The sequence below is a fragment of the Terribacillus halophilus genome (genome assembly GCF_900162685.1).
GTDB lineage: Bacteria > Bacillota > Bacilli > Bacillales > Amphibacillaceae > Terribacillus > Terribacillus halophilus_A.
In genome coordinates this window covers 1,739,878-1,797,548 of the sequence record NZ_LT727828.1, presented here as the reverse complement: position 1 = coordinate 1,797,548, position 57,671 = coordinate 1,739,878, and the positions used below count along the sequence as shown (strand labels likewise).

Here is a 57,671-nt window from a genome sequence, read left to right as displayed (position 1 = left end):
TTCGGCGCTGGGAAGGTGATTGGAACTGTTAGCAGCGCGGACAAAGCCGCTGTTCCTTTACAAATGGGCGCAGATCACGTGATTACGTACGACAAGTTTCCTCACTACGTCAATAAATTAACTGCAGAAGCTGGCGCAGATTTGATTTTTGATTCTCTTGCTGGAAGAATTACAGAAGATAGTCTAGCTTGTTTGGCGCCTTATGGCAGGTTAGTAAATTACGGGAATGCCAGCGGAGGCCCGGGAAGCTTGACCACATCAGATGTTCACGCGAGCTGCCGTTCGCTGCTTGGTTTCAGTCTGGGAACAACACGTCAAAAGCGACCACAAATACTGCAAGCTGTTTCAAACCAAGTCATCAATTTAATTGAGAAAGAAGCAATTACCTTTCCGAGAATAAAAGAATTCAAGCTGGAAGATGCTGCAAAAGCACATCAGCTATTGGAAAGCAGAACACATACAGGAAAAATCATCTTGCACATCACAGATTAGAGACAACAACGGGGGAATACAGAAATGAAATTCGTATCATGGAACGTAAACGGCATCCGAGCATGCGTAAAGAAGGGTTTTCTAGATTATTTTAAAGAACAAGACGCAGACATATTCTGCTTGCAGGAAACAAAGCTGCAAGCAGGACAAATTGAATTGGACTTGCCGGGTTATTATCAATACTGGAATTATGCCGAGCGGAAAGGCTACTCAGGTACAGCTGTATTTACAAAACAAGAGCCGCTTTGCGTTACTTATGGATTGGAAGATGATGTCGTAGAGCCTGAAGGCAGAATTATCACACTGGAGTTTGAAAAGTACTTTTTAGTTACCGTTTATACGCCGAATTCCAAGCGTGATTTAGCACGTCTCGCTGAACGGCTGGAATGGGAAGATCGGATTCTCGCTTATGTACAGGAGCTGGATGCACGCAAACCGGTCATCTTATGCGGTGATTTAAATGTGGCGCACCAAGAGATTGATTTGAGAAACTACAAAACAAACCGCGGCAACTCCGGGTTTACGACAGAAGAGCGCGAAAAGATGACAACATTCCTTAATACCGGATTTGTCGATAGTTTCCGCTATCTGTATCCAGAACGAACCGAGGCGTACAGCTGGTGGTCTTACATGAACAAAGTGAGAGAAAGAAACATCGGCTGGCGGATTGACTATTTTATCGTATCGGAGAGATGGAAAAGCAGAATTAACGAAGCAGAAATACATGCAGAGACACTGGGAAGCGATCATTGCCCGGTTTACTTGTCGCTGGATACAGAGTGAACCGACTGTTAAGGTCATGTGTTCGAAACGTTGAGAAACAGAGGTTTCTCTACGTCTTTTTATACTCCATGTGCACTGGACAAGTAAATAAGCTATAACTAATGAAGCTTGCTCAGCTTCTTTTGTGGATACTTAATTGTTTTCCACACGAAAAATCGATTGATTTACTTATATGACTTTATTGGTAATGGATACTACAGCACAAAAGGCGATTATAAGGTATCGGACCAGTGCAAAACTGCCTTGGTCTTTTTAAATGTCACATTTTTCTTAAAATAGGAATTCAGAGTAGAGAGGGAAATAACAAAAACAAAATGGTCTTCTCATAAGCTTTATAAAGAAAAAGATAAGACTATGAATTATATGTGTCTAGGGCCTCATTATATAGAAAACTATCGGAAAGGAAAAGTTAAGAGTTATGGCATAGCCGAAAATATCTAATAGAGAATACTTACATATAAAGGTGGAATTAGATGCCTAAAATTGATAATCTGTTAGCCATTCTATGGATGCTACGTTCGGGTGGAAAAGTTACTGCAAAACAAATTTCAGAAAAGTTAGAGCTGAATATTAGGACTGTTTATCGTTACATTGATACACTTTCAACAAGTGGTGTACCTATAGTTTCAGAACCAGGACATAACGGCGGATACACTATATTGAGCAATTTTATTGAGGCTCCTCTTTTTTTTGATTCCGAGGAGCAAACTTCACTAATCCACGCTGCTATATTTGCAGAAGAAGCCGGATATTATGGAGGTGAAGCACTAGAAAGGGCTATCTCAAAACTAAGTAAATACTCAAATCAAGAGCAGGAGACGAAGATAAACCACCATTTAACTAGTCTTGAAGTACTAAACCGATTAAATTCACTCCCTACCGAGCCTTTTTTGAAGGAGTTGGAGCAGGCTGTAGCTGACGAGTACTCAGTAAAAATTCTTTACCATAAAAGTGGCGAAAAGCAATTAAATTATAGATTGATCGATCCGTACAGAATTATCTATTGGAATAATAAATGGTATGTGATTGGATATTGTCATCTTAGGAATGATATCCGTAGTTTTAGAGTAAATCGAATGGAAAGTCTAATGCTAACTGAAAATAAGTTTAACCGGCCTGCAGATTTTTCGGCACGTGACTTTTTTATAAAAAGTATTCTTCCAACTACAGAAGATAAGGAAGAGATTATCTCTTTAGTTATTAATGGGGATAAAAGTGTATTGACTGATATTTGCCAACATTGGTTTTTAGGACATTATTTACAGGAACGAACTTCAAATCAAGCAGTTTTTCTTATTGAGAAAGATATGCTACATTCATATGTACCTTATTTACTCTTACCCTACAATAAATCTATTAAAGTCATTGAGCCAATAAGTCTTAAGACAAGACTTGTTGAAGTTCTGTCGGAATTAATAACATTTCATCAAGTATGATAACTACCCTGACGGTAACTGTCAGGGTAGTTATATTATTATAGCCATATCAATTGTGATTGGAGTGTTATGCATGCAAACAAAAAATGCCCTATTATATGTATTTAATACAATGTCGGACTGGGAATATGGATATCTAATTGCGGAACTAAACTCAGGAAGATATTTCAAAAAAGATTTAGCACCTTTAAAAGTTAAGACAATAGGAGCTAATAAAGAAATGATTACTACGATGGGAGGACTGTGCATAAAACCAGATATTTCCCTCGATGAATGTACGCTTGAGAGTAAAGATCTTTTAATTCTACCAGGAGGGGCTGCTTGGAGTGAAGAAATTCATCGACCTATATTGGAGAGAATTGGCCAAGCGTTAGATATTGGCACGATTGTTGCTGCAATTTGTGGTGCCATTGAGGGCCTCGCGAATATAGGATACTTAGATACAAGGAAGCATACAAGTAACAACTTAGAATATACTAAAATGGTATGTCCTAACTATAAAGGAGAAAAGTTCTATGAGTTAGAATCTGTGGTATCTGATGCAAATTTAGTTACTGCATCCGGAATAGCTCCTCTGGAATTTGCAATGGAGGTACTGAAAAAAATAGATGTATGTACACCAGCTGTATTACATTCATGGTATAACCTAAATAAGACTCACAACCCTGATTACTTCTTCCGGTTAATGAATTCAATAAATAAGTGAAGTAACTGAAAAGCTCAGTTTCTCTATTTAAACTATAGAGAAGCTGGGCTTTTTAATTTGGAGTTTCCTTATTGTTGTAAATTCGCATTTGCCTGGCGCTATCCTAATACACAACATTACCAGTTTTAGTTGATTCTAAAATAACATTCCCTGAATCATTCTTATAGTAAAAATAAGTGCTATCGTCGTCTTTAAATTTAACAGACACCATGTAATTTTTCTTGCCGCTTAAATTTGCGATAAATGGTTCAAGCATAACGATGTCGCTTTCTTGTTTTCCGTTGTCAATTAGGTATGCATGTACCGCGTCTTCTGCGCTATTTTTCTGGAAAGTCCAATATCCCCAAATGCTTACGGGAATTAACAATAAAATAAGAATAATTGATGGAATTATTACTTTTCTTCTCATAGTTTAAACTCCTTCTATCTAAATAAAGTTGCTAGACACTATGGCAATTTAGTTAAGCATATTTTTATGGATATAGCTTAAATCTGTCCTTCTCACTTTAAACTCTATATACTCCTATATTTTAACATAAGTGAGCTTCTTGACCTTAAAAGATAACACTAACTAAACCGCCTGGAGCATTTAGCCGATATGTTCATTCTAAGATATCAGAAAGTTTGATAAACTAATTAAAAATACATATATATGGTAGAAACGATACAGGCTAAGTAGGATGTGCAAAAAAAGGAGGGATGCTAATGCTTCGCATACTTTTGCGAATTCTAGCTGGCGGATTGCTGCTTTTCCTATGCATGGTACCTCGAACGCATGTTCACGTAGCCGGAAAAGAGGATATGATGAAAGAAAGGATTGAGAATTACCTGACGGCAGAAGAGCGTCTGCTAGGAGCGGTTGCAGCTATTCATATTGCAGATGCAGAAACAGGAAAAACACTTTACGAGCAACATGCTGATGTGCGCATGCGGCCTGCTTCCAACATGAAATTGCTCACGGCAGCTGCTGTATTACATGAATTAGGTCCGTCACATCAATTTCAAACAAAAGTTGCCACAGATGGGCTTATTAAAAATGGAAAGTTAGAAGGTAATCTTTACCTTATTGGCCAAGGTGATCCGTCTCTGACATACCAAGATTTGCAGCAGCTAACAATACAGCTGCAGAACTTGGGAATACATCATATCAGTGGCGATATAATCGCAGATGATACGTGGTTTGATCAGGAACGTTACAGTGAGGATACAACATGGAAAGATGAATCCGCATATTATGGTGCAGCAATCAGCGCATTGACTGTTTCACCAGATGAAGATCATGATACGGGAACGGTCAAGGTTGAAGTAAGTGCAGATACTTCTTCTCAGATACCGGCAATTCGGACAACTCCAGCAACAGATTACATAACGGTACGCAATAATGCTGTAATTGTGGGAGAGCAAGAAGAAACGGATTTGGAAATCGTTCGTACCCACGGAGAAAATGAGATTGTTATTTCTGGTAGCATCGCAAAAGGGGAAAAGGAGCAGGAATGGGTAGCGGTTTGGGAGCCCACGGAATATGTGCTGCATCTGTTTGCTGACTATTTAACGGAAGCCGGGATTAGTTGGGAAGGTGCAGCCAAAACAGGTGCAGCCCCGTCCCAATCCCAAACGCTATTAAATAGAGAATCTGCACCACTGGAGGAATTGCTGCTCCCGTTTATGAAGCTGAGCAACAATGGACATGCGGAGATGTTTATAAAACAAATTGGTCGAAAAGATAAGCCTGGTAACTGGCCAGACGGCATCGAACAAATGAAGCACTACCTCAAACAGCTGCAATTGCCAGTTGAACAAATGATAATTCGTGACGGATCGGGCTTATCTCATGCGAATGGTATAACGGCAAGACAGCTGACGACCTTACTAACAAAAATCCAAAAAGAAACATGGTTCCCTTACTTTTGGCGTTCCCTTCCAATCGCTGGCGAACCTGAACGAATGCTTGGCGGAACACTTCGCAGCCGTTTTACAGATTCAGAACTTGCTAGTAATGTAACCGCAAAGACTGGGACATTGACTGGGGTGAGCTCACTATCTGGTTATATGAAGACCAAAACGGGAGAACAGGTTGTTTTTTCGATTGTATTAAACGGCTTGTTAGATGAAGAAGATGGTCCGGTGATTGAAGACCATTTATTGAAATTGGTTTATGACAATTTGAACAGTATGCATAATAATTGATGAAAATAGACAGGATATTGGCATACGAACAGCGAAAGTACAAGGTAGGAAGGATATTTAGGAAAAGAGGAGTTAACGGTGAAACAAAGTCGCATGGAAGCAGATCTATATTGTATCCATTGTCGCGAAGAGTCTCCATTTACTATCACCTACATCAATGACAAACTAAAAACAATCTGCTGCACACAATGCCATCACGCCATCGATGTTCGGCTTGACCTGCAAAAAGAATTTATACAAGAGTGGCAGCAGCGGCTTCTTTCAAAGCCTTCCAGAATGACAACAGAGTACAGGGATGATCTAAGTCAGTTTCTTTTTACGCTGCCAATTCGGCTGGCGAGCAAACCATATCGATTATATGACGATATCAAGAAATCGCGCATCATTATGCGGGATTTCAAGGATGTTAAGCATTGGTAAAGCGCCTGGACAATATGTTCAGGCGCTTGTTTTTTGTGCTTTATAGAAGCGATCTGCGTGGTGAACAGAGAAGCCGAGGAAAACTAAACCAATGATGATGAAATAAACGAAGGAATCACTTTCTGCAGTAGCTAAAAGTACAGCTGCGCCATGCGAAACCAATGAAAGTGTAATCCAAAGCAGAAAACCTCGATCAACGATTGCGCTCTTCATGTACACCATCCTTTTTTATACAATGCTATATTACCATCTTATATGGAAAAAATGGTAGCTTTATCAAAACAAATTATGGTATTATATCGATATACGATATATATCGCATGACGATACACAGGGAGGTTATTCAATTGAAAAGAATTGCAGATTTGCTTCCTTTAACTCATACAACGTACTACATCCTAATGGTCTTGCGTCGGCCTCTGCATGGTTATGGAATTATGAAAGAGGTAGAGCAAATCAGTGACGGTACCGTCAAATTAGGTCCTGGCACGTTGTACGGTGTACTGAAAAAGATAGAAAAATTACAGCTAATTCGGAAAACAGACCAGGAAGATACGAAAAAGACATATCAGTTGACCGAATTGGGGCAAGAACTGCTGCTGGCAGAGTTTAAACGACTTAAAAAACTAGTAGAAATCAGCGAGAAGCAATTAGGAGGAGAACGATGGCAGAAATAAAGAAGGTAAGAAAATGGTTTTGGGCATGGAAAGATCAAAAAGAAGAAGTCTGGCTCCAGAAAATGGCGCGGGAGGGGTGGCAGTTAGAGCGCTACAGCTGGTTTACATATTATTTTAAAGCAACATCACCGACAAAGCTGGTGTATCGTCTAGACTATCAAACAGGCTTGCAAAACCAAGAATATTTTCAGTTATTTGAGGATGATGGTTGGGAGTTTGTGACGGGTTTTGGTGGTTGGTTATATTTTTGTAAAGAAAGTGATGGCTCCGATAATTGGAGATATACACAGATCCAGTTTCAAGATCATATAAATATGTGAAAGTGGCTAATTTCTTGGTATTTATCTTATTTATGCAATTATTTGCTTGGTGGCCACTCTCTGCGACAATACCAGAATCGTTATGGGTATTGGCGTTGTTCAGTCCAATCTATATTGTAGGTTTACTCGGAATCTATCTCTTAAGAAGTAAAGCAAAGAAACTAAAAGAGAATCAAATCTAGAAGTAGAGGTTGTTCTTAAAGATAAGAACAACCTCTATTGTTTTGCGTTGAAATTGAAAACTAGATAAGCCGCGGAAGCCGAAAGCCGCAGCAAAAATGAAGTGAAAAAACAAAACATGGACGAAAAAAACGAAACAACACCATCAATTAAATGTCGAATTGAAAAGAATTGATACGATTGAAATTATAAGCGGCATTTCTTTGATTTCTATCTATTTGACACCAGCTCGTATATCCGTCATAATATAATTATCTCGAATTCGAGGTAATTCCATTCAATAGGCTGGAGTGATAAAGATGAATCATTTAAAAGGTATCCACCATGTAACGGCAATTACAAGCAGTGCAGAAAAAAACTATGAGTTCTTCACATATGTGCTAGGCATGCGTCTAGTTAAGAAGACAGTGAACCAAGATGATATTCAGACGTACCATTTATTCTTTGCGGATGACAAAGGAAGTGCAGGGACAGACATGACCTTCTTCGATTTTTCTGGCATTCCAAAAGGTACACACGGTACGAATGAGATTTTCAAAACGGGCTTTCGGGTGCCATCCGATGCAGCGTTGGATTATTGGGTGAAACGATTTGATCGCTTGGATGTGAAACATCGCGGCGTGAAAGAGCAGTTTGGTATTAAAACAGTAACATTTGAAGATTTTGATGAGCAGCAATACCAGCTGATCAGTGATGAACATGATGAAGGGGTAGCGTCTGGAACGCCATGGCAAGACGGTCCGGTTCCGTTGGAATATGCGATTATAGGGCTTGGACCAATTCACGTTCGGACGGCTCATATTGATTACTTCAAAGAAATGCTGGAGAAAGTGCTGCAATTCCGCCCGGTAGCGCAAGAAGGATCTCTATACTTGTATGAAGTTGGCGAAGGCGGAAATGGTGCGCGAGTGATCGTTGAGCACAATACTGTTTTACCAGATGGAAGGCAAGGATACGGCACGGTACACCATGCTGCATTCCGTGTAGAGGATCGTTCTGTGTTGGAAAAGTGGATTGAACGGATGCATAGCTTTGGATTCCAAACATCCGGTTATGTGGATCGTCACTTCTTTGAATCGTTATATTCACGCGTGGCTCCGCAAATTCTATTTGAATTCGCTACTGACGGACCAGGATTCATGGGCGATGAGCCATATGAAACACTAGGAGAAAAGTTGTCGCTTCCTCCATTCCTGGAACCAGAACGGGAACGTATAGAAAAACTCGTTCGTCCGATTGATACGGTGCGCAGTACAAAGCATTTTGAAAAAGAATAAGCCAGAAAAGTGATGAATGGCGTGCGAAAAGCTCAGATAAAAATCTGAGCTTTTTTTGATGGAAAGATTACTATATGGTTTTGAAGAATTGTGTTCCGGAGTTATTCCAAAGGTCGTTTACACTCCGCTTAGAACGGAAGACTCTGGAAAAGTGAAATGGTTACGGCTGCCGTAGTTAGTGTGCCCGCAGAAGTTAACGTAATTATCTTTTGTCTATTCTGTTTTTCTGAAGGTTTAATCAGTTCTTGGGAGGCCGTAATCCAGATGACTAGGGATGCCAGCGTAATTACACTCATGAACATACTGCATGTCTCCTTTTTATTAGTTATAGAAGGGATGTCAGTTCTTTCGGTGTATAGTCTCTTGGGAATAATAAATCTAAGTATTCCTATACATATTTTAACATAAATTCACTAACACTGTATGCTGCTGCAAACATACAAAATTAGTTCCTGTTGGATTCTTGTTATTAGCGAATCATCACTTGAAAGCGTATAATAAAGGTGTAGCAAATCATCCCATACAGAAGGAAGGCTTTTATATGAAAGCAAAAGACTTCATGATTACAGACGTGATTGCAGCGAACGAACAAGATACAGTGAAACGGGTATTGGAGATATTCGTGAATCGGCGGATCAGCGGAATGCCGATATTGGATAAAAATCGGCACATCGTCGGTGTCGTCAGTGACGGTGATATTCTGCGAGGCATTCAGCCGAAAGATGCGAGCGTCTTTAACTATTTGTTAACGGTAAGCTACAAAGCAGAAAAACTGGATAAGATTGTCGAAGAACTGAAAGATCATCCGGTATTAAACCTTGCTAAAAAACGAGGAATTGTTACCGTGCATGAAGAGGATGAGCTAGAAGAAGTGGTGAACATTTTAGCCAAGCATCGCTTCAAAAAGATACCAGTACTGAATGACGAGAAACAGGTTGTCGGGGTGATCAGCCGCGGCGATGTGCTGCGCACCGTTCATTCCACACTGCTGAATGCGCTTTAAATGGTAAGCACTGACCCGGTTGAATGGGTTGGTGTTTTTTTATGGTACAATAAAGCTTACTAGTTTGTTAGTTTAAAAGGAGTTTTAGCTATATATGAGTATGACTGTCATATTGGCGGAGAAGCCTTCGGTCGCGAAGAATATCGCCGATGCATTAAAAATTAAGACAAAACAAGATGGTTTCTATGAGGGACCTAATTATATTATCACGTGGGCTTTTGGTCATCTGCTGCAGCTGTATGATGCGAAAGATTACGACACCAAAATGGCGAAATGGAAACTCGATAATTTTCCATTCGTGCCCGAAACGTTTCACTACAAAGTAAAGTCAAATCCTCGTAACCGAGATAATGCAGATCCAGGAGCAAAAAAACAAATCAGTATTGTAAAACGACTTATGCAGCGAAGAGACGTTGAGAAAATTGTTTCTGCTTGTGACTACGATCGGGAAGGGCAGCTGATTGGAGACAGCATTATTCGCTATATTAAACCGAATAAACCAGTTTACCGGCTGCTGCTGAATGAGTGGACAGAACAAGAAGTATTGCGCGGATTACAAGCCATGCGTCCGAATACAGAGTTAACACCACTTTATGATGCAGGTATCGGACGGCAGTGGGCGGATTGGGTTATCGGAATTAACTTGACGTCTGTTGCGACACTCCGTTATCAGAGCGGACGTGGGAAGGTGCTCAATATTGGACGCGTGCTGCTTCCGACGTTAAAAATCATCTATGACCGTGATGAAGAAATTCGTTTATTCAAACCGGAACCGTATTTCAAATTGCTGGCAACATTCCGCACACCTGAAAAGGAATTTTATGAAGGGGTGTACAAAGAGGACAAAACGGACAAGTTCAAAGAACGAGAACCATTACAAGCCATACTTCAGCAAATACAAGGCAAACAAGGGCAAATTCAAGACAAGCAAACAGAAGATAAAAAGGAATTTTGTCCGCCATTATTCAACTTATCTGGTTTGCAAGGGTATATGACCGGCAGATACAGCGGATGGACTTCGGATAAAGTGCTTAAAGTGGCACAAACGCTTTACGAGAAAAAGTATATTACCTACCCGCGTACGTCCAGTACGGCATTGGAGGAAAGTCTTGTCGGTAAAGCCGCTGGTGTACTGAAGAAAGTATCCGCTGGTTTACCTTATGAATCAGAAATTAAATTTACCCGGTCAAAGCGCGTTTTCAATAACAGCAAAGTATCAAGCCATAGTGCCATCATTCCTACGTATGTACTGCCAAAACGACTTACGCCAGATCAAGAACTTGTGTATACAGCTATTAAAAATCGCTTTATTATGCAATTTATGCCGGTTGCTGTATACCAAGAAACAACGTTGGTAACTGTCATTCCGGGAGTGTCGCTTCCAGGCAGCTTTATTTCTAAAGGTCGAATCCAGCTCGTGGATGGCTGGAAAAAGGTCGAGAAGCAGCAAACAAAAGAAACACTGCTGCCGGATGTTCAAAAAGACATGATTGTGGATACGTGGGAAACCTCGGTTACATCTCATATGACACAGCCGCCAAAGCCGCATACAGAAAAGACATTACTGCGTGTAATGGAAACGTGCGGAAAAGGCAAACAAGATGCAGAAGAAGTAGAGGAAGTGCTGCGCGGCTTTAGCATAGGTACACCAGCAACACGGGCGGAAACAATTAAAAAGCTGAAAGATATCCATTATATCAGCAATAAAGGCAAAGAGTTGCACGTGACAGATACAGGCAGAAAGCTCGTGGATACTTTCCCAGTTAAACCTTTGTTCGATTTGAACTTTACCGGACGGCTGGAGAAGACGTTGGCGGATATTGAGGATGCAAAAGTTGGCCGTGAAGAATTCCTTGAAATGATCTTTTCCTTCACGAAAGATGCTGTCCAAACAATGAAACAAGATGAAGCTGCTCCGATACGAACAATTGAAAAGCAAACATTAACACATGAAGTGCTCGGCAAATGCCCAGCATGCGGCGGCGATGTAGTAGAAGGCTATAAAGGCTTTGGCTGTAAAAACTACAAGAAATCATGCAGCTTTATCATTTGGAAAGCAGATAAGTTCCTCGGTTCTATGCGAAAGAAACCGACGAAAACAATGGTGAAAGCGTTGCTGAAAAGCGGGACAGCACATGTGAAAGGCTTGACGAGCAAGCGAGGAAAAAAATTCTCAGCTTATCTATCTTATAAGAAAAATACAGACAATGAGTATTACAGCTGGAATATGGAATTTGAAAAGAAATAAGAAGATCAGAAGAGCCATGCGTGCGATGCACACATGGCTCTTTTTTAAAACTCTTCATAAACAGCTGGATCTTGATTGGAAACTCTGCCATCTGTTTTAGTCAGACCGCTGATGGTCTCCATTTCCGCTTGATTTAATTCAAAATCAAAAATAGCAATGTTTTCTTGCTGGCGGCTTGGAGTAGCTGATTTTGGAATAGCAATACTGCCAAGCTGATAATGCCAGCGCAATACAAGCTGAGATACAGATTTTCCGTATTTTGCTGCAATATCAGAGAGTATAGGATTTTGCAGTAAATCTGTTTTTCTGCCTAATGGACTCCATGACTGCGTTACAATCCCGTTTTCCTCGTGGTATTGACGCTGCTTTTCTTGATTAAAATATGGATGCAATTCAATTTGATTGAGTACAGGAAATTCACCTGTTTCTGCTTTTAATCTGTCCAAATGCTCTGGCAGGAAATTGCAAACGCCAATGGAGCGGATCAAGCCCCATTTACGAGCATCCTGCAACGCTTGCCATGCTTCTACATAGTTGTCTTGCTTTGGATTCGGCCAATGAATTAAGTAGAGATCATAATGGTCAAGACCAGCACGATAGAGAGATTCTTGGATGGTTGTTACCGCATCGTCGTATTTTTGATAGCGTCCAGGCAGCTTGGACGTAATCAACAGTTCTTCTCGTTTGATGCCGTGCTGTTTGATCGCTTGACCAACTGTCGCTTCATTTTCATAATTGTACGCCGTGTCCAGCAGTCGATAACCGGCATCAATAGCACTGCGGATAGCCTGCACGCCTTGGCTTCCTTTTAGCTGATATGTACCGAAGCCGACAGCCGGATATACGGAGCCATCATGAAATTTCTTTACGGGGATAGGTAGTTGTTCCATTTGTATCTCTCCTTCCAATTCTACTACTAGCCTAGCATAAGACAGACTGCATTGTCTTAAGGAAACACTTACTTGCGGTTTTAGATTTAGGTATTTTTTGGCCTTAAGAATAACGAACGAATTCTAACTTCTGCTAGATCCATTTCTGGCAGTTGCTGCTCCACCAAACAATAAATTTCTTCTGTAATTGCTTCCAATTCGCTAATACCTGCCCGGGGATCATTTAAAAAGACCGATTCGAAACGGGCTGCTATATGTACCGGTGCAAGAGGCATCAATGCTAACGAATGCTGCTGCCATTTGTATGCAGGATGGTGTACATACTGTTTATTTAAACCAAAGAGCATTCCCATTAATTTGGTCTGTACTTCTGCTATCATCTGATATAGCATCAACCAATCCTGGCGCTGAAGTAAAGCTTCGCGATTATTCCACTTTGTACCCAAGTCCATATTGTCTCGAATCATTGCAACACGCAATTCGTCCGGATAGGTGTGAACTTTAGCTTTCAGTGTTTGTAATATTTGATTATCACTCCCAGCGATACCATCAAGGACGGAAGCTGCCAAACATTGCTTGTTTAAGTCTGTGTCGAAAGCCAATACGACATCATCTAATAACTTGTCTATTGTAGACGTTAAGAAGTTACTAATCTCTAATTTTACTCCCTGGCTAATATAGGTCTCTGACCATTCTTCCTCTTCATAAGGAAAGAAATCAATTATACGGCCATCTTGTGCTTTAATTGGTCTGGTTCTATCTGCATCTGTTGGTGCTGATTCCCATAAAACGAAGATTTCAATGTCGGAGTATGCATCTTGCCAATCTCGAGATACGGACCCGCCTATAAAAGCTGCGTCGACTTTAGAATTCAATTTATATATATTGCATAATTCGATTGCTTTATCATATAGTTTCACATATAATCCCCCTTTCCCCAATTATATAGGATAGTAGTTTTCATGATATATAGTTTTTATTTATGCCCTTAAAACCCTAGGAGAAACACCTTCTAATTTCCCTTATGTTCGCTTATACTTAATCATACAGAGGTTAACAGGAATAAAGGACTACGCCGGAAGTATGAGATAGATGAAATGAGGAAGTGCTGTGGCCACGATAACGATGCTTGAATCAAAAGTAAAGGAACTATCTAAAATGCTAGAGGCCTTAAAGGAATTAAATGCTGCTATTGATTTGCAGGATGTATTCCAGGGCATACTTGACCAAATGGTGATGATCGTGGAAGCGGAAGTGGCGATATTATGGATGCCAGAAAACGAAAAGAAACAAATCAGTGCGAAAGCGGCAGTTGGTTTGCCAGTTGAAAGTCTCTCTGATTTAACACTGTCAGAAGGGGAAGGCATTGTCGGGAAAGTGATTAAGACAGGAGAAACGGATTTTGTAGAAAATGCTGGCGAACTCCTGCCTGCCTGTTGTACTGCTTATCTTGATCAGCACGCTACCTCACTGTTAACAGTACCACTGCAAGCCAAGGGGAACGTATTGGGTGCTATTCAGCTGATGAATAAGAAGAACGGACGCTTCTTTAGCCAACGCAATATGAAACTTGTTGTAATGCTGGCTGAGCAATCTGCTTTGTCCTTACATAATAGTCAGATGTACGATGAGCTGTACAAGATGTTCGTTAGCATGATTCGGATGCTTGCAGAAGCGCTCGACGCACGTGATCCCCTGACAAAAGGTCATTCAGAGCGTGTGGCACGTTATGCTTGGCTGATCGGGAAAAGATTGAAACTCGATTCCCAGATGTGCTTTGAGCTTTATCAGGCAGCGATTTTACATGATATCGGAAAAATCGGCATCGAAGACCGGATATTACGAAAAACAACTGGATTGACGGACAATGAATTTGAGCTGATGAAGCAGCACACAGAAATCGGAGCGCGTATTCTTTCCGCTATTAAACCAAATCGTTTCTTTCAGAACTCTATTGATACCGCTATGCTCCATCATGAACGTATGGATGGAAGCGGCTATCCAAAGCAGCTGAAAGGCGAGCAAATACCGTTATTCGCTCGTATTGTCGGTGTTGCAGATGCGTTTGATGCGATGACTACGGAACGCACGTACAGTAAGGGCATGTCTGCCAAACATGCAGCAGCTGAATTGATTCGCTGTAAGGGCAGCCTGTTTGACCCGAACATTGTTGATATCTTTATTGGTATATTAGAAGATTGCGCTTATGATCTCAAATCGGTTCCAAAAACAGACGCGGGATAAAACCCTATATATAAACGTTAGCAGGATCAGACTTAGTGTCTGGTCCTTTTTGTTTAGTTGGATTTGTACAGGGTAGAAATAAGGAGACGAAAGGATGATAAACATGGAAAAAGATATCAATGCACTAATAAATAATATGACATTAGAAGAAAAAGTTCGGTTTTGCTGGGGAGCAAGTTTTTGGGAAACAGAATCGCTGGAACGGTATCCTTAAACAATTAAACGTATTTATTGAATCACTCAACTCTTAAACATGCAAGACACCCGGCCAAAGGACCGGGCGTTTTGTTAATTAACGAGCATTCGCTTTATTAAATTCAGTTTTACTAGGTTTTGTTGCAAGGTAGATCACGTAGCCGATAATTGCCCCTGCAATTGCTGGCAGCAGCCACCCAAGACCTAACGTGTACATTGGCAGGTTTTCAGTTAAGAATTGCTGTACCCCTGGAATAGGGATTCCAGCAGCGTTTAAACCTTCCATCAAACTAACTGCAAAAGTGAACAACAGACTCGTCAAGTAGACAGCTCTGCTTCCGCCGATAACATCATGCAAGAAAGTAAGGAAAATCAACACAATTGCTAGCGGATAGATGATCGTTAATACAGGTACGCTGAAGGTAATAATATTGGACAAACCAGCATTTGCGATAACAGCACTAAACACGGATAGTACAACAGCAAGAACGTTATAAGATACATTTGGAAGCAGGCGGCTGAAATAGCTGCTGCATGCAGTTACAAGACCAATGCTTGTAGTAAGACAAGCGCCGAATACAATCAAACCAAGTAATATATTACCTGCACTACCATAATAAAAGTCAGAGACCCCCGCTAATACGGAACCGCCATTATCCAATTGACCGATTCCTGCTACACTCGTTGCGCCAAGGTATGATAAAGAAGTGTAGATTAAAGCAAGAAGAACGGCTGCAATAACCGCTGCTTTCCATGTGAATCCAAGAATACTTTTACGATCTTTAATGCCGATATTTTTTACAGAATTAATCACAATGATTCCAAATACGAATGCTGCCAGAGTATCCATCGTCAGGTAACCTTCTTGGAAACCTTTAAAGAAAGCGTTACTGCTGTAAGCTTCTGTTGCTTCCTGCGGGCTGCCGATAGGGTTTACCAACACGGTAACAATAAGAATGGCAATAACAACTAATAATGCTGGTGTTAAGTACTTTCCAACAACCTCGACAATTTTTGCTGGCTTCAAAGAGAAGAAGCACGTAAGTCCAAAGAATACGATTGAATAGATGATTAACGGCCATGCACCGGAATCACCTGAAAGGAAAGGCTGAACACCAATTTCATACGAAACAGTTCCGGTACGCGGCATTGCAAACAGCGGGCCAATGGACAGATATAGGATAATCGTGAATGCGTAGCCAAAAATCGGATGCGCACGGCTTGCTAAGTCTTGCAAATCATTTTTACCGGATATAGCAAATGCTAAAATACCGAGTAATGGCAAGCCAACTCCTGTAATAATAAAGCCTAGGTTAGCTGTCAGCACATTCGATCCAGATTGCTGACCAAGTAAAGCCGGGAAGATTAGGTTGCCTGCCCCAAAGAAGAGGGCAAAAAGCATGAACCCAGTAATGATGACATAAGAAAACGGAATTGATTTTTTCATAATAGTACCTCCATAGGCAAAAATGCTTTTTCTAAATAGTTTGACAATTTAAAATAAATGAAATTTAAACTATGTTAGAGATTCTATCACACAACATAAAAAGGAACAACAATATTTTTTATTATTTAAGAAGTATATTTCTGTGCTGTTTCGGCATATATATTAGTAAAAGCCATATGGAGGCAGTATATATGCACTATTCGGATACAGATATCTTTCACGCGGAGTTAAGACGGCTTGAAGACGAATACAGAAGATGCCCAGATTCCGGGATTCGCAGCTTGATTCAAGAAGACATTCAGTTAATGGAACAAGCGATAGCAACAGCTGAGAGTTTATAAAGAAGAAGGCGGGATACACTGATTCAGGTGCATTCCGCCTTCTTTCTTAGTCTTCCTGCTTTTTTACAACTGGCTTATTGACAGTAAGGTCTTGTTTTTTCACGCGCTCACTCAAATATTTTACATAGCGGTGATCGTTAACGAGAAATGCAAGTTCTTCTCGCTTCAACTGTTTTTCCGCTTCTGCGAATGTATCATAACCAAGCTCTGCCGGCTTCTGATTTTTCATAATATAGAATTTCCGATTTTGCTGAACGATAAAGAATTTATCATTCTGCTCATTGCAGTACAACGTTCCCAGATCGTTTTCTGGCGTATTAAATTTGTTTTCCATTGCGTCTGGACGCAACGCTTGCAGGTCAAATGCGTTTTTAACAAATAGCTCAAATGCGTCTTCTGTTAACGTTGCACCTGATGCCTTCTGGTGGCCGCCTCCGCCATAATTCCCAGCGATGGCAGATACGTCGACATCATCATGAATGGTCCGGAGACTTAAACGCTTTGTTCCCATCATAATCATCACGATAAAGTCCAAATGCGGGAAAGTCTTTCCTAGATCATTGCCTAATTCGGATAGATAAGATTCTGCGTGCACAACGCCAGCAAGATATGTATCTACTTTAATTGGGACAACTTGCTTTCTTTTCTTCCGAATATAGCGTTCCGTTTGTGCGTCTTGTACTTGCAGCAGTTTTGCTTCCAAGTCATTAAAAACAAACGATTCGCTATGCTGCAGACGTTCAATCATTACAGCAGCAAATTCGTCAATGCTTTGCAAGAAGAGCAAGGCATTCAACTGCTTGGCTGCTTCATTCTGCCGTTTTTCCCATTCCCATGTATCGTATTGGCGGACAAGTTCAACAAACTCGCTCACCGATTTTGATTTTTCCATGTGTCCTTCTTGTACCAAAACATCATAAAGCATGCTCGTGGCGGATGTTTGTGCACCATCATCCTGCTTCGTCGCAATCCAAGCCCATTCGTGTGCGTTTAAATGTTCACTTGTTTTATGATGATCCACTAATCTTGCTTTGCCTCCAGCCTTAATGAATGCAGAAATTGCGGCTTCGTTTTCTTCATTCACCGCGAGATCCGTAACCCATAGTTCTTTATGATGCTGGGTTTCATCGGCTAGGAATTTCTTTACTTCTTCGTTCAAGCTGCTGATGGAGTTGTAGCGGATTTCGACATCCTCTCCAAAAGCAAGTGTCGCTAGAATTCCACAGCCGACACCATCCAAGTCGTTATGCGTCAATAATTTATACAATGTCTTCACCTCAATTACTAGTATAAGTATAACCTAGCGTAATTATCGGCTTCAAGCCTGATTCGTTATTGCTCTTGTTTTAGCAGACGAAATCGGTGAAGGAGCAGCAAGTAAATGGCAGCGGATATAAGTAATACACTGCTGAGTAGTACATACCCATTAGCAATGTAAGAATCCAGCGTTAAATAAAGGAAAATCGCAGCGGATGCCATACAAACAATCGCAACGAGCAGTTTATAAAACCGAGCAAAACCAAAAGGAAAGCGGACAGCTTGGTACAAACTTGCAAAATGTAACAGTGTCCCAAGAACTTCACCAAGGTTAAGACCGAGAATAACGCCATTTACGCCCATACTCGGCTGAGAGGCAACAAAGTAAATAACCAGCAGACTGGCAAGCGCAGCAATTAAATTATTGTATAAAACAACACTGCTTTTGCCGATTCCAATCAAGACAGCCTGCAGCGGGATTTGCAAATAGCTGAGCATAAAACAGAAAATCATTTTCTGAATAAGCAGTCCGGCATCTTCAGAGTGATAAAACAAAGTCGTCAAATCAGTTGCGAAGAAATAAAGAAACAATGCCCAAGGAATACAAATCATCATCGTGACTGTTATGACTTGATTAATGTTGCTATACATTTGCTGAAATTGCCGTCTGGCGTATAAGTCACTAATAGAAGGCAGTAAATTAGTAGAAAGCGAATGCGTAATGAACGTGGGCACGAAAACGAGCGGCATCACATATCCCATCAATAATCCGTACGTCTCTGTTGCTGTTTCTGCTGTGTGGCCTGCTGTGATAAAGCTGTGTGTAATAATAATTGGCATTAATACGGCCGCAAAACTATTGACAAGATGCGTCCCAGTATTCGGAAGTGCCACGCGAATCAAGTCGCGTGTATGCTGTTTTCCATCACGGACTAGATCTCCGATAATATGAAGAAAACGCCATTTGAACTCCTTCTGTCTTTGGAAGGCGAACATTAACACACCTAAGGAAATCGCTTCACCAATAACCATACTGATTACCGCACCAGCGGCAGCAACACCCAGTCCATATGGCAGCAAATATTGAACAAGCATATATGTCACAACTAGCTGCACACTTTGTTCCAATATGGAAGCAAAGGCTCCAGGTGACATATATTGTTTTCCATGAAAATAACCTTTCAAGATCGAAGAAATGGCAACGATCGGGATGATCGGGATAATAGCAGTAAATGTGTAGATAGCTCGCTGATCAGCGAATAGCAATCCTGGCGCATACGAAATAAGACCAAACAGCAGCAAAGAAGTGACAATACTTAGTGCCCCTGTGATTAGAAAAGATAAAGACAGCACATGCCGCAGTCTTGTCCGATTGTTGGAAGCATTGTTCTCTGCTACCAGATTGGCGACCGCCACTTCTAAACCGAAACCTGTAATCGCAATCAGCAAGCCAGTTACCGGCATCGCCATCATAGCTAGTCCAATTCCTTCGGGTCCCAACAGCCGTGATAACACGATACCATTCATAAAGCCGATCAGCTTACTGTAGCAAGCAGCAATAGCCAAGATAATCGTACCTTTTAATAATGATTGTTTTCCCACTTTAGTCACCTCAACTTGTCCATATTCTAGATGTATGTGGACGAGGAGGTGTTTATGTCACGGGAAAGGAGAGGGAGTTGCTAATATATATAATAATTACGTTATAGTACAGGAGGAGGCAAATGTGTTTTAAACATAGAAGGATTCTGGATAACTAATGGCAAAGTATGGCGCTAAATAAAGCACCAGCATTACGCGGAGTTGCTACTACTGGTGGATATAAGGGCAAGGCAGGCTTGTCCTACTTTTTTATCTATTTAATTTTTCATCCGCATTATCTTTACAAGAGCAATCATTCCCCATGTTACTAAGCTTATAATAGCTAGCGATATTACAAGTGACATAATAGAATTTAGGGGTAACAAAACTTCTTCCTCAGACATCTATCTAACTCCTTCCATACAGTTTTGCTTCTTAGAGAATACAACTATATACCACAAAATGTAAAATCTCTGCTGATAATTAAATTTTATCTTTCCTGATTGTTAAAGAATCTAACAAGCGATAGGTAGTATTCCGTGTTGATATGGCAACTTTGTTGCATATATAGACCTGTTTTTCATAAAGGTTTTGACATGAAGATTACGAACCAGCTAACATAATAGTCAGAATAGTTATACACTTTAAGGAGGAGGAAATTTGCAGATAGGTGAAATCATGAACAGTGGCGTACTGTGGGGTTTTTGTCTCGTTGTCGTTGCAATTGTTGTATTTCAAGGAATTGTTTTTACCCGATCTGCACTCCAGGTAAGAGAGAGTGTCGGTATGACAGCGCAAGAAGCCAAAAGTGCCATGAAGACAGGTGCTATTGCTGCTATCGGGCCTTCACTAGGGAATATCATTATAGCTGTCTCACTAATGACCTTGATCGGGAACCCGCTAACAATGATGCGCAGTGCTATTATAGGTTCCTCTGCAACAGAGTCGCTTGGTGCACAGATGGCTTCCAGCGCTTATGGCACAGAGTTAGGAGCAGCGAATTTTGGCCCGGAAGCATTCACCACGATTGCTTGGACATTATGTATCGGCGGAACCGGCTGGCTCATTGTCACACTGTTCTTCACAAAGTCACTCGGTACTTTCCAAAAGAAAATCACAGCAAAGAAAAACGGAACGAAGAAGATGGTCATTATTTCGACGGCAGCCATGCTCGGCGCTTTTGGATACTTCGCTGCCAACGAAGCAGTAAAAAGCAGCGGTCATACGGTAGTCATTGTCACGAGCATTCTTATTACCATATTAACATTACTGGCAGCAAATAAGCTGCGGCAAAACTGGCTGAAGGAATGGGCATTAGGGTTTGCTATTATCGGCGGTCTCACGGTCGGTTATTTTATCGGATAAGAAACGGAGGGACGAAGAATGGTAAAAACAGCAGAGCAGGTCGTGGGACAAAAACAAGTTGTAGAAACGCAGCAGCAAACATTTGATGCATTTCACGTCAATGCACATTTCTGGGGCAGACTGACGATTGGGAGCGTTATCGTCTTATCAGCCGCCTTACCACTTTATCTTTCGTTCGTAGCAGGCTACCATCCTGGCTGGCAAGCAATATTTGCTGCTTTTCTTGCATATATAGCATTGGTTGGATTTGCTTGGGTGGTGGAGCCAGTCAGCTATTATGCCACATTAGGAGTTTCGGGCACGTACCTTAGTTTCTTGACTGGTAATATAGCGAATATGTGTTTACCCTCCGCGGCCGCAGCACAGCAAGTAATTGGTGCTGAGCCTGGAACGAGGAAAGGAGAAGTTGCCGCAACCTTAGCTATAGCCACAGCTAGTTTTATGAACATTGCCGTATTGGTCCCAGTCATATTAGCAGGCTCGTATATTCTCTCTATCATTCCGGAGTCTTTACAGGCAGCCTTCACTTACATTATTCCAGCTATATTCGGCGGAATGATTGCGCAGTTGGCAATACGAAAGCCGCTTTTTGGTGTTATTGGTCTTGGATTCGGTATTTTATTGACACAGCTACCCGTTCCTGTCTTTTTCAAAGGATTAATCTGCATGATACTGACAGTTGCAATCAGTATGTTGTTGGAGCATATAAAACCAAGCAAATTAAATCATGAAGGAGAGATGACCAATGAGTAAAAAGGAACTAATTCGTCGTTTGGAAGAACTGGAACAGTTGACAGGCAGTCTCGCGCTGAATATTTGGAAAAACCCGCAGATTGCTTATGAAGAAACATATGCAAGTACTGCCCAGAAAGATATGCTAGCAGATGCCGGATTCCGACTGACAGATTCTATTGGAGGTATGCAGACAGCTTTTTATGCGGAGTACGGAGAAGGCTACCCTATAATCGGCATATTGGGAGAATTTGATGCCTTGCCTGGTCTCGCTCAGTCTACAAAACCATATAAAGATCCGGTTAATGCGAATAAGCCAGGTCACGCGTGCGGACATCATCTTCTCGGTACCGCAGGAGTAGAAGCTGTCCTTGCACTAAAGCAGCTGATTGATGATGGGCAATTAACGGGCACTATTCGCTATTACGGCTGCCCTGCTGAAGAAGTCCTTTCTGGCAAGACATTTATGGCAAGAGAAGGCGTATTTCATGATCTGGATTGCTGTTTAACATGGCATCCTGGAACAAGCAATGTGGTACAAAACTTTAGTTCGCAAGCGATGATATCGATTAAGTATCGTTTTCATGGTATTCCAGCACATGCTGCCGGAGCGCCTCATGCCGGACGCAGTGCGCTTGATGCCGTAGAGATTATGAATATCGGTGCCAATTACTTGCGTGAACATCTCGTGGACGGCACTCGAATTCATTATGCTATTACAAATGGCGGCCAAGCACCGAATATCGTGCCAGATGAAGCAGAGGTTTGGTACTATTTGCGCGGCGCAAATCGTGAACAAGTAGAAGATATGCTCGCACGTATGCATGATATAGCGAAAGGAGCAGCTCTAATTACTGGCACGACGACGTCTCATGAATTGTTAGCAAATTGTTATCATATGCTCACAAACGATACGTTGAATACACTCAACTACCGCAATATGGAGAACTTCCCGATGCAGCGCTTTACATCAGATGAAGTAGCTTATTCTTCCATACTTCGTAAATCAATGGATCCCAAGTTGATAGAAGCCTCTCGCACCGAACTGAAACTCGATTCAAACGACATCCTGCCAACCAAAAACTTCTATGATCTCTCAGCAAAAGAAAAGACAATGCCCGGTTCAACTGACGTTGCGGACGTAAGCTGGATTACGCCATTAGCAAGTATCAGCACTACATGCGGCCCAATCGGCACGCAAGTACATGCATGGCAAGCAACTGCTGTGTTCGGAACCACTATTGGTCTAAAGGGCATGCATCATGCAGCTAAAATCATGGCACTCACAGCTTATGATTTGTTCAGTGAACCGGCGCTTGTTGAACAAGCAAAGACAGAGTTCAAGCAAGCGATTGCTGACAAACCGTATCGTTCGGGACTGGATGAGAGCGTACTAGCTCCAGGGACGGTAAGAAAAGAACAACTGATCTAACTGCCTATTTGACACACATTCCTTATCTGCTATACTGAGTGCAACAAACACGAGAGGATGATGGGTGGCCAATGATTAACTAATCTTATTTTCTAACGAATTGAAAAAATGATTTTTCAACGCGTAAAAAATAGGATTAGTCTGCCCATCTTTCAATCGAGTGACGGTACATTTCCCGCTAGGAGTGTATCTATAAACCGGTACGGCTAATCCTTCCAATTCATTTTGGGAGGATTTTTTTCTGTCCTCCTGCCTAAAAGGAGCGATTTACTTGAGAGAATTACTAAAATTACAGGACATCTCATACATGCATACAGAAACTGTTTTATTCGAAAAAGCGGAGGCGACCGTTCACCAAGGAGATATTATTGGTATTATCGGCAGAAACGGTGCCGGGAAAAGTACCTTGCTAGATATACTGGCAGGGAGGAGGAAGCCAACGAGCGGATCAGTATGGCGTTCGAAAACGAATCAGCAAACAAAACTAGTAGAGCAAGAGAATAATATATTTTCAGCAAAGACGACTAACGCAGAGGAAATGCAGTTGCGGAATCTGTGGAAGGTACCAACTGGTGCTTATGAAGCGATGAGCGGCGGTGAAAAGCTAAAAGCAAGATTAGCAAATGGATTTGCAAGTAACGCGGATATATTGCTATTGGATGAACCGACCAATCATCTCGACGAAGATAGTGTACGTGTACTTTTGCATGAGATTAGGGAATCTGCTAAAACGTTTCTTATCGTGTCACATGACCGTTATTTTCTTGATCAGATTGCAACAAAGATTTGGTCTATTGAACAGAATAAGCTTTATACACTAACTGGCAATTACACGGCCTATACGGCATTCAGAGAGAAAAAGAAAGCGGAACAGCAACATGCCTATGAAAAACAGCAAAAACGAGTTAAGCGTGCGGAAGAACAAATGCTATTTTTACAAAACTGGAGCACTAAAGCACATATGCAATCAACAAAGCAAGAAGGTGCGAAAGAGTATTACCGAAAGAAAGCAAAACGAATGGATAAACAAATAAAATCGAAGCAAAAGCGACTAGAGAAAGAACTGGACAGGGAAAAGACAGAAGCCGCCGCACCAGAGCAAGCGGTCTCCTTCGTACTCCAGCATGCAGGGAAAGTAGGCAAGCGATTTTTAGCATGTAAAGATGTAGCAAAGATATACGAAAATAAAGCATTATTTAAGCATGTAAACTTTACTGTTCAGTACGGAGAAAAAATTAACTTGCTAGGAGCAAACGGGAGCGGCAAGACGTCCTTTTTGAACATGATAGTTGGAAAAGAGGATTATCTAGGCGAAATATGGGTCGCACCTACCGCAAATATAGGATATCTATCTCAGAACGTCTATGACCTGCCTTTAGACAAGACGCCATCAGATCTATTCCACAGAGATACATTTGCGGAAAGAGGACTCGTCCGAAACTTACTGAAACAACTCGGTTTTGAGACAGAAAGCTGGGTACTAGCGATTAAAGACATGAGCATGGGAGAACGCGTTAAATTGAAGCTTATGCAGCATATCTTAGAGGAAAAAGACGTTCTCTTGCTAGATGAACCGACCAATCATATGGATTTGCCTTCACGTGAGCAACTGGAGAAAACGTTAATAGCTTATAAAGGTACACTGATTGTCGTATCACATGACCGCTATTTTCGGGAAAAGGTGACAGATGCACAACTGCTTATTGCAGAAGAAATCATACAGAGACGGTATGGCGGCGATAAAACGGAATGCAATTCAGATAAAGAGACGATGCGGCTGCAGTTAGATAATGAGCGGCAGGAAGTACTCGGTAAACTGAGCATGATGACAGCGGCGGATACTGCGTATAAGGAATTGGATAAGCGATTTAACGAACTGACAAAGCAAATGAATGACCTTAACTAACAAATGGGAATCCTAGAGAAAAAAGTGATCTTTTTGTACAACATTTCGTAGCAATAGTTCGTTTAAGGTGGTTGTAAACTGCTTATGGCATATCAAAACCGTTTCTTTTTGAATAGAACAAATGTTCTCACCCCGTAAAAAAGGGCACTTTTAGTCAAATTTAGTTACCGGAGCGCGTAAATCGTGACATGCAAACTAGCAAATTTCCCTGATATAAAGCATAATTTCGATCCACAAAGACGCTTTTCTGGTCGTAAAGCGCTTCTATAGCATCAAAAACAACTGCTTTTTATGACCAGAACATACATTCGCACCCCGTGGAAAAGGGCATTTTTGCAGACAAAATCAGATAAACGCAGCTGCAGATTTCTTGAATTCTTGGATATATACAGCATGCAGCGTAACGTATATTTCTGGTTTAGAGCATAATACTGATTAACACTATACAAATGAACGTTCATTGATTTTCGCTTTACACGAGAAGCTAAATAAGGCGATCCAGAAAGCGAAATGATAGACACAGGACTCGTAGTTCCAAATGTATGAATCGGACTGTGAGCGAGCTTGTAGTGTTATTTATGAAGACATTTAAAATAGCAGCATATTAATAGCAATCCTCCAATTACCAACTTTATATTAAAATGGTATTTTTTATGTTAAAATAGTTGTGAATAAAGGGGGGATTTGTTTGAAGAACAGAGCCGCTAATAAAATCGCTGGCATTTACTTGCTAATGTTCGTAGGCGTTATGGGATTAGTTCGTATGATGCTAGGATATACAGAAGTATCGGCAATTCGGGCTGTAATGCTTGCGGCAGGAACCGTAGCATTTATTTACTTAGCGTTCCAGCATAAGAAACATAACAAGCAGCAGACGATTACAATCTAAAGTAAAAAAACTCAGTGTTATGCGTATTGTTATAACACTGAGTTTTTTTACGTGCAAATAGATTATGTTCAAGAATTAACTGCGTTATGAGACAAGAATTAAAATATAGCAATCAATTGGATTAAATGCATAGCTACTGAAAGATTTTTAATTCCAGCAGCACAAGCAGTTATTTTGAGTTATCCACTAGCAGCTAAAACAAATGGCTGACAAACACACGATCTGCAGCAGCAAACGGCAGAAGGGTAAGCAATAGCAACAGCTCTTATTTTATTTATTTTTCTAGTTTACATAATATATATTATCGGAAGTTAATCCAAAGTAACGTTTATCGTCTCATTATCCGAGTATTCTTGAGATAGTGAGACGAAATACAACAAAACAGATTGTGCAGCTATCTAACTGCACAATCTGTTTTATATCATTCTGCTATGCGCAAAACGATTTTACCTGTGTTTTTATTGCTTTCCATATAATCATGTGCGTCAGCAATTTGTTCTAACGGAAATACTTTATCAACGATTGGTTTGATTGATTCCGTTTCAAACAATGGCAGCACATTATCAATTAAGTCTGCTGTTAATCTTGCTTTGTAATCAATGGATCTGGTGCTTAATAATGTCCCTTTTACGTGTAAGCGTTTTGCAAGTAATGGCATAATGCTTACATTTTCAAGCTCTGTTCCGCCTAGGAAGCCAATTAAAACCATTCTGCCATCTGTTTTTAGTGTTTTAATGTTCTGATCCCAATATGGTGCTCCAACGAAATCCAGGATAACGTCAGCGCCTGTGTCAGCTAATTTTTCAGCAAAATCTTCTTCTTTGTAATTAATGGTAATATCAGCGCCCAGATCTTTACAAAAATCCAGTTTTTCTTGAGATCCAGCTGTCACTGCTACGGTTGCTCCAGCTTGTTTTGCTAATTGAATTGCTGCTGTGCCGACACCGCTTGCGCCTGCATGGATAAGAACCGTTTCGCCTTGTTTCAATTCACCAAGCCAATGCAGTGTTTGATAAGCGGTTAAGAATACTTCCGGAACTGCTGCCGCTTGCTCATACGTTATTTCATCAGGAATTGACATTGCCAGCTTGCTGTTTATCACAGCATACTCGGCATAGCCGCCTGAAGGAATAAGTCCGAATATACGGTCTCCCTTCAACCATCCGCTTGCTTCTGGGCCAGCTTCTTCCACAACGCCTGCTATTTCTAATCCTAATACCGGATCAAAATCTGAGGAAGGGTAATTTCCTTTTCTTTTCTCAATATCGGCGCGATTAATTGCTGACGCTTTGACTGCAACAAGAATCTCATCCGCTTTGATTTTTGGTTTGTCGGTTTCCTCCAGCTTTAGTTGTTCTGTGCCGCCGAAACCTTGTAATTTGATTGCTTTCATGATTAAGACTCCCTTTCTCCTTCTATTGTCAGCCTTTGCGGAAAAAAAGTAAATAAATCAGCACTGCCCAAAATGGAATAGCAAGTAAGATCCCGATTAGCAATCCTTTAAAAAATGATGGTCCCTTCATGTTGCTGCACCTCATTTATGTGCTTTTTCTTATTGTTATCCATATGTAAGAACTGCTAAACATGCAAAAACCCGGCTACCTCAGTGGGAGCTCGGGTTTTGCACGGCCTGATATACCGGCGATTTTGCATGCATTGTCGCTAAATAGTAGTCAAACATTTCTCTGGAAGCATTTGTCCAGGAATGGTTTTCTGCCTCTAGTCGCACATTCTGTTTCATTTCCGCTACTAATTTCTGTTGATCGAGCTGTTCGACAGCCTTGCTCATGCTCGACACATTTTCATTCTCAAAAAGGAATCCTGTCTTCCCTTCTTCAATTTGCTCCAAGGTTGGACCGCTTTTCGCTGCGATAACGGGTATACCGGAAGCCATCGCTTCTAATATTACGAGTCCGAGTGTCTCGGTAATCGATGGAAAAACAAAGGCATCCGCTGAAGCAAACGCTTGGGACAATTCCTCTCCATGAAGGAAACCTGTGAACAGCGTATGTGTCCCTTCGAATACCTTTTCTAGCTCTTTACGGGCAGGCCCGTCTCCGATAATCGCTAATGCTAAGTCATCTCTTTCATCCAATAAAGGCCGAATCTTATGGATTTCCTTTTCTATGGCTAATCGGCCCACAAAGATGAGCAGTTTCTTGTCTGTTGCACTTTGCAGCAAACGTTCCCGCATATTCTCTGAATAATAAGCCGGATGCCGTTTCTCTACATCCACACCTCTGCGCAAGACGTGCATCCGCTCGAATCCTTGTTCATCTAATTCCTGCTTAATTGCTTGTGACGTACAAAGATTCAAATCAGCAGCGTTATGAAGTCTGCGGAAATGCCACCAGAATAATGGTTTTAACGGTTTATAGAGCTTGTAATAGTCCAAATATTTCGGTATATGCGTGTGATAGGACGCCATAAGCGGCAAGCCCATTTTCTTCGCATAATGGATTCCTGCTACGCCGACTAAAGCTGGGTTCGCCACATGGACAAGGTCAGGCTGGTGTTTCTCCAGCAAAGGCTTTATCTTCCTTGTCGGCAAGGAGAACTTTTTAGATCGGTAAAATGGCATAGTTACCGTCCCAATCCCCTCAACGAGTGCACCTTGATATTCCTTTACCCCGAGATCCGGAGCGATAACGACGACTTCATGCTTCTGGCTGCAGAGATATTTAATCGCTTCGGTTAGCCGCGTGACGACACCATCAGTCGATGGCAGAAATGTTTCCGTAATAATAACGATTTTCACCGTCTGCTCCTATTTCCACGTAACTGTCGGAAGTACATTTTCTTTAATAACACGATCCTTATGTTCAATCGCCGTCTCCAGAATAGCGTGCAGCACGTCGTCAGTAAGGAGATTCGGCTCTAGTCCAAGGTCACGAAGACGGGTGTTAACAGCATTGTAATAATGCTCCTCCGCTTCTACTCTAGGATTCTCAATTGATGTGATCTGTGGATCAAGACCTTTCTCCTGGCTCACTTTCTGTACTTTCTCTGCAAGTTCCTGTACAGAAAATGACTCTGTGAACTGGTTAAATACCCGGAATTCGCCTGCATCTGCCGGATTCTCAGCAGCAATCTCTACACAGCGAATCGTGTCTGTAATATTTAAGAAGCCGCGCGTCTGACCGCCGCTGCCGTACACAGTAATGTCGTGGCCGGTTGCCGCTTGAATAAGGAATCGATTTAATGCTGTACCGAATACGCCGTCATAATCGAAACGGTTAGCCAGAACTGGGTCTAGTTTCGTTTCTTCTGTGTGAAGACCATATACCACGCCTTGGTTTAAGTCTGTCGCACGTATGCCCCAGATTTTACAAGCAAGCATGATATTATGACTGTCATGCACTTTAGACAAGTGATAGAAAGAACCTGGCTGTTTCGGGAATGGCAGTTTGTCCTTTCTGCCTTTATGTTCTATCTCGATATAACCTTCTTCGATATCGATATTCGGTGTTCCGTATTCTCCCATTGTACCAAGCTTGATTAAATGACAAGATGGAGCGAATTCCTTGATTGCGTAAAGTACATTCAAGTTTCCAATCACATTATTCTGCTGCGTGTAAACCGCGTGTTCCCGGTCAATCATGCTGTAAGGTGCCGAGCGCTGTTCCGCAAAGTGTACAAATGCATCAGGCTCTGTTTGACGAAATACTTCGCTAAGGAAATCATAGTGATTTAAGTCGCCTATGTATGTTTTGATTTCCTTACCCGTTTTCTCTTTCCACTTGGCTACCCGCTCTTCCAAAGAATAAATTGGTGTGACGGAATTGGAGCGTAATTCTTCATCATACTTACGTCTTACTAAGTTATCGACGATTGCTACTTCATGACCTTGCTTTGACAGATATAGTGCCGTTGGCCAACCGCAGAAACCATCTCCACCAGCTACAACAATTTTCATGACTCATCCTCCTGTAACATCAACATTTCTTGGTACGTTTCGTTAACATTATATGCTAACAGTGCTGTAATGAAAAACCATAAGGTGTTAAGGAAGAATTGAGAATTTGTAAACGAAACATTAACTGTTTAAACCGTGGTCCAATTTCTTCAAAGGTTTCTTCGCCGGTCCCTCAATGACTTCGCCTGTTCCGGTAAAGCGAGATCCGTGACACGGGCAGTCCCAACTGGATTCTGCGCTGTTCCAATTCACTTCGCATTTCATGTGTGTACACGTTGTATCTACTTGATGAATTTCTCCAGTTTCGTCTTTATAGACACCAAGCAGCAAGCCATTGGTTCGCACTTTGGTCGCTTCTCCAGGTTTTAAGTGCGGGACATATTCGTAAGGCTGTTCCAGTTTACCAATCACAAATTCCTTTGCCACTTCCATTACATTCTTAGTTAAACTACCCACATCCGGGTCTGCTTGAAACCTCGAGGGCTGATAAATGTTTTTATAACGACTGATTCCGGATGAAATCAGCGAACTTATTTCGAGACCTGCAACGATACTGCTTGTCATCCCCCATTTACGATAGCCAGTTGCAACGAAGATATTATCCTTCCCCTTACTGATATAGCCAATATAAGGTAAGTTATCCAATGTAACTATATCTTGCGCGGACCACATGTAAAGAGGTGTTTCCGTCCCTAAGTAAGCAGCAAAGTCGGTTAATTCCTTATAATACCTTTCTTCTGGATGTCCTTCACCCGTCCGATGGGATTCTCCGCCGATTAAGAGCAATGTGCCGTGTTCTTCTGTATCCATACTGCGTACCGAACGAGACGGTGTATCTGCATTGATATACATACCACCTGGGTAAGTAGCTTTTGGTTTAGCCGCTACTACATATGATCTGTCTTGATACAATCTGGTAAAGTAGAAACCCATCCCGTCATAGACCGGCCAGTGAGAAGCTGAAACTATCTTTTTACACGTTACTTTTAATCCGTTCTTGGTTACAACGACCGGCTCGCTGCCTTCCTCAACGGTGTCGACAGGTGTATTGGTATATACCTTCCCGCCTTTCTCCAAAAACACCTCCAGTAAGCCATTCAAAAACTGAAGCGGGTGGTATTGATATTGGTTTTTCATGACTAATGCTTTTTCTACATCAAATGCGAGCGGTATAGCATCTGTTAGTTCACCGGTTATGCCAAGTTTCTGATAAGCTTCATATTCTTTTTTAAGTTTTTGGATATTTTTCTTTTCTTTTGTATAAATATAGGCATCTTGTTCAGTAAGGTGACAATCAATTTTATGCGCCTTTGCTGTTTCTTTCACAAAAGTAATAGCATCCATACATGCTTCATAATGTGTCTTTGCTATATCTGTATTAAAATGCTGGATGTACTCGTCATAAATAAGTCCATGCTGCGCTGTGAGCTTTGCAGTTGTATAGCCAGTTGTTCCGCTATACAAATCATCTGCTTCAAGAATGGTAACCTGCTTACCTTCTTGAGCTAGCATATATCCAGTAACGATACCCGTAATACCGCCGCCGACAATCACAATCTCGCTTTCTGCATCATATCGGAGTGATTCGAACTGCGGAATTTTTGTCTTCTCCCGCCAGTAACTTTGATTATGTTCCATACTTTCTCCTCCATACATGGTTTGATAACTTCATTTTCGCCAAAGAAACGATGTGTTAATCAGATGTTTTTGGTATACGCTACTAGGGAACACCTGAAAAAAAGGAGGCACAGTATATGAAATGCATTCAAATGATTGTTGATGGAAAGGTGCAAGGAGTTGGCTTCCGTCTTTCTGCAGCAGAGAAAGCCCGTAAACTCGATTTAGTAGGTTTTGTTCGAAATGAAGCAGATGGCACGGTTCGACTAGATTTAGAAGGGAAAGATAATCAGGTGGAGAAATTCATCAAAGAAGTGAAAAAAGGCCCGAATGCACAAGTGAAAGTTAAAAATGTTGATGTAAAATACTTAGAAAAACCGCAAGGCTTTAGGAAGTTTGAAATAAGATAAACGCCCGGCACCTGTGCCGAGCGTTTTTTCTTTAATCTGCTTTTTTCAAGTCCTTCACTGCCGGGCCTTCAATTACTTCACCGCTTGCTCGGAAACGAGAGCCGTGACACGGACAATCCCAAGTGGTTTCGGCATCGTTCCAATGTACTTCACATCCCATATGTGTGCATGTTGTATCAATTTTGTGGAGAGTACCGTCATTATCTTTATACACACCGATAAGTTTTCCTTTATTGCGTATCTTTCCGGCTTCTCCTGGTTCTAACTCATCTATGGATTTGGTTGTTTTTTCAAGCTTTCCTGAAACAAGCTCCTTACTGACTTCAACCAAGTTCTTTGCTAAAGTACTAATACCTTTTGCTCCATCGTTACGCGCTGGGTCGTATATGTTCTGATACAAGCTTTCACCAGTTACGATTAACGATGTAATCTCTTTAGCCGCTGTTATACCTCCTGACATTCCCCATTTGCGAAAAGCAGTAGCCACATAGATATTTTTCGTTTGATCCGTTATTCTGCCAATATAGAACAGACTATCCAAACTGATAAAATCTTCCGATGACCAGTTATAATCAAACTCTTCCATCTCAAATTCGGAACGTCCCCAGTTTCGGAGGTTGCTATAATGCTCTTTCATGTGTTTTCCTTTACCAGGTCGATGTCCTTCTCCGCCAAGCAGCCACAATGTCTCCCCATCCTTATCCTTAGCGCTGCGAACCGACCGGGAAGGACTGTCAATGGAGATATACATACCTCCTGGATAAGCGAGCGGACTTTTACCAGACACAATATAAGAGCGAGCCATATCAAGACGAGCAAAATAAGCCCCTTTGAAATCATAAAATGGAAAATGTGTCGCAATTACGATATGGTCAGCTGTCACGCTGCCGCCATCTTTTAACTTCACGGTAGCTTTGCCGACTTCATTAATTGTTTCTGCGCGTGTATCCTCATAGATTGTGCCGCCATTCGCAGTGATATACTTGGTCATTGCTTGTAAGAACAATAATGGATGAAATTGTGCTTGCTGATCCATACGCACTGCTTTTTGCGCGGATACTGGCAATGGTATATCATCTAACAAAGCGCCAGGTATGCCAAGTTTCTCATAGGCATCCCATTCTTTTTCAATCTGACGGATATGCTTTTCCTCATCCGTGAATACGTAAGCAGGCTCTCTATTGAATTGAAAATCGGCATGCAATTCTTTTTCTGTTTCCTGAACAAAATCAATTGTTTCCATAGCAGCTTGATAATGGACTTTCGCTGTTTCTTTACCAAATTTACTGATTAACTGGTCATAAATAAGTTCATGCTGTGCTGACAGTTTCGCGGTTGTATAACCCGTAGTACCATGTCCAAGCTTTAATGCTTCGATCAAGGTTACTTTGTAGCCTTTTTTAGTAAGCAGATATGCAGATGTAATTCCTGCTATACCGCCGCCTACCACGCACACTTCTGTGTTAACATCCTCCTGCAGTTTCTCAAAGCGCGAAAAGTTACTTGTTTCGGTCCAATAAGATTCATGTTTTCCAGTAGACATGGTCAGCCCCCTCTTTTGTTTCTCTCTTAACCTATTTACAGGCAGAGTAAACAAAAAAATCCACTGCCTTTTGGCAGTGGATTGTCTTAATTCTCTTGGAAAAATTTACGGTTGATTTCGATGTACTTGCTTTCTTCCGCAGGTACTTCATCTTCCATGAAGATTGCTTCAACCGGACATACCGCTTCACATGCACCACAGTCGATGCAAATGTCAGGATCGATATAAAACATATCTTTTCCTTCCGCGATACAGTCAACCGGGCAAACTTCCATACATTCGCCGGCCTTTTCCGCTTCACACGGGGAAGTGATGACAAAAGCCATATATATAGCCTCCTCTACTACTATAAATGAACCAGCCAAAAGGACTCGGTTTCTTACCAAGGTATATTGCTATTTCGCAAAATACAAGTGAGCTTTATGTATTTATACCCTATCGCTTCAAATTATAACAACAATATTCGATAATAACAACGCTCGTCCTCAACAATTTGACAGCTTGGGTCATCACCATAATTTTATGCTTCTTGACATACACTGTACCAAAGGAGGCGAACTAGATGGAAATAATACTGCAGTACGGGTGCCAGCTCAGCACAGTTGCTACGATGTTTCATCTGCCAACATATGTACTTTTTGCAGCAAATCCTTTCCTCTCCACGCATGTTCCGGCAAGACAGGCAATTCAGGTTCCGGGCTATCGTGCCGAAAAAATTGTGTTGGATCGTGATTTCTCCGCTGAAGCATTCGCCACTGCCTATAAAATGCCGATTCGTAAAGTAAACTTGTTATATGGTCAATCGCAATTTGCTGCAGGAGAACAGCTTGTCCTGCCTCGGAGCGTCACCAAGCCGCAAACTACATTCCATCAAGCGTATGACTATGCGACCCTCCTTCAGGACATTCAGGAATTGCATCAGCTATTTCCGATTTTTCATATGCATACCATATATAAGAGCGTGCTAGGCAAGCCAGTAACGGAACTCCAAATTGGGAAAGGTAAAAGAAAGATCCATATAAATGCGAGCTTTCATGGAAATGAATGGATTACAACAAATGCACTAATGCGATTTGTGAATATGTACTTGCTTGCTGTTACACACGATAAAAAGCTGTTTGGACATCCGGCAAGCAAATTATTCAGAGATGTAACACTATCGGTTGTACCGATGGTAAATCCGGATGGCGTAGATTTGGTTATACATGGCAGCAAGGCAGCACAGGAATATGAAGAGCTTGTCTGCTTCTTGAATGAAGGATCTGTGGACTTCCGTGGGTGGAAAGCAAATATAGCAGGTGTTGATCTTAACAAGCAGTACCCTGCCAAATGGGAATATGAACAGGAACGCAAACCAAAGTTACCTGGTCCGCGTGACTTTCCTGGACGTACGCCGCTAACGGAAAACGAATCTATTGGCATGTATCAATTAGTAGAATCGCGCAATTTCGACTTACTGGCGGCACTGCATACACAGGGAGAAGAGATTTATTGGAGTTTTGAGGAGAAGGAGCCGACGGTTTCCGCACGCATAGCAGAAAAAATGGAACAGGTGAGCTGTTATCAAGCTGTAAAAACATTGGACAATTACGCAGGGTTTAAAGATTGGTTTATCTCTGCCTACCGGCGTCCTGGTTTTACAATTGAATTGGGCAAAGGAACAAATCCTTTGCCCATCGATCAGATCGAAACTATTTATAAAAAGCTTAGCAGCATTTTAATGGTTCTGTTAACAGAGACAGAAAACAACTAAACGTTCCAAATCCGTTCCACCATATAGCTGCCTCCGCCGCGCTGCACAAGAAAAACATCTGGATTGGAGAACCCTTTCCAGTGTGAGAAACCAATATCAGTCTGGAACTCTTTTAATAATATCGCCAAGAGATTTCCATGTGTTACTAACACGACATTCTCTACCTGCTCTTCTGATTCAAGTTCATCCAGCAATGCACGTACTCGAAGTTTCGCATCATTGAAAGACTCGCCTCCAGGCAGACGCATATCGAAATCCGTGAATGATTCTTCCAGTACTTCCAGCCAATCATCAACAGGCTCTTCACTTAAAATACGTTCCTGCAGCCTTCGATCTAGCTCAATTGGAATATCCGCAGCATCAGCGAATGGCTTGATTGTCTCAACGGCCCGGAAGAAGGGACTGGAGAGGATCCGCTGAACTGGATAGTCCAAACGTTTCAAAAAAGCTGCTAACGAACGGGCTTCGTTGATTCCTTCATAGGTGAGCGGTGAATCCTTATGCTGACCTTCCGCATTACAGTGGCGAACAAGAATGATCCTTTTCACAAGCCCCATCTCCTTCTTAATATCCTTAGCCTTATTATCGGTTAAGCACAAGACAATTACAAGTACAGGAAAAAACAAGCCTACAAAAAAGGCTAACCTCTACTAGGTTAGCCTTTTTACTGTCAAATTATTACACTTCTTTAAAATAATCTTTGCGAAATGCACCTACGCGATTTGTATTATCGACGATAAAGATGAATTCCTCTGTCTCATTTTTCACGTCGTAAATCTTTCCAGGTGTAAGCGTTGTGTTTACAACGTATTTCTTTGCGTCCGTGTGTACACATTCTACTTGTTTAATTGTTTCGTTATCTTGCCAATGTTTGTGTATCATTATGATTCTTCCTTTCGATGGTGTTTCTCAAGTTTTGGCAGTGTCCATTGCAGCAGCAACGGCAAAACAAGTACGACCAATAGCAGTCGTATCGTCTGCAGTGAACTAACAATAGATGGATCGCCGCCGGTCGTCTGAGCGGTCAGCGCCATTTCCACTAGTCCGCCTGGCGCCATGCTAAGTATAGATGTCGCCATATTCAGAGAAGTGATCAGGCTGAACAGATAACCAAGACCAAATGAGATCAGAATTAAAAGCAAAGACAGCCCAGTATAATACAGACAAAGTCTGCCAGCTTTTTTTAAATCCCGTATAGAAATAGAATGACCTAAATATACGCCAATTGTCAACTGTGCCAGAACGAAAAATAAATGCGGAAACTGGTAAAGATGCATCCCGCTTACTTGGAGTACCGCGGTAAGCAGCATCGGCACAATAACTAGGGATGAAGGAATAAATTTGCTTGTAAGCCGGGCAAGTATGTACATGACGGCATAAAGTCCAATTGTCCACCAAGCACCTTGCTCTGTTTGCGGGAGCTGTACCGCTGATTGAACGGAGCTATCCAGAAAGAAGTGCGTTGCTGCAAACGGAATAATAAACAGAATGCTGACTAGCCGGATTGTCTGGAAGATGGTAACCAGACCGGTATTGGCTTTCATCGATTCACTTAATGCAGTAACGGCAGAAAGACCGCCTGGTATACTGCCGAGCATGCTTGTTTTCATATCTACCTTCACCCACTTGCTGACAAGATAAGCATTCACCATGCAAATGCCAATCAATAATAACGTCAGCAGTGTGTAGTTCAATAGATAAGGCTGCACATTATGAAACGTGTGCACGGTGAACGTATTACCGATTTGAATTCCAAGCAGCCAATAACTTCCTTTACGAAGCCGCTTGGATGCTGCTGTTTTCATATTCCAAATAATTTTGGTTAACAGCAGGGCAGTCACAGGTCCAAGAATCCACGGAAGCGGCAAATGGAGCAAAAGAAAGAGACCGCCTCCGATAGCAGCAATTGCATAAGATTGTAGAATAAGCCGAATGTGACTCGTACTGCTCACTCAGATCATGACCTTTCGCTTTTCGGTTTGTAGAACCAGCCGCTAATCGCGATAATTGCCATAACAATCCAGAAAGTTGCGTTCCATCCCTTTGAATCAGGGAAATGCTCTGAGATAATTTGCAGCGCTGGATGTGCAAGCGTATGGATAGCCAGTTTAATAGCGACCCAGCCAATGATTAGATAAGCTGCAGCCTCTAATCCTGGACGCTTGTCCAAAATTTTCACGATATAAGAAGCAGCAATACGAATTAATATTAATCCGATCATACCGCCTGCAAGTACTACGAGGAATTGACCGCCATCCATTCCGCCGATATGCGGCAGCGGTGTAGCCGATAAAGACGCAGCAAGTGCAACAGCCGTTAAGATGGAGTCCACAGCAAACGCAATATCTGCCAGCTCTACTTTCAGAACAGTCATCCAGNTAAGCGCCATTACAAGCGCATTGTCGGCTGCAAGTAATCCTTCCAATCCAATCAGGACTAGTAAGATCCAGCCATATTCAAGCCATAACGAAGAATCCATTGTTTTATACTCCTTGTCCAAAACAATGCTCCTGTTCCATGAACAAGCGAACAAGAGCAAAGCCAGTTGCTATATTATTTTCTAATTGTAAATTTTACTTAAAGAGATGTAAATACTCTCCGTATCCTTCTTTTTCCATTTCGCTCACTGAAATGAATTTCATCGCAGCAGAATTCATGCAATAACGCAAGCCGCCAGTTTCTTTTGGGCCGTCGTCGAAAACATGTCCAAGATGCGAATCACTTTCTGCTGATCGGACCTCTGTTCTGACCATACCATGTGTAAGGTCCATGTTTTCCTTCACTTCATAAGAATCGATTGGTTTGGTAAAGCTTGGCCAACCGCACCCAGCATCATATTGATCTTTTGAGGAGAATAATGCTTTACCGGATACAACATCCACATAGATTCCTTCATTCGTGTTGTTCCAGTATTCATTTTCGAAAGGTCTTTCCGTGCCATTCTCCTGTGTTACGTGATACTGAATTGGCGTTAGGACTTCTTTTAATTTTGCTTTGTCTTTTTTAGGACTCCAATGCTGCTTGATAAAGTCCTCACGACCTGAACCACGCTTGTACATTTTGTAGTGAAACTTGTTTTTCTTATAGTAATCCTGATGTTTCTCTTCGGCAGGATAAAACGGCTTGGCAGGCAGGATCGGCGTCACGATGTCTTTTTGGAACCGTCCGCTCTCCTGCAGCTTCACTTTGGATGCTTCTGCCACTTGCCGCTGCTGATCATCATGGTAAAAGATTGCTGTCTCATAAGACTGTCCACGGTCATGGAATTGTCCGCCTGCATCTGTAGGATCAATTTGCTGCCAAAATGTCTCTACCAGTTTTTCGTAAGGAAAAACATCTGGATCAAACGTAATCTGGACAGCCTCGACGTGTCCGGTCGTATTCGAGCAAACTTCTTCGTATGTGGGATTCGGTTTGTCGCCGCCTGTATAACCGGAGACTACAGCCTCAATACCAGGACGTTCTGTGAATGGTTCTACCATGCACCAGAAACAGCCTCCTGCAAAGGTTGCGTGTTGTAATGCCACTAAAAATCCCTCCTTTATCGTATGCTCTATATTTTCCTCTTTTGGAGAAAAAAATCAAGTAGCACGCTTATATATACAATTTCGGAAGGGAAACGCCGGTATTTTTTTTCGTATCTTTCTTTGCAGAGGTTACGTAGGCATCCTCTTCTGATTTATTTTTATCAGTGAGCGAACTCGGAGACATGTTTGCTTCCTTTTTCTCCTCTGCTGTTTTTCCCTCTTCTTTATCTTCCTCTTCGTCAAAGTCGATATCTTTTAACGCCTTCATCATTTTCAGCATTGAAGGCAGATTCTTCACCATTGGTCCATATTCTTGAACCATCGGCATAAAAGATTCGGCTGCTTTAAGAGCGCTTTGCGTATGATTCACCATGTCAAGTAACGATATACCGCTTGAAGTACTGGTGCTTGCCGGCAGGGCGGCTCTTGCTGCTGTCTGCGTCTTAGCACCTCCTCCGCGATTTAAAACCTTCTGCAAAAGACCAGCTACACCGCCATTCGTGCGTGGCGCCTGCTGTGCAGCTATTTGCCTGGAAGGAAACGGATTCCGGCGCACAGGGGTAAAACCCTGCCCGCTGCGGACTGGAGGGCCGAATGGATTTCTTGCCATTGTTATACCTCTTCTCGCGTCAATATTTATACCAGTGTACGCAAGAAAGAAGTATTCTGTTCCATTCTATTCAGCAGAAAGGCAAGATATTTCCCTTTAGATTAACTATTTCCCGGGCAAGCGCAGTATTCTCCATCGTACACCCCTAAGCAATAGCAAAATTTGTCATCAATTGACGCTTGATAACGAGATTAGCTGATACGTACAAAAAGTTTGCTGCTCTTTCAGCGTTAATTCGACAATGATAGCTGTCCCAATCTCATCCGTCTCTTTCGTACGGGTAATTTCGATTGGCTGGTGCAGAGGAAATAGATGATAACCTTGCAGCTGGAGCTGAAATATATTTTCTTTACTGTCAATACGCTTTTCTTTTCCTTCTGTACGCAGAACGGTTTCAAAATTGATAGGTGTTCCCATCTTGTCTCCTCCTTATTGGAAAATGAACTTTGCTGCTGATCCAGTCGGGGAACTATCAATCTGCAGCTTTGCATGAATTTCTTCCTTCAATTGCGGCACATGGGAAATAATACCGAGCACCCGATTGCTGGCTTGCAGCCCCTTCAAGCTATCGATGGCCTGTTCCAGCGATACCTCATCCAATGTCCCAAAACCTTCGTCAATAAATAAGGTCTCCAGCTCAACGCCGCCTGCGTGTGCCTGGACAACGTCCGACATTCCTAGTGCCAGGGAAAGAGCTGCTTTGAATCCTTCTCCGCCGGATAATGTCTTAACTGGTCGCTCCTGTCCAGTATGATGATCAATCACTTCCAAATCCAAACCGCTTTGTGCACCGCGTTTGGCTATTTGGCCGCTCCGCTTCAACTGGTAGCGGTGATCTGTCATTTCTTCTAACCGGATATTTGCTTGGAGAATGATTTCATCTAAGAAACTCGTTAAAACATACCGCTCAAACGATAGACGAAGACTGTTGTCTCCTTTAGCTAGATTGGCCAGTTCCCCAATATCATAATAGCGAACCTTTTGGTCAGCTGCTTCTTCCTGGAGTGCTAGTAAGGAAATCTTAATAACGTCATGCTGCGAAACATAACTTCTTGCGGTATTCAGCTTCGCATTCTCCTCTTCAAAAACTTGCTCTGCTTCTGTTACAGCTTGCTCATAAACCGTGAGGTCCGGTCTCTCTCGCTGATCGGTCTGCTTTTGCAATTCCAAGATTCGTTCAGTTAAACTGCGGCGCTGTTGGTCATAGCGTTCCAGTTCTTCTTGCAGTGCCCGCAAATCCATATCTGTACCTTTGGCTGACATATATGCTTCCTTATTTACAAATCCTGCGTCTTCAAGCTTCGTAAGAAATTCTTTTTCTTGCTGACGGTATGTTTGTTCCAAGTCAGAAGTGAATTTTACAGTTGATTCCAATGCAGCCGCAATTTGTTCTCTGCTTCGAGATATTTCCTCATAGTTGTGCTGCAGTGCTTCCCATTCGCTTATCTCTCTTTGGAGTGCAGTCTCTGCTTGTTTAATGGTAATCTCCCAATCTGACGGATTCGGAAGTACTTCTGGCAGCTGTTTACGCTGCAAACGAACTTCCGCTTCAGCGTGATGGTAGGACTCTTCAAGACTTCGTATAGCAGTTTGCAGCTCTTCAGCAGCTTTTTCTTCTTGTTCAAACGTTTGTTTAAGCTGCTCGAGTGCTTGTTTCAACTGCTCTATGTGCTTGCGCTCTTTTTGTTTGTGCTGTAATGAGGCAGTAATTTTCTCTTTACGCTTGTGCATCTCTTCTGTCAGTTCATCTACTTTCGCCTGATCATAAGCAGATTCACCTAAAATATGCTGAGCTAATTCATCGGTTACTTGCCGGATTGCCTGCCCATTTGATTTAGCTTCTATATAGTGTTTCTGTACTTCATCATATGCACGTTGGACGTTTTCAAGCAGTGTTCTCTTTTGTTTTAACAGTTCAAAAGACTGGACATGCACAGACGTATGGGCTGGAGATGGATGCTTGGTAGCACCGCAGACCGGACATGGTTCACCATCTGTCAGCTGCTCTGCCAAATGGGCGGCATGGTGAGCAGCTTGCGCTTCTTCCATATTCTTAATTTCCTGACGCAGCTGCTGCACATTCTTTTCCTGTTCCTGCAACCGCTGCACTGCCTGCTGGTAACTGCTACGCATCTCTTGCAGCTGACGGAAAGCATCTTTTAAGCGGGCTATTTCTGTAAGCTGATGCTCGATCTTTTCCATTTCACGCTGTTCTTCGTAATAAGCCTGTATAATTGCTGATTCTCGGCTTATATCTTTTTCCAGCGCAAGCTGTTGATTTTTTCGTTCCGTATGTGCATCTTTTAGTTTGTTGATTTGCTGCTGTTTTTCTTCCAGCTTTTTTTGGATGCTGTTTAATTCTTGCTTACGCTTCTCATATGTTTGCAGCTGTTCCAGCTGCTGCTTTTGAAGCTGAAGCTGCTCTTGCTGTTTTTGTCTTTGAGGTTCTAGTTCTTTTGCTTTTATATAGGAAGACTTGATTGTTTCGAACTGTTCCTCTAACTGATTTTTCTTTGCTTTTGTCTCTTGCTGCTGCCTTACCTGCCGTTGCCATTCGTCTTTGCGGGCAGCAAGCTGCTGTTCATAAGGCAAAATTCGGCTGGCGCGTTCCATCTCTTGAAGGCGTGCTTGCTTTTGTTTCATGTCCGACTGCTTTTGCTGAAGCTGTTCTTCTTGCTTTAATGCTTGTTCAAGATGATCAAAGATAGCAAGCAGCTGTTTTGCTTCATATAGCTGCTTTTGCCGTTCCTGCCAGATTTGTTTATGCTTTGTCAGCTCTTTTTCACCATTTGTGACAGAAAGAGTCATTGCATCCAGTTCAAACTGTAGTTTTTTCATAATGTCAGGAACACTGTCTGTTTCGGATGGCTCCTGTGAACGCCATTCAATTTTGCTGATTTGCTGCTGTTCTTTCCACTCGGTCTGCTGCAAACTCTCTTTTAATTGCTTGGCTTCGTCCTTCAGCGTTTCTGTCATGCGTTCATAAAAATACGTACGAAAAATACGCTGGAGAATTTCTTCTCTATCTTTGCTATTTTCCGAGATGAGCTTTCGGAATTCGCCTTGCGGAATCATGATCATTTTACGGAATTGTTCATAATCAAGTCCTATTTTCTCTTCGATAACTTCATTGACCTCTTTGATTCGAGATGTAATGAGAGACTTTTCTCCGTCTTTCCATTCGTAAAATTCCGCTCTTGCTGGATCATCGGTAAAGCCTTCACCGCGCTCTTTCTTTTTCTGCTGTTTCGGGTAACGTATTACTTCATATTCAGTCCCGCGCAAGGAGAAGCAATAGCGCACTTCCGTAATCTCGCCTGGCGCAGCGAAATGACTGCGAAGAGAATCCTGATCCCGATCACTTCCGCTTGCCCGTCCATAAAGACTGTAACAAATTGCATCAAAAATGGTTGTCTTTCCGGCACCCGTTGGTCCAGTGATTAAAAAGATAGATTCGGCTCCGAGTTCTCGAAAATCAATAGTCTGCGGCTTGTGATAAGGCCCGAAAGCAGTCATTTGTAAAGTGATAGCGCGCATATCAACCCCTCCTTTCTTCCTCAACTAAACGCTGAATGATTGTTTCCATTTGTGTTTGACGATGTTCCGGTATGGCTTCACCTTTCATCTCCTCATAAAAAGCAGCAAAAAGCTGCAAATGAGACATACGCTGTTTTTCTTTGATTTCCTTGATATCAGACATGGAACTAGCCCCGCTTTTTGCTTTTCGCTCCAATCGAAGGATATTGGGATAAAGCTTGCGCAGCTTGCCCATCGGATCCAGCAGCTGTCCATCATCAAGCAAACGGATATGCAAGTAATCCGCTTGATTTCCACCGGTGATACCTTCCATCAACTCGTCAAAATAGCCTTCGACAATTCGCATATCTCTTTTTGGCTCAAGGTCGATTTTCTCAAATGATTGGAATCCTGATTCATCCAGCTCAATGATGGTCACTGATTTCTTGTGATTCGCTTCTGAAAAAGAATATTTAAGCGGTGAACCGCTGTAGCGAATATGATCACTAGTAATTCGCTGTGCTTGATGTAAATGCCCAAAAGCAGCATACGTGAATGGTTCAAACAGAGATGCATCCACATATGGGCTTCCTCCAATCATGGAAAGCCGTTCCTCAGAGTCTGATTCCATGCCTCCTGCCAGAAAGGCATGTCCAACAAAAACATGGCGCTCTTCCATATTGTTGTTGTCTGTTATATAAGACACGATGCGTTCCATCGCGCGCTGGTGGGTGGTAATTGTGTCATCTTCGAAAAAGGCCCGGACATCGGCCGGTTCGGTATATGGAATCAAATGAAAATGAACTGGACCGTGCACATCTTGCAAGGTCACTGGCTCAAGTCCGTCTCGCAGTTTTGTTTCAATATAAAGGTTACTTGCTCTAAACAGCTGGCTGCCAAAATCAAGGCGATCTGGACTGTCATGATTACCGCTGATCGACAATACAGGAATTTCCTTCTTGCCGATCAGCCAGTTCCATGTATTATTTAAGAGCTCGACCGCATCACGCGGCGGAATCGCTCGGTCGTATAAATCACCAGCCACAATAACTGCGTCAGGCTGTTCTTTTTCTATGATCAGTTTGATCTGCTCTAAGATGAGCGCTTGATCATCTGTCATATGTACGCTGTTGACAATCTTGCCCAGATGCCAATCAGCGGTATGCAATAGTTTCATACGTATTCCTCCTGCTATTATTCTAGCATGATTTGTTTAAGGGTGGTATGGGAAGAACCGCCAGGAAATTGCTAGTCTTGCTTTCTTCGGTGAAACGGACAGCGTGCAGGTGAAGTATTGTCGTCATGGAGGAAGTATTGTTTCCATTCCAGGTTGTCTCTGTTACCGTAATCATTCAAGTCAGGATGAATTTCATTTGAATCATAAGCGCGTATTCGCTGCCTGATTTTCTTTTTTATAGCTGCCGCAGGTTTCGGCTTTGATTGAAACTCTTCCAACACCCATCTAGGTGTGATTGCAAGCATCATACACGGAAAGTTTCGGCTCTTTTTTGCTTGATGAGATGGTGTCGCACAATACATAAAATATTTCTCCTCGCCAAAACAATATTCCCATAGCATTTCTTTAGGGTCTTCAGGAATATGCGCTGGCCAGTTACTTGTATCATAGGCAGCTGCCTTGCTTAGCAGCTCCCAGAAGACTTGAAAATAATCCGGAACATCCAGATGGAGCTCTTGCAGTTTTGTTGTATCGAAAAACACTATCAGGGAAGTATAAGAGCCAAATTCTCGGGAACTCTTCCCATATGACGCTAATAAACCAGCCAATTGTTTGGCCGCGTCTTCTGTTGCTGGATTATCAGCAAAGCCATATCGTAATTGGGCAAGCGCATGACCGGCTGTTGCCGGTATGCAAGGAAACTTGCTTTTTTGATCAGATAGTTTGCTATGGAAGCACTGGAGCATTTCCTTCTGCCATGAAGTTAGCCGGTGATTTTCTGAATTGTGGATATCGAGCAAGGTGGTCATCACACGTTCTCCTTTACCTGGTTATATCCCTAGTACATTATTCAGGAAGAAGTACGGTGGTGATTATTCGTATCAAGAAGAAATTCGCCACGAGAATGGCTGCGGCTGCATAGCAAGAATCTGATCGAGTCGAAACGTACGCTGCTGCTTTCGCAAATAGCAATAGCCAGTGACAGATGTGTCTGTTAAACGGTCTATTGTTACACAGCGTTTTGTTAACGAGCCATCCTTTGCCATGTAAATCAAAGTTACTTGCTGCTTCAAGAATTTTGCCACTGCGCTTTGTTCCATTTTAGATTCCTGCTTTCTGCTTATTTTTACAGTTATTATATACGAACAAACGTTCTTTGTCACTTGAAAAAGGAACCTTTGTTCGTATATAATGAGGACAGGAGGAATGACGTATGGTGCATGATCGTGGAAAAATAAAATGGACATCTTTAATGCTGCCAGAACATGTGGAGATGCTGCAGCAAATGGGACGTGAGATTGGTATAGAAAAAGCGCCCATTTTGGATGAACAGCAGCTGGAAGAACTGGAACAAAAAGTCCAGCAAATTCAAATAGGAGCGACAAAAGCATTTATTAGTTACAGCAGTGGCAACAAAGTGAATAGAGTCTCAGGTATTGTGACCGGCTTGAAACCAGTTGAACAGTATCTGCTTCTTGATACGGCAGATCGTTTGTATCCTGTTCGTATTCCGTTTAATCGGCTAATTGATATCTCATTTCATTAAAAAATACCGTTCCCGGCTGGGAACGGTATTTCAAGAAGGCAGTTTAAACTGCAGTGCTTTCAGAGGAAACATCATCTGAACGATATTTTTTTGTATCCAGCTCTCCTAGTGAGCGGCTTGTCACCAGGCCGGACACCATAGAACCGCTCACATTTACCGCAGTACGACCCATGTCGATAAGCGGCTCAATAGATATCAATACGCCAGCTAAAGCTACTGGTAAGTTCATCGTTGAGAGAACAATTAAAGAAGCAAATGTTGCGCCTCCTCCAACTCCAGCTACACCAAACGAACTAACCATTACGACAAGTATTAATGTGGAAAGGAAAGACGGCGACAAAGGATCAATACCTTGTGAAGGTGCAATCATAACAGCCAGCATAGCTGGATAGATGCCAGCACAGCCATTCTGGCCAATCGTAATACCAAATGAAGCAGAGAAGTTCGCGATAGACTCTGGAACGCCCAGCTTGTTCCGCTGTGCATCAACATTCAAGGGTAAAGTCCCTGCGCTAGTACGTGAAGTGAAGGCAAATACAAGCACTGGCATAACTTTTTTCACATATTGTTTTGGACTTAGTCCCATAATAGCCAAAATAAGCAGATGAACTAGGAACATGGCAATCAGCGCCACATAAGAAGCAATAACAAACTTACCAAGCGTTGCGATAGCGTTAAAATCACTTCCCGCAACTGTTCTGGCCATTAAAGCAAGTATCCCGTAAGGCGTGAGTCGTAATACGAGTGTTACAATGCGCATCACAATGCTGTGCAAGGACTCTACTATCTTCTGGAAAAAGTCAGCTTGTTCAGGATGTTTTCTTCTTACTCCTAAATAGGCGACCCCAACAAATGCTGCAAAAATGACTACTGCAATCGTAGATGTTGGTCTAGCTCCCGTTAAGTCCTGAAATGGGTTGGTTGGAAGGAACTCCAATATTTTTTGAGGAACTGTTGTGCTTTGTACATCAGTTAAACGCTCTTCCAACTCCTGTCCTCTCGCTACCTCGGCATCACTTGTATTGACATCAATTGCTTTTAAATCAAATCCAACAGTGGATGCAATACCGATGGCAGCCGCAATAGCTGTTGTTAAAAGCAATGTTCCAATTACTAGCCCGCTGATTTTACCAAGGTTGGTGGACTTCTTCAGTCTCGTAAACGCTGCAACGATAGAAATGAAGACAAGCGGCATGACGATCATTTGCAGAAGTTTAACATATCCGCTTCCCACAATTCCAAACCAATCATTTGTCTGCGTGATCGTGTCGGAGGCAGGCTGATAAATTAATTGCAATGCAACTCCAAATACAATACCAATCCCTAATCCAGTCAATACCCGTTTCGAAAAGGAAACGTGTTTCTTTTGCATCCAATAAAGAACAAAAAGTAATCCTAATAAAACAATAATATTAATAGCTGTAAATAAGTCCAACCAAAATCCCTCCCTAAAATCAATAATCCCTATCAACTAAGTATGAATTGAACCTCTCTTACAATAGCATGTTGGAAAGATTATGTAAATATCTTTATATCTCAAATAAAGACGCTGTCTACAGCCATGATGGTTTTTACAAACAAAAAATGAAACTGGGACAGAACAAGATTGATTCATCCTAAAAGCGAACGATAATGCAGCTCTCTGACGGCTGCTGCCTCTCCAACATTAGTTGTTATCGTCGGATAAGAATGGCTTTTGAAGTAGACACCGACAAGAAAATCGCTATTTTCGAGGAGTCTACGATTCTACCCTACACGAATGAAGGTTTCCCATCACACAAATCAGCGTAGGAAATACACGGAGACTCCCGTAGGAAAGCGGAGTGTATTTCCGAAGCGATGCTCTCATCTCCGTTTCCCATGCAAAAAATCCAAACAATTCTGCAGTTAATTGCAGTATTGTTTGGATTTTTATATAACTTAAACAAGTTATGTCCCAGCCTCGCATCATTCAGCAAAGCGCAGCAGATCACCATTTAAAATGGCATCTGAGTAATATAATTCTTTGTTTCGTTTTTCGAAAAAAGGAGCACAGCGAGTCATATCGATTTGTTCCGATGTTGCTCTGTCATAACAAAGCTGCTTCGTGTAAATTACATCTTCCGAAATGAAATCACCATCTCGAAAGACGACGAAAGAATCACGAACATCTGCCAGCAGATCTTGACCAAAATGAGGATAAGTACTCGTATCAGTACCTAACAGATGCAAGATGGTTGGCTGAATATCGATCTGGCCGGCTGGTTGGTGAATTGTCTTTCCTTCTTCACCAGGTACGTGAATGATCAGCGGTACACGCTGCAAATCAAGTTCTTCCGGTGTTGACAGCTCCTCATCGAGGTATTTTTCAATGCCGTCATAATAGCTTTCAGAAATACCATAATGATCACCAATCAAGACCACAACAGAGTCCTCATACAAACCCGACTTTTTCAGATCATCAAAGAATTTCTTGAGTATTTCGTCTTGATAGCGGATGGTCTGGAAATAACGATCGACCACATCGACACCTGTATCGGCTTTATCCAGCTTAATATCCTCTTCGTCCAAAATAAATGGGAAATGATTTGTCAATAACAATAGTTTACTGTAAAAAGGTTCTTTTAAACTTTTCAAGTAAGGCATGGATTGTTCAAGGAAAGCGCCATCCTTGATACCGTAGTTCACGCTGTTTGCTTCAGTCACGTCATAAGAATTCATCGAGAAGAAGTCGTTGTAGCCGAATGCATCATATGCTTCTTCCCGGTTCCAGAAGCTTGCGACATTTCCGTGGAATGAAGCACTATGATAACCGGATTCAGCCAATATTTCTGGCATAGCAATGTATTCGTTATCCGGGCGACGTACATAGACAGATCCGCTCGATAAAGGATAAAAGGACTGATCAAACATAAATTCAGCATCTGAAGTTTTTCCTTGGGCAGTTTGATGATATACATGGTCAAAATAAAAACTGTCCTTAATTAAGCTATTTAGAAATGGGGTAATCTCTTCCCCCTTCACTTTTCGTCCAATAACAAACTGCTGTGTTGATTCCAGATTTATAAGAATGACGTTTTTTCCTTCTGCAATACCAAAATAATCAGAGCTGACATCCTTGTTTGAACTCTCCAAGTAAGCAGCAGCTTTCTCATAATCTGTCTTTGTCGCAAATTCACTGCTGAGCTCAGCACGAACAGTTTGATAAATATCATATCCGTGATAATAGACAGGACCTAGTGTGCTAACCTTAGCAGTACGGTTATAGCTGCCATCATGCTGATCTCCCGCTCCAAGTTGCCCGATACCGATATTAAGACCAATAAGCAAGATAATACCGGCAGTAAAAGCTCCTTTTCTTCTCCAGTTCAGACGTATCGGTTTCGGACGTTTGAACAGCCACCAAATAAGCAGCAAAACGGTATCCGCAAACAAAACTAAATCAAGTGGGTCCATCAATTCTACCGTGCTTTGGCTAAGGCCGCCGACGTTTTGGAATTGGAACAGGATAGGCAATGTCACAAAGTCAATGTAAAAGCGGAAATACAGCAAGTTGCCGTATAAAACGCCCGTCAGAATTATATGCAGAATCAAAAGTGATCCAGCTCGTAATTTTCGTGCAAAAACATATAATAGCAGCAAGAGAACTGCGATAGACGTCAAACTCGATAGAAACAACTGTATGTAATCAAACGGTTCATACAAAGGCAAATCAAAATAGATGATACTCATTAGATACATCTTACATAATAGAAGGACTGCTCCAACCGAGCAGTATCCTTTGGCAGTAGACAAAAATCTCATTGGGTGATTGTTTCCTTCTTTCCGATCAGGCTGGCAAGTTCCTCTGTGACACGAACCAAATCTTTCTCTTCATGATGTCCCATGACAGCTAACTGCACCCAATTGTTTTCGATTAAGTAACTGCTATTGCAGCTGATTAGGAATCCTTTCTGCGCAAGTATCCGTCCGACACTCTCAGACCTGAACTCCTTTGGAAGGGTGATTGTAAGTATGCCTGGAGCGCGGCATGTATCGTCAGCCAAGTATGGTATTCCCTTTTGATTGCAAAGGTTGACGAGCTTATCTGTCAACGAGCTAACCCGCTCTATTATCTTCTTTTTCTCCCACTGGTCTATAGCAGCAGCTAATGCAGCTAGTTGATTAGAAGCATGCGTAAAGGGTGAGCTTTCGTATGAATGGTAAAGGCCAAGATCAAGATAACGCGGAATGCTATTTGAAATCTCGATTTCATGATGATAGAAAACGAATGCTAACCCTGCGTAAGAAGCCAATCCTTTGCCGCTCCCAGCTGTTGCTAGGAAGACACCGCTCAAATCAATTGGCGTATTACCAAGTGAGCTGCAGCAGTCCAAAATAAGCTTGCTGTCCGTATGTTGGGCAATTTGTTTTAGCTTATCCAAGTCCTGCAGTACACCAGTGGACGTTTCTGCATGTACAGCCCAGATCCAGCCAACATTATGCTTCTTTACCTCTGTCAAAATCTGCTGATAATCAAATGCTTTGCCCCAAGGTATCTCCAGGGAGGAAAAAGAAAGTCCTGCCCGCTGTGCGTGATCGGTCAGTCGCAAACCAAATTCCCCGTTCACGAGAATAAGTCCGCGCTGCCCTAGAAGCGAAAGCTGCGCTGCTGCTGCATCATTTCCAAGTGTGCCGGACCCAAGCATAATTTGCACATGTTCAGCGTGTGTCAGTTTTTTTAATCTTTCACGCAGCTGATGAAGCTGATTGAGAAAAGCCGGTGAGCGGTGCGAGCACGCAGTCTGACCAATAGCCTGCTTTACTTCGTCCGCCATAGGAACAGGTCCCGGCAGAAAGCTAATCGGCTCTTGCTTGGAAAGTATCCGCTGAAATGCCCGCGCTTTACGTTGGAACAATTTTTCAGTCACATACATCGGCTGGAACTGCGCATCCCCATTTCCCGTCAAACCACCAAACGGAACGAATCCCATATGCCGGTAGAGCTTTTGCTGCCGCATAACACCGGAGATGATAGCCATATCAAAGCCGTTATCTAGACAATAGTTAATAAGAGCCTCGGCAAGGCGGAAGAAAACAAAGCTATTCCGATAAGCTTTTTCGACTGCAAGCAGCCTGATTTCACATTTGGCTTTATGCGGAGGAAGAAGATCATCAAGGTTATCTAGTTTTTGATCAAGTGAAAAAGGTCTATTTGAACGAAAGGCAATCATGGCAACGACCACCCGTCCGTCAAGACCAATAATATATGTATTTTCTTCATTAAAGCGATCAATTCGGCTGCGCCCCTCATTCACTTCATGCTGAGGAATTTCTTCTGTAAACGTACGATAATTCAGAGCGTGTATTTGTTCGAATTCCCACGTTTCTGTTGCGATTTTATACTGTAATTGTGTCGAATTCATTGTTTGTCACCTTTCGTTACGTAATAGAAAATAATTCCAGGCCGCTTTCACATGTGTGTGATGTGCTGCTACGACAAGGACGGTCACTACAACGTAAACTGCGATTGTAAATACGTCCAATTGTAAAAACGGTAGCAGTACAGCTGTACTAACGTAAGCGAGTAATCCCGAGGCACTAAATTTTCTTATGAAAAGATAGATACATAGAAACACGGCAAGTAAGAGGAAGGTAGCTTGATAAGAAAAGATAACAAGTGCTCCAAGTGACACAGCGATACCTTTTCCGCCGCGAAAACGAAGCTGAATCGGGAAAATATGCCCCAATACGGCCGCAACAGCACTTAGTCCTGCGACAACTTCAGTTCCTCCGCTCCAGCGGACAAGCAGCACAGCAAGCATACCTTTTGCCAAATCAAAAACAAGAACGAGCAGAAAGCCTTTCTTTCCCATCGATCTTCCGGCATTCGTAGCGCCTGCATTACCGCTGCCGGTCGTCCGTATATCAATTCCATGTTTCCATTTCATCAGATAATAGGCTCCATTTAAGGAACCAAATATATATGCTAGGATAATCCATAACGATGCAAGCACATCGCCTTCCATAAACTGACACCACCTTGCGTAGTTCCATAGTATAAATAAACAAGTAAACTTTCAATGATATTTGACAATTTTCTACCTAAAGAATGTACAAAAAACACCTATATCAATAGATATAAGTGTTTTTTTCTCTTAATCCGACGATTCATAAGTGCTCCAGAGACGGTCGAATACCTGCAAAGATCCGTGATACGGACTGTTCCACTCCAAGTATTCGCTAATTTCATCATAGGAAGAACTATGCTTTGGGAAATTATGTTCACTGAACATCCAATCGGCAAGACGGCTCTCATCGGTCGGTTGCTTTCGTCCGCGATGCGTCATCATATAATGATAAAAAGATCGCATTTATTCACCTTCTTTCTTGAACTTGCTCTTATTCCTCCAAACGGGGTAATAAATTGTCAGTACGATTAGAAGAAAGAAACAAGCAGGCGGCAATAGCACATACAACATTCAGCGCTTTACTCGGTCGTATTGGATAAAATAATAATCATATGGATTGCGATCGTTCTTCACGCCTTTTTCCCGTGCTGTTTCCTGCCACTCTTCCATTGAGAAATCTGGAAAGAAAGTGTCTGCCGGGAAAGATTCCTCTATATACGTCATATAAATACGGTCTGCTATTTCCACTGTTTGCGCAAAAATGTCGCTTCCGCCAATAACAAATATCTCTTGATCCGGATACTTGTTCGCTAACGTCTCTATTTCCTTAATATCATGCAAGACAATAACTTGATCAGCTTGGAATGCCTCATCTCGCGTTAGTACTACATTTGTTCGGTTAGGCAGCGCGCCATTCATGGAATCCAGCGTTTTTCTCCCCATAACAATAATCTGATTTGTCGTTTTCTCCTTAAAGAAGCGCAAATCGCCGGGAAGGCGCCACGGCAAATCATTGTTATATCCAATACCACGATTTTGATCCATTGCAAATAATAAAGAAATCATATTGTTCCTCCTTATACCGCTACTGGTGCTTTGATGGCCGGATGCGGCTCATAGCCGATGATTTCCAAGTCTTCCATAGAAGCGTCAAATACCGAGCTGAAACTATTTTTAATATGCAAGGATGGCAATTGTTTAGGTGTACGGCTAAGCTGTGTTTCCACTTGCTCCAAGTGATTTGTATACAAATGTGCATCTCCAATTGTGTGAATGAATTCACCAACTTCTAAGCCGCATTCTTTCGCAATTAAATGTGTCAGCAAACTATAGCTGGCAATATTGAACGGGATGCCAAGGAAGATATCGCCGCTCCGCTGGTACAGGTGACAAGATAATTTATTATCAGCAACATAAAATTGGAACATCGTATGACAAGGTGGCAATGCCATTGTCGGCACATCTTCTGGATTCCATGCAGAAACAATCAATCTTCGGGAATCTGGATTTTTCTTGATCATTTCAATTATGTCTTGCAATTGATCGATTGTCTCTCCTTTGGTTGTCTGCCAGCTTCGCCACTGCTTCCCATAAACATCACCAAGATGACCAAATTGTTCACTAAAATCATCATCAGTGAGAATAAGCTGTTTAAACTTATCCATCTCTGTATTATAGGCAGAACGGAAAGCTTCATCCTGCAATGATCTGCGGCCGAAATCCGTCATGTCCGGTCCGTCGTATGCCTCACTTTCGACCCAATTCTTAAACGCCCATTCATTCCAGATATTATTGTTATGCTCTAGCAAATAGCGAATGTTTGTGTCTCCTTTTAAGAACCAAAGCAGCTCACTAGCGATAAGACGAAAAGGCACACGTTTTGTCGTCAAAAGTGGAAAGCCTTGCTTCAAATCAAAGCGCATTTGATAACCGAATACAGATACGGTGCCAGTTCCTGTACGATCTTCTTTTTTTGTGCCGTTATTTAATACATATCTGCATAAATCCAGATATGTTTGTTCAGAGGTTGTCATCAACTATCACATTCCTTTTATCGTATATTGTCGCACGGCATGTCCCATTCCTCGAAAAATTGATCCAGGAATCTTTCCATAAAAGCATGTCTTTTCTCTGCCATTTGGTTAGCAGTATCCGTATGTAACGTTTCTTTCAATTTTAATAGTTTATCATAAAAATGCTGAATGCTCGACTGCTTGGGATCATTCGGCCAATGAATAAGACGGCTGGCAGCTCCGCCAAAAGCGAATGTCCGCGCAATCCCGATGGCGCCAATAGCATCCAGACGATCGGCATCTTGAATGATTTTTCCTTCCAACGTTTCTGGTATACGTCCTTTGCTGAAAGATATATCCCGGCATACTTGGAAAATCTCTCGTATCATGCTTTCTTCCAGTTCAATTCTTCGCAAGAATGCTTTCGCCTCAGCAATGGTATCTGCCGGCCGATCGAACAGTTTATGATCTCCGATATCATGCATCCAGCCAATAGCCTCTGTTAGAAATGGATCTGCACCCTCTTTTAATGCAATTTTACGCCCTGTCTTTGCCACTCGTTTCATATGGTAAAAGTCGTGCCCCGTAGCATCTTCACGAAAGATAGTATGTGCATAGCGTTCCATCTCTTCCAATTGGTTTTGCTGTTCCATTAGTCAACATCCTTCCTATTCAAAATAAATGGAGTTGTTCTGGCGGTGGATCTGGCAGCTTTTGACCGAGCAGCTGCATCATTTCTTTGGCATTGTCACTCGCATCGCCCCCGGAATTGTTATTGAATAGCAGCACAACACGTTTACAGGACTGCTCCAAACTTTTGGCTGACGCTTGCCATTCTTTCAGTTCCGCCTCATTATAGCGATACAAAAATCGCACTTTACGCCAGTCTTCCCTTCCATGCTGGTTCCAACCATGGACATTTCGTCCGTGAAAACGAACTAATGTTATTTCTTCGTTCGTAGCTACCGGAACAGCTGGAACGGAACCACTCCCTGCTTGCGGTTCGTCACAAATAGTATGAATGAATTCTAATTCTTGCAATAGGTTAAGTGTCTGATTCCGATAAACTTCTGTATACCAGGACTGATGCCGAAATTCAATTGCAACCGGCAGCCCTTTTGTCAGCTCCCGGATATAGCGAAGCCGATCGATGCTTGCCTTCTCTACCTTAAACCAAGGCGGGAATTGAAAAAGAATAGCAGCTAGTTTGTCTGCTTCGATAACCGGCTGAATGGAGGACAAAAAAGCCTCGAATAAGCTTGCAGCTTCTGCTCGTGTCATCTTTTTCCTGCTCTGCCCAGTCATATCTTGGTGTGCTTTTATGACGAAAGAGAAGTGAGCCGGTGTTTCGGCTGTCCATTTTTCGTAGTTGCTCATTGGCTGGATGGCATAAAAGGATGCATCAACTTCTACCACATCAAAATGCGTGCTGTATGTTTTTAATTTCTGCTGTCTCGCTTTCGGATCCGTATATAGTTTGTCATGATCGCCCCAGCCCGTCACACCGACTTGAATCGTCATAACTTTCCTCCTCTCAACACTTGTAATTTCTTATATTGTAATGGAATCGCAGTATCCCTTCAATAATGAGCGTTTCATACAGAAGATAACCAAAAGATATCGCAATATTTCGGCAATAAACAAAGGTGCAGTTCATTTTCCACTCTAAGAAAGCGGTTACTTTCCCAATACATCTGTATTCTTCCCCTCTTGACGCTTTTTTCAAAATAAGCTATATTGGTGTCAAGCAAAACAAGATGAGCGGAATCCGAACGTCGGCAGCTTGTTAGAAGAGCTCGTGTATTCCGCCCTTCTAGCAAGCTGCCTTTTTCATTTCTTGCACGTCTTTTTTGTATTTTTTAAACGTTTTCTGTGAAACGTCTTTAGGAGGATAAGGAATATGCCAAACGGAATTGTCAAGTGGTTTAACGCTGAAAAAGGTTACGGATTCATTCAAGTTGAGGACGGTAACGATGTGTTTGTACATTACTCCGCCATCCAGGAAGAAGGTTTTAAAAATCTTGAAGAAGGTCAGGAAGTATCCTTTGAAGTAATCGAAGGAGACAGAGGCCCTCAAGCAGCTAACGTTGTAAAACTGTAATCATGTACATAAGCGGCAATCCATCGGGTTGCCGCTTTTCTTTATGCCTTACTGCCGAAAGTTGCAACGGTCTTGAAAAAAGCGTATACTCTTCCATTGTCTAAGTAATTTTCACTAGGAGGAGCGGCATTGAATAACGAGATTCTATGGATTCTATTTGCAGTTATAAATTTTATTCTGCTGTTAGTCATGTATCGTTTGTTCGGACGAATCGGATTGTTTGTATGGGTCGGTATGGCGACGGTAGTGGCGAATATACAAGTAACGAAAACCATTGAACTATTTGGATTGACAGCAACAATGGGAAATATTATGTTCGGGACAATCTTTTTAGCGTCCGACATATTAAACGAAAACTACGGTAAAAAGACAGCCAGAAAAGTAGTTGGTCTCGGGTTCGCTAGTTTGATCACGATGACACTCATTATGCAAGGTGTCCTTTTATTTGACCCTGCAGAGAGCGACTTTGCCCAAGGATCCCTCAGCACGATATTTGGTTTTATTCCACGCATTACACTTGGAAGCTTGATAGCATTTGGTATTAGTCAGTATTTAGATGTATGGCTATATGCGCTCGTCAAGCGTCTGCTTCCAGATGATAAATACTTGTGGGTGCGAAATAACGGCAGTACGATGTTCAGTCAGCTGATAGATACACTTGTCTTCTGTACGATTGCATTTGCCGGCACATATGAATGGACTGTATGGATTGAGATATTTATCTCGACGTATGTACTGAAATTTGTTGTCAGCATTATCTCCACTCCGTTTTTATACGGAGCAAAGCGTATGTCTAGTAAAATGGAAGATTAGGAGGAATGGGTATTGATCGAGGTTTATACCGACGGTGCCACCAGCGGTAATCCAGGACTAAGCGGTGCTGGTATTGTCATCGTCAATGAAGGTGCACGGAAGACGTACAGCGTTCCGCTTGGTATGATGACGAATCATCAAGCAGAGTTCTGGGCAATCATCAAAGCGCTGGAAATTTGCCAGAACGATCACCCTGAGGCAATCATCTCCTTGCGCTCAGATTCTCAGGCTGCTGTACAGGCCATCGATAAGGAACACACAAAAAACAAGGATTTTCAGCCCCTTTTAGAGCAAATCCTGCAGTTAAGCAGCGGTTTCCCCTATTTCTTCATTAAATGGATACCTGAGAAACAGAACAAAGCAGCAGATCAGCTTGCACGGGAAGCAATCCGGCAGCTTCAATGATATTGAAGCTGTAACCCTTTATTGGCAAGCAGATCTTCTGCTTGTTTTTTTGTTTGTACGTTGTCTTCTTTAATAAGATCCAATACACTTAGATAGAAACTGCCATCAAATGCGTGTTGGAATCGCAGCGTAACCTGGACAGCAAAAATAACTTTCCAATCAGATGCATTAGCAAAGTTTTTGCCAAAGTAAATAAATTGAATGTCTTCGTCTGTTAATTTAAACCCCTTCGCCCATAAATCGTCCAGAAAACAGGCCAAGCTTTGTTTATTCACCATGCAAAAAGCTCCTTTATTAGAAAATCCGACTCTTATTATAGCATTCTTGTTTCCGGTTTCAATAGAATAGCGAAAATTCCTGTTTATCATATTTATTTGAGTTTTCAGATTTGACTAACTTTTCTCCTAAGTATTTACAATTCAAAAATTTGGCATTAAACTAAAAAAGCTAGTACGAAAGGGGATGTTAGTTTGAGAAAGTTAATGTATTTGTTTGCATCAATAGCTATCGTAGCTATCTTGGCAACAGGTTGTTCCAGTGCTGATTCAGAAAGTAAATCAGACAGCGGTGCTGATAAGACAGAAAAGACTGAAACAACAGATACTAAAAAAGAATTGCTTCAAACACAAATGGACTTTACAGCAGATTTCAGCACTTATTACGCGCCAATTGCAGCTTACCAAGCTGCAGCAGCTGACGAAGCTACCACAGAAGATGAATTAAACACAGCTGCAGAATCTGCAAAGAAAGCCGCTGATGAAGGGGCAGCTAAGCTTACTGATTACAAGCTGGAAAGCAACCTTTCTGACGAACAAAAAGAAGCGTATACAAAATCGCTTGACCCTTT

60 protein-coding genes (1 of these 60 running past the window's edge) are annotated in these 57,671 nt (G+C 42.0%); 25 read left to right on the top strand and 35 right to left on the bottom strand.

The features are described from left to right. From B1K52_RS13740 to B1K52_RS13725, 4 genes are all read left to right on the top strand, one after another. Window positions 1–492 carry the 3' portion of a quinone oxidoreductase family protein gene (locus B1K52_RS13740; RefSeq protein ID WP_077309173.1) on the top strand. Its footprint begins 480 nt before the window's first position, so the window shows 492 of its 972 coding nt (coding positions 481–972); its start codon lies off the left edge, out of view; it ends in the stop codon at window positions 490–492. A 24-nt stretch (window positions 493–516) separates the two neighbouring features. Next, window positions 517–1,275, top strand: a complete 759-nt coding sequence (locus B1K52_RS13735; protein WP_077309171.1) for an exodeoxyribonuclease III — start codon at window positions 517–519, stop codon at window positions 1,273–1,275. Between the two features lie 473 nt (window positions 1,276–1,748). Beyond that, window positions 1,749–2,711, top strand: coding sequence for a helix-turn-helix transcriptional regulator (locus tag B1K52_RS13730; RefSeq protein WP_077309169.1), 963 nt, complete (start codon window positions 1,749–1,751; stop codon window positions 2,709–2,711). A gap of 73 nt (window positions 2,712–2,784) precedes the next feature. Next, window positions 2,785–3,417 (top strand): type 1 glutamine amidotransferase family protein, encoded by a 633-nt coding sequence (locus tag B1K52_RS13725; protein WP_077309167.1) that lies wholly within the window; start codon window positions 2,785–2,787, stop codon window positions 3,415–3,417. Window positions 3,418–3,520: 103 nt separating this feature from the next. Here B1K52_RS13725 and B1K52_RS13720 read toward each other — a convergent pair whose 3' ends face one another. Continuing rightward, complete coding sequence (locus B1K52_RS13720; protein WP_077309165.1) at window positions 3,521–3,826, bottom strand: DUF3139 domain-containing protein; 306 nt, start codon at window positions 3,824–3,826, stop codon at window positions 3,521–3,523. 296 nt (window positions 3,827–4,122) lie between these two features. Here B1K52_RS13720 and dacB point away from each other — a divergent pair, with 296 nt between their 5' ends. After that, window positions 4,123–5,604: a D-alanyl-D-alanine carboxypeptidase/D-alanyl-D-alanine endopeptidase gene (dacB, locus tag B1K52_RS13715; protein ID WP_179106559.1), complete on the top strand. Its 1,482-nt coding sequence runs from the start codon at window positions 4,123–4,125 to the stop codon at window positions 5,602–5,604. 78 nt (window positions 5,605–5,682) lie between these two features. Continuing rightward, on the top strand, window positions 5,683–6,024 hold the full coding sequence (locus tag B1K52_RS13710) for a bh protein (protein WP_077309161.1): 342 nt from the start codon (window positions 5,683–5,685) through the stop codon (window positions 6,022–6,024). Window positions 6,025–6,042: 18 nt separating this feature from the next. Here B1K52_RS13710 and B1K52_RS13705 read toward each other — a convergent pair whose 3' ends face one another. Continuing rightward, window positions 6,043–6,237, bottom strand: a complete 195-nt coding sequence (locus B1K52_RS13705) for a hypothetical protein (protein ID WP_077309159.1) — start codon at window positions 6,235–6,237, stop codon at window positions 6,043–6,045. A 107-nt stretch (window positions 6,238–6,344) separates the two neighbouring features. Between B1K52_RS13705 and B1K52_RS13700 the strand changes: the two genes are divergently transcribed. The 3 genes from B1K52_RS13700 to B1K52_RS13690 all read left to right on the top strand — a co-directional run bounded on the left by B1K52_RS13700 (window position 6,345) and on the right by B1K52_RS13690 (window position 8,478). Further along, entirely contained in the window at window positions 6,345–6,701 is a 357-nt protein-coding gene (locus B1K52_RS13700) for a PadR family transcriptional regulator (protein ID WP_077309157.1), read from the top strand. Beyond that, a complete protein-coding gene (locus B1K52_RS13695) occupies window positions 6,689–7,021 on the top strand; it encodes a DUF2812 domain-containing protein (RefSeq protein ID WP_077309155.1) in 333 nt (110 codons plus the stop codon). Before B1K52_RS13700 ends, B1K52_RS13695 begins: the two co-directional genes overlap by 13 nt. Window positions 7,022–7,500: 479 nt before the next feature. Continuing rightward, entirely contained in the window at window positions 7,501–8,478 is a 978-nt protein-coding gene (locus B1K52_RS13690; RefSeq protein WP_077309153.1) for a ring-cleaving dioxygenase, read from the top strand. Between the two features lie 128 nt (window positions 8,479–8,606). On the opposite strand, the gene B1K52_RS18030 is transcribed toward B1K52_RS13690, so the two are convergent. Beyond that, the gene (locus B1K52_RS18030) at window positions 8,607–8,780 is read right to left on the bottom strand and encodes a hypothetical protein (protein ID WP_179106558.1); all 174 of its coding nucleotides are present in this window, start codon (window positions 8,778–8,780) and stop codon (window positions 8,607–8,609) included. Window positions 8,781–9,019: 239 nt separating this feature from the next. On the opposite strand from B1K52_RS18030, the gene B1K52_RS13685 reads away from it, so the two are divergent. Together B1K52_RS13685 and B1K52_RS13680 are read left to right on the top strand one after the other, a co-directional pair. Next, window positions 9,020–9,481, top strand: a complete 462-nt coding sequence (locus tag B1K52_RS13685; RefSeq protein WP_077309151.1) for a CBS domain-containing protein — start codon at window positions 9,020–9,022, stop codon at window positions 9,479–9,481. Window positions 9,482–9,581: 100 nt separating this feature from the next. Next, a complete protein-coding gene (locus B1K52_RS13680; protein ID WP_077310605.1) occupies window positions 9,582–11,729 on the top strand; it encodes a type IA DNA topoisomerase in 2,148 nt (715 codons plus the stop codon). 44 nt (window positions 11,730–11,773) lie between these two features. Here the strand turns inward: B1K52_RS13680 and B1K52_RS13675 are convergent, their stop codons facing one another. Together B1K52_RS13675 and B1K52_RS13670 are read right to left on the bottom strand one after the other, a co-directional pair. Beyond that, a complete protein-coding gene (locus tag B1K52_RS13675; RefSeq protein WP_077309149.1) occupies window positions 11,774–12,619 on the bottom strand; it encodes an aldo/keto reductase in 846 nt (281 codons plus the stop codon). Window positions 12,620–12,705: 86 nt separating this feature from the next. Then, complete coding sequence (locus B1K52_RS13670) at window positions 12,706–13,539, bottom strand: DUF4037 domain-containing protein (RefSeq protein WP_179106557.1); 834 nt, start codon at window positions 13,537–13,539, stop codon at window positions 12,706–12,708. A gap of 190 nt (window positions 13,540–13,729) precedes the next feature. Here B1K52_RS13670 and B1K52_RS13665 point away from each other — a divergent pair, with 190 nt between their 5' ends. Next, window positions 13,730–14,863: a GAF and HD-GYP domain-containing protein gene (locus B1K52_RS13665; RefSeq protein WP_256855918.1), complete on the top strand. Its 1,134-nt coding sequence runs from the start codon at window positions 13,730–13,732 to the stop codon at window positions 14,861–14,863. A gap of 292 nt (window positions 14,864–15,155) precedes the next feature. Here B1K52_RS13665 and brnQ read toward each other — a convergent pair whose 3' ends face one another. After that, window positions 15,156–16,505 (bottom strand): branched-chain amino acid transport system II carrier protein, encoded by a 1,350-nt coding sequence (gene brnQ / locus B1K52_RS13660; RefSeq protein WP_077309145.1) that lies wholly within the window; start codon window positions 16,503–16,505, stop codon window positions 15,156–15,158. Window positions 16,506–16,696: 191 nt separating this feature from the next. Here brnQ and B1K52_RS18025 point away from each other — a divergent pair, with 191 nt between their 5' ends. Next, window positions 16,697–16,846, top strand: coding sequence for a hypothetical protein (locus B1K52_RS18025; RefSeq protein ID WP_179106556.1), 150 nt, complete (start codon window positions 16,697–16,699; stop codon window positions 16,844–16,846). Window positions 16,847–16,892: 46 nt separating this feature from the next. Here B1K52_RS18025 and B1K52_RS13655 read toward each other — a convergent pair whose 3' ends face one another. Together B1K52_RS13655 and spoVB are read right to left on the bottom strand one after the other, a co-directional pair. After that, the gene (locus tag B1K52_RS13655; protein ID WP_077309143.1) at window positions 16,893–18,113 is read right to left on the bottom strand and encodes a DHH family phosphoesterase; all 1,221 of its coding nucleotides are present in this window, start codon (window positions 18,111–18,113) and stop codon (window positions 16,893–16,895) included. A gap of 65 nt (window positions 18,114–18,178) precedes the next feature. Continuing rightward, window positions 18,179–19,705 (bottom strand): stage V sporulation protein B, encoded by a 1,527-nt coding sequence (spoVB, locus tag B1K52_RS13650; protein WP_179106555.1) that lies wholly within the window; start codon window positions 19,703–19,705, stop codon window positions 18,179–18,181. A gap of 639 nt (window positions 19,706–20,344) precedes the next feature. On the opposite strand from spoVB, the gene B1K52_RS13645 reads away from it, so the two are divergent. From B1K52_RS13645 to B1K52_RS13625, 5 genes are all read left to right on the top strand, one after another. Next, entirely contained in the window at window positions 20,345–21,049 is a 705-nt protein-coding gene (locus B1K52_RS13645; protein ID WP_256855917.1) for a DUF5058 family protein, read from the top strand. An 18-nt stretch (window positions 21,050–21,067) separates the two neighbouring features. Further along, window positions 21,068–21,802, top strand: a complete 735-nt coding sequence (locus B1K52_RS13640) for a small-conductance mechanosensitive channel (protein WP_077309139.1) — start codon at window positions 21,068–21,070, stop codon at window positions 21,800–21,802. Then, window positions 21,795–23,213 (top strand): amidohydrolase, encoded by a 1,419-nt coding sequence (locus B1K52_RS13635; RefSeq protein WP_077309137.1) that lies wholly within the window; start codon window positions 21,795–21,797, stop codon window positions 23,211–23,213. The genes B1K52_RS13640 and B1K52_RS13635 overlap by 8 nt, the downstream gene beginning before the upstream one ends. 271 nt (window positions 23,214–23,484) lie before the next feature. Further along, window positions 23,485–25,119: a ribosomal protection-like ABC-F family protein gene (gene abc-f, locus B1K52_RS13630; RefSeq protein WP_077309135.1), complete on the top strand. Its 1,635-nt coding sequence runs from the start codon at window positions 23,485–23,487 to the stop codon at window positions 25,117–25,119. A 688-nt stretch (window positions 25,120–25,807) separates the two neighbouring features. Beyond that, window positions 25,808–26,008, top strand: coding sequence for a hypothetical protein (locus tag B1K52_RS13625; protein WP_077309133.1), 201 nt, complete (start codon window positions 25,808–25,810; stop codon window positions 26,006–26,008). 421 nt (window positions 26,009–26,429) lie between these two features. Here the strand turns inward: B1K52_RS13625 and B1K52_RS13620 are convergent, their stop codons facing one another. From B1K52_RS13620 to B1K52_RS13605, 4 genes are all read right to left on the bottom strand, one after another. Continuing rightward, on the bottom strand, window positions 26,430–27,401 hold the full coding sequence (locus B1K52_RS13620) for an NAD(P)H-quinone oxidoreductase (RefSeq protein WP_077309131.1): 972 nt from the start codon (window positions 27,399–27,401) through the stop codon (window positions 26,430–26,432). Window positions 27,402–27,611: 210 nt separating this feature from the next. After that, window positions 27,612–28,766: a glycosyltransferase family 4 protein gene (locus B1K52_RS13615; protein WP_077309129.1), complete on the bottom strand. Its 1,155-nt coding sequence runs from the start codon at window positions 28,764–28,766 to the stop codon at window positions 27,612–27,614. A 9-nt stretch (window positions 28,767–28,775) separates the two neighbouring features. Further along, complete coding sequence (locus B1K52_RS13610) at window positions 28,776–29,924, bottom strand: NAD-dependent epimerase/dehydratase family protein (RefSeq protein WP_077309127.1); 1,149 nt, start codon at window positions 29,922–29,924, stop codon at window positions 28,776–28,778. 120 nt (window positions 29,925–30,044) lie between these two features. Beyond that, on the bottom strand, window positions 30,045–31,562 hold the full coding sequence (locus B1K52_RS13605; RefSeq protein WP_256855916.1) for an FAD-dependent oxidoreductase: 1,518 nt from the start codon (window positions 31,560–31,562) through the stop codon (window positions 30,045–30,047). Window positions 31,563–31,678: 116 nt separating this feature from the next. Between B1K52_RS13605 and B1K52_RS13600 the strand changes: the two genes are divergently transcribed. Beyond that, on the top strand, window positions 31,679–31,951 hold the full coding sequence (locus tag B1K52_RS13600) for an acylphosphatase (RefSeq protein ID WP_256855915.1): 273 nt from the start codon (window positions 31,679–31,681) through the stop codon (window positions 31,949–31,951). Between the two features lie 31 nt (window positions 31,952–31,982). On the opposite strand, the gene B1K52_RS13595 is transcribed toward B1K52_RS13600, so the two are convergent. After that, window positions 31,983–33,494 (bottom strand): FAD-dependent oxidoreductase, encoded by a 1,512-nt coding sequence (locus tag B1K52_RS13595; RefSeq protein ID WP_077309123.1) that lies wholly within the window; start codon window positions 33,492–33,494, stop codon window positions 31,983–31,985. Window positions 33,495–33,580: 86 nt separating this feature from the next. After that, window positions 33,581–33,820 (bottom strand): ferredoxin family protein, encoded by a 240-nt coding sequence (locus tag B1K52_RS13590; RefSeq protein ID WP_077309121.1) that lies wholly within the window; start codon window positions 33,818–33,820, stop codon window positions 33,581–33,583. A 236-nt stretch (window positions 33,821–34,056) separates the two neighbouring features. Between B1K52_RS13590 and B1K52_RS13585 the strand changes: the two genes are divergently transcribed. Further along, entirely contained in the window at window positions 34,057–35,247 is a 1,191-nt protein-coding gene (locus B1K52_RS13585; RefSeq protein ID WP_077309118.1) for a M14 family metallopeptidase, read from the top strand. Here B1K52_RS13585 and B1K52_RS13580 read toward each other — a convergent pair. The 11 genes from B1K52_RS13580 to B1K52_RS13530 all read right to left on the bottom strand — a co-directional run bounded on the left by B1K52_RS13580 (window position 35,244) and on the right by B1K52_RS13530 (window position 45,177). Then, on the bottom strand, window positions 35,244–35,795 hold the full coding sequence (locus tag B1K52_RS13580; protein WP_077309117.1) for a histidine phosphatase family protein: 552 nt from the start codon (window positions 35,793–35,795) through the stop codon (window positions 35,244–35,246). The two genes, B1K52_RS13585 and B1K52_RS13580, sit on opposite strands and share 4 nt — an antisense overlap. A 130-nt stretch (window positions 35,796–35,925) precedes the next feature. Beyond that, complete coding sequence (locus B1K52_RS13575) at window positions 35,926–36,129, bottom strand: DUF6501 family protein (RefSeq protein ID WP_077309116.1); 204 nt, start codon at window positions 36,127–36,129, stop codon at window positions 35,926–35,928. Then, a complete protein-coding gene (locus B1K52_RS13570; protein ID WP_077309115.1) occupies window positions 36,129–37,199 on the bottom strand; it encodes an AbrB family transcriptional regulator in 1,071 nt (356 codons plus the stop codon). Before B1K52_RS13570 ends, B1K52_RS13575 begins: the two co-directional genes overlap by 1 nt. A gap of 5 nt (window positions 37,200–37,204) precedes the next feature. Beyond that, window positions 37,205–37,726, bottom strand: coding sequence for a TerC family protein (locus tag B1K52_RS13565; RefSeq protein WP_077309114.1), 522 nt, complete (start codon window positions 37,724–37,726; stop codon window positions 37,205–37,207). A gap of 94 nt (window positions 37,727–37,820) precedes the next feature. Next, window positions 37,821–38,774: a peptide-methionine (S)-S-oxide reductase MsrA gene (gene msrA / locus B1K52_RS13560; protein WP_143588890.1), complete on the bottom strand. Its 954-nt coding sequence runs from the start codon at window positions 38,772–38,774 to the stop codon at window positions 37,821–37,823. 67 nt (window positions 38,775–38,841) lie between these two features. Then, window positions 38,842–39,384, bottom strand: a complete 543-nt coding sequence (gene vrrA, locus B1K52_RS13555; RefSeq protein ID WP_077309113.1) for a VrrA/YqfQ family protein — start codon at window positions 39,382–39,384, stop codon at window positions 38,842–38,844. A 168-nt stretch (window positions 39,385–39,552) separates the two neighbouring features. Continuing rightward, window positions 39,553–39,801 carry a DUF2584 family protein gene (locus B1K52_RS13550; RefSeq protein WP_077309111.1) on the bottom strand — a complete coding sequence of 83 codons (249 nt, stop codon included), beginning with the start codon at window positions 39,799–39,801 and terminating at the stop codon, window positions 39,553–39,555. 12 nt (window positions 39,802–39,813) lie between these two features. Beyond that, window positions 39,814–42,921: an AAA family ATPase gene (locus tag B1K52_RS13545; protein ID WP_077309106.1), complete on the bottom strand. Its 3,108-nt coding sequence runs from the start codon at window positions 42,919–42,921 to the stop codon at window positions 39,814–39,816. A 1-nt stretch (window position 42,922) separates the two neighbouring features. Next, window positions 42,923–44,077: an exonuclease SbcCD subunit D gene (locus tag B1K52_RS13540; RefSeq protein ID WP_077309104.1), complete on the bottom strand. Its 1,155-nt coding sequence runs from the start codon at window positions 44,075–44,077 to the stop codon at window positions 42,923–42,925. Between the two features lie 71 nt (window positions 44,078–44,148). Next, a complete protein-coding gene (locus B1K52_RS13535) occupies window positions 44,149–44,886 on the bottom strand; it encodes a YqcI/YcgG family protein (RefSeq protein WP_077309102.1) in 738 nt (245 codons plus the stop codon). Window positions 44,887–44,958: 72 nt separating this feature from the next. Further along, window positions 44,959–45,177, bottom strand: coding sequence for a hypothetical protein (locus tag B1K52_RS13530; RefSeq protein ID WP_077309100.1), 219 nt, complete (start codon window positions 45,175–45,177; stop codon window positions 44,959–44,961). Window positions 45,178–45,290: 113 nt separating this feature from the next. On the opposite strand from B1K52_RS13530, the gene B1K52_RS13525 reads away from it, so the two are divergent. Beyond that, window positions 45,291–45,623, top strand: coding sequence for a YolD-like family protein (locus tag B1K52_RS13525; protein WP_077309098.1), 333 nt, complete (start codon window positions 45,291–45,293; stop codon window positions 45,621–45,623). A gap of 43 nt (window positions 45,624–45,666) precedes the next feature. Here B1K52_RS13525 and B1K52_RS13520 read toward each other — a convergent pair whose 3' ends face one another. From B1K52_RS13520 to B1K52_RS13480, 9 genes are all read right to left on the bottom strand, one after another. Next, window positions 45,667–47,058, bottom strand: a complete 1,392-nt coding sequence (locus tag B1K52_RS13520) for an L-cystine transporter (protein WP_256855914.1) — start codon at window positions 47,056–47,058, stop codon at window positions 45,667–45,669. Window positions 47,059–47,570: 512 nt separating this feature from the next. After that, window positions 47,571–49,334, bottom strand: a complete 1,764-nt coding sequence (locus B1K52_RS13515; RefSeq protein WP_179106554.1) for an LTA synthase family protein — start codon at window positions 49,332–49,334, stop codon at window positions 47,571–47,573. Window positions 49,335–49,402: 68 nt separating this feature from the next. Then, on the bottom strand, window positions 49,403–51,007 hold the full coding sequence (locus B1K52_RS13510) for an aminotransferase class V-fold PLP-dependent enzyme (protein ID WP_077309095.1): 1,605 nt from the start codon (window positions 51,005–51,007) through the stop codon (window positions 49,403–49,405). Window positions 51,008–51,013: 6 nt separating this feature from the next. Next, entirely contained in the window at window positions 51,014–51,610 is a 597-nt protein-coding gene (gene plsY, locus B1K52_RS13505) for a glycerol-3-phosphate 1-O-acyltransferase PlsY (protein ID WP_077309093.1), read from the bottom strand. 129 nt (window positions 51,611–51,739) lie between these two features. After that, on the bottom strand, window positions 51,740–51,955 hold the full coding sequence (locus tag B1K52_RS13500) for a YozE family protein (RefSeq protein ID WP_077309091.1): 216 nt from the start codon (window positions 51,953–51,955) through the stop codon (window positions 51,740–51,742). A gap of 108 nt (window positions 51,956–52,063) precedes the next feature. Further along, window positions 52,064–52,558, bottom strand: a complete 495-nt coding sequence (locus B1K52_RS13495) for a dihydrofolate reductase (RefSeq protein ID WP_077309089.1) — start codon at window positions 52,556–52,558, stop codon at window positions 52,064–52,066. A gap of 11 nt (window positions 52,559–52,569) precedes the next feature. Beyond that, a complete protein-coding gene (locus tag B1K52_RS13490; RefSeq protein ID WP_077309087.1) occupies window positions 52,570–53,526 on the bottom strand; it encodes a thymidylate synthase in 957 nt (318 codons plus the stop codon). Window positions 53,527–53,543: 17 nt separating this feature from the next. Continuing rightward, a complete protein-coding gene (locus B1K52_RS13485) occupies window positions 53,544–54,158 on the bottom strand; it encodes an HD domain-containing protein (protein WP_077309085.1) in 615 nt (204 codons plus the stop codon). A gap of 19 nt (window positions 54,159–54,177) precedes the next feature. Next, window positions 54,178–55,026 (bottom strand): DUF72 domain-containing protein, encoded by an 849-nt coding sequence (locus B1K52_RS13480; protein ID WP_077309083.1) that lies wholly within the window; start codon window positions 55,024–55,026, stop codon window positions 54,178–54,180. A gap of 379 nt (window positions 55,027–55,405) precedes the next feature. On the opposite strand from B1K52_RS13480, the gene B1K52_RS13475 reads away from it, so the two are divergent. From B1K52_RS13475 to B1K52_RS13465, 3 genes are all read left to right on the top strand, one after another. Continuing rightward, complete coding sequence (locus B1K52_RS13475) at window positions 55,406–55,606, top strand: cold-shock protein (RefSeq protein ID WP_077309081.1); 201 nt, start codon at window positions 55,406–55,408, stop codon at window positions 55,604–55,606. Window positions 55,607–55,735: 129 nt separating this feature from the next. Next, window positions 55,736–56,419: a queuosine precursor transporter gene (locus B1K52_RS13470; protein ID WP_077309079.1), complete on the top strand. Its 684-nt coding sequence runs from the start codon at window positions 55,736–55,738 to the stop codon at window positions 56,417–56,419. Window positions 56,420–56,431: 12 nt separating this feature from the next. Then, a complete protein-coding gene (locus B1K52_RS13465; RefSeq protein ID WP_077309077.1) occupies window positions 56,432–56,824 on the top strand; it encodes a ribonuclease HI family protein in 393 nt (130 codons plus the stop codon). Here B1K52_RS13465 and B1K52_RS13460 read toward each other — a convergent pair. Then, complete coding sequence (locus tag B1K52_RS13460; RefSeq protein ID WP_077309075.1) at window positions 56,818–57,102, bottom strand: DUF6123 family protein; 285 nt, start codon at window positions 57,100–57,102, stop codon at window positions 56,818–56,820. The two genes, B1K52_RS13465 and B1K52_RS13460, sit on opposite strands and share 7 nt — an antisense overlap. A gap of 192 nt (window positions 57,103–57,294) precedes the next feature. On the opposite strand from B1K52_RS13460, the gene B1K52_RS18020 reads away from it, so the two are divergent. After that, the coding region (locus tag B1K52_RS18020; protein ID WP_373022492.1) for a hypothetical protein at window positions 57,295–57,671 on the top strand (377 nt) is incomplete at its 3' end.

Bases quoted from the DNA above. Each gene is read 5' to 3' on its own strand.
- B1K52_RS13735 (WP_077309171.1), top strand. From the start codon at position 517: ATGAAATTCGTATCATGGAACGTAAACGGCATCCGAGCATGCGTAAAG.
- B1K52_RS13730 (WP_077309169.1), top strand. From the start codon at position 1,749: ATGCCTAAAATTGATAATCTGTTAGCCATTCTATGGATGCTACGTTCG.
- B1K52_RS13725 (WP_077309167.1), top strand. From the start codon at position 2,785: ATGCAAACAAAAAATGCCCTATTATATGTATTTAATACAATGTCGGAC.
- B1K52_RS13720 (WP_077309165.1), bottom strand. From the start codon at position 3,826: ATGAGAAGAAAAGTAATAATTCCATCAATTATTCTTATTTTATTGTTA.
- dacB (WP_179106559.1), top strand. From the start codon at position 4,123: ATGCTTCGCATACTTTTGCGAATTCTAGCTGGCGGATTGCTGCTTTTC.
- B1K52_RS13705 (WP_077309159.1), bottom strand. From the start codon at position 6,237: ATGAAGAGCGCAATCGTTGATCGAGGTTTTCTGCTTTGGATTACACTT.
- B1K52_RS13700 (WP_077309157.1), top strand. From the start codon at position 6,345: ATGACGATACACAGGGAGGTTATTCAATTGAAAAGAATTGCAGATTTG.
- B1K52_RS13695 (WP_077309155.1), top strand. From the start codon at position 6,689: ATGGCAGAAATAAAGAAGGTAAGAAAATGGTTTTGGGCATGGAAAGAT.
- B1K52_RS13690 (WP_077309153.1), top strand. From the start codon at position 7,501: ATGAATCATTTAAAAGGTATCCACCATGTAACGGCAATTACAAGCAGT.
- B1K52_RS18030 (WP_179106558.1), bottom strand. From the start codon at position 8,780: ATGTTCATGAGTGTAATTACGCTGGCATCCCTAGTCATCTGGATTACG.
- B1K52_RS13685 (WP_077309151.1), top strand. From the start codon at position 9,020: ATGAAAGCAAAAGACTTCATGATTACAGACGTGATTGCAGCGAACGAA.
- B1K52_RS13680 (WP_077310605.1), top strand. From the start codon at position 9,582: ATGACTGTCATATTGGCGGAGAAGCCTTCGGTCGCGAAGAATATCGCC.
- B1K52_RS13675 (WP_077309149.1), bottom strand. From the start codon at position 12,619: ATGGAACAACTACCTATCCCCGTAAAGAAATTTCATGATGGCTCCGTA.
- brnQ (WP_077309145.1), bottom strand. From the start codon at position 16,505: ATGAAAAAATCAATTCCGTTTTCTTATGTCATCATTACTGGGTTCATG.
- B1K52_RS18025 (WP_179106556.1), top strand. From the start codon at position 16,697: ATGCACTATTCGGATACAGATATCTTTCACGCGGAGTTAAGACGGCTT.
- B1K52_RS13640 (WP_077309139.1), top strand. From the start codon at position 21,068: ATGGTAAAAACAGCAGAGCAGGTCGTGGGACAAAAACAAGTTGTAGAA.
- B1K52_RS13635 (WP_077309137.1), top strand. From the start codon at position 21,795: ATGAGTAAAAAGGAACTAATTCGTCGTTTGGAAGAACTGGAACAGTTG.
- B1K52_RS13620 (WP_077309131.1), bottom strand. From the start codon at position 27,401: ATGAAAGCAATCAAATTACAAGGTTTCGGCGGCACAGAACAACTAAAG.
- B1K52_RS13610 (WP_077309127.1), bottom strand. From the start codon at position 29,924: ATGAAAATTGTTGTAGCTGGTGGAGATGGTTTCTGCGGTTGGCCAACG.
- B1K52_RS13605 (WP_256855916.1), bottom strand. From the start codon at position 31,562: ATGGAACATAATCAAAGTTACTGGCGGGAGAAGACAAAAATTCCGCAG.
- B1K52_RS13600 (WP_256855915.1), top strand. From the start codon at position 31,679: ATGAAATGCATTCAAATGATTGTTGATGGAAAGGTGCAAGGAGTTGGC.
- B1K52_RS13595 (WP_077309123.1), bottom strand. From the start codon at position 33,494: ATGTCTACTGGAAAACATGAATCTTATTGGACCGAAACAAGTAACTTT.
- B1K52_RS13590 (WP_077309121.1), bottom strand. From the start codon at position 33,820: ATGGCTTTTGTCATCACTTCCCCGTGTGAAGCGGAAAAGGCCGGCGAA.
- B1K52_RS13585 (WP_077309118.1), top strand. From the start codon at position 34,057: ATGGAAATAATACTGCAGTACGGGTGCCAGCTCAGCACAGTTGCTACG.
- B1K52_RS13575 (WP_077309116.1), bottom strand. From the start codon at position 36,129: ATGATACACAAACATTGGCAAGATAACGAAACAATTAAACAAGTAGAA.
- vrrA (WP_077309113.1), bottom strand. From the start codon at position 39,384: ATGGCAAGAAATCCATTCGGCCCTCCAGTCCGCAGCGGGCAGGGTTTT.
- B1K52_RS13550 (WP_077309111.1), bottom strand. From the start codon at position 39,801: ATGGGAACACCTATCAATTTTGAAACCGTTCTGCGTACAGAAGGAAAA.
- B1K52_RS13545 (WP_077309106.1), bottom strand. From the start codon at position 42,921: ATGCGCGCTATCACTTTACAAATGACTGCTTTCGGGCCTTATCACAAG.
- B1K52_RS13540 (WP_077309104.1), bottom strand. From the start codon at position 44,077: ATGAAACTATTGCATACCGCTGATTGGCATCTGGGCAAGATTGTCAAC.
- B1K52_RS13535 (WP_077309102.1), bottom strand. From the start codon at position 44,886: ATGACCACCTTGCTCGATATCCACAATTCAGAAAATCACCGGCTAACT.
- B1K52_RS13530 (WP_077309100.1), bottom strand. From the start codon at position 45,177: ATGGAACAAAGCGCAGTGGCAAAATTCTTGAAGCAGCAAGTAACTTTG.
- B1K52_RS13525 (WP_077309098.1), top strand. From the start codon at position 45,291: ATGGTGCATGATCGTGGAAAAATAAAATGGACATCTTTAATGCTGCCA.
- B1K52_RS13515 (WP_179106554.1), bottom strand. From the start codon at position 49,334: ATGAGTATCATCTATTTTGATTTGCCTTTGTATGAACCGTTTGATTAC.
- B1K52_RS13510 (WP_077309095.1), bottom strand. From the start codon at position 51,007: ATGAATTCGACACAATTACAGTATAAAATCGCAACAGAAACGTGGGAA.
- plsY (WP_077309093.1), bottom strand. From the start codon at position 51,610: ATGGAAGGCGATGTGCTTGCATCGTTATGGATTATCCTAGCATATATA.
- B1K52_RS13500 (WP_077309091.1), bottom strand. From the start codon at position 51,955: ATGCGATCTTTTTATCATTATATGATGACGCATCGCGGACGAAAGCAA.
- B1K52_RS13495 (WP_077309089.1), bottom strand. From the start codon at position 52,558: ATGATTTCTTTATTATTTGCAATGGATCAAAATCGTGGTATTGGATAT.
- B1K52_RS13490 (WP_077309087.1), bottom strand. From the start codon at position 53,526: ATGACAACCTCTGAACAAACATATCTGGATTTATGCAGATATGTATTA.
- B1K52_RS13485 (WP_077309085.1), bottom strand. From the start codon at position 54,158: ATGGAACAGCAAAACCAATTGGAAGAGATGGAACGCTATGCACATACT.
- B1K52_RS13480 (WP_077309083.1), bottom strand. From the start codon at position 55,026: ATGACGATTCAAGTCGGTGTGACGGGCTGGGGCGATCATGACAAACTA.
- B1K52_RS13475 (WP_077309081.1), top strand. From the start codon at position 55,406: ATGCCAAACGGAATTGTCAAGTGGTTTAACGCTGAAAAAGGTTACGGA.
- B1K52_RS13460 (WP_077309075.1), bottom strand. From the start codon at position 57,102: ATGGTGAATAAACAAAGCTTGGCCTGTTTTCTGGACGATTTATGGGCG.